42 protein-coding genes (1 of these 42 running past the window's edge) are annotated in these 45587 nt (G+C 67.5%); 26 read left to right on the top strand and 16 right to left on the bottom strand.

From position 1 onward, the window contains the following. The 5 genes from tolA to IHD13_RS03170 all read left to right on the top strand — a co-directional run. A partial coding sequence (tolA, locus tag IHD13_RS03190) for a cell envelope integrity protein TolA (protein ID WP_195859592.1) occupies positions 1-567 on the top strand: 567 nt, incomplete at its 5' end. Then, positions 567-1850 (top strand): Tol-Pal system beta propeller repeat protein TolB, encoded by a 1284-nt coding sequence (tolB, locus tag IHD13_RS03185; RefSeq protein WP_195859591.1) that lies wholly within the window; start codon positions 567-569, stop codon positions 1848-1850. The genes tolA and tolB, both read left to right, overlap by 1 nt. Positions 1851-1876: 26 nt before the next feature. Then, positions 1877-2404, top strand: coding sequence for a peptidoglycan-associated lipoprotein Pal (pal, locus tag IHD13_RS03180; RefSeq protein WP_195859590.1), 528 nt, complete (start codon positions 1877-1879; stop codon positions 2402-2404). A 16-nt stretch (positions 2405-2420) separates the two neighbouring features. Further along, entirely contained in the window at positions 2421-3188 is a 768-nt protein-coding gene (ybgF, locus tag IHD13_RS03175) for a tol-pal system protein YbgF (protein ID WP_195859589.1), read from the top strand. Between the two features lie 8 nt (positions 3189-3196). Further along, positions 3197-3958 (top strand): YciK family oxidoreductase, encoded by a 762-nt coding sequence (locus IHD13_RS03170; protein ID WP_195859588.1) that lies wholly within the window; start codon positions 3197-3199, stop codon positions 3956-3958. A 148-nt stretch (positions 3959-4106) separates the two neighbouring features. Here the strand turns inward: IHD13_RS03170 and IHD13_RS03165 are convergent, their stop codons facing one another. The 3 genes from IHD13_RS03165 to IHD13_RS03155 are packed head-to-tail and all read right to left on the bottom strand — an operon-like array spanning position 4107 to position 6872. Continuing rightward, complete coding sequence (locus IHD13_RS03165) at positions 4107-4766, bottom strand: HAD family hydrolase (protein WP_195859587.1); 660 nt, start codon at positions 4764-4766, stop codon at positions 4107-4109. A 26-nt stretch (positions 4767-4792) separates the two neighbouring features. Then, entirely contained in the window at positions 4793-5527 is a 735-nt protein-coding gene (gene ubiG / locus IHD13_RS03160) for a bifunctional 2-polyprenyl-6-hydroxyphenol methylase/3-demethylubiquinol 3-O-methyltransferase UbiG (RefSeq protein WP_195859586.1), read from the bottom strand. A gap of 1 nt (position 5528) precedes the next feature. After that, complete coding sequence (locus IHD13_RS03155) at positions 5529-6872, bottom strand: TRZ/ATZ family hydrolase (protein WP_195859585.1); 1344 nt, start codon at positions 6870-6872, stop codon at positions 5529-5531. Between the two features lie 147 nt (positions 6873-7019). Between IHD13_RS03155 and galU the strand changes: the two genes are divergently transcribed. Both galU and IHD13_RS03145 read left to right on the top strand, forming a co-directional pair. Then, positions 7020-7907 (top strand): UTP--glucose-1-phosphate uridylyltransferase GalU, encoded by an 888-nt coding sequence (galU, locus tag IHD13_RS03150; RefSeq protein ID WP_195859584.1) that lies wholly within the window; start codon positions 7020-7022, stop codon positions 7905-7907. 2 nt (positions 7908-7909) lie between these two features. After that, complete coding sequence (locus tag IHD13_RS03145; RefSeq protein WP_195859583.1) at positions 7910-9193, top strand: nucleotide sugar dehydrogenase; 1284 nt, start codon at positions 7910-7912, stop codon at positions 9191-9193. A gap of 98 nt (positions 9194-9291) precedes the next feature. Here IHD13_RS03145 and IHD13_RS03140 read toward each other — a convergent pair whose 3' ends face one another. Further along, positions 9292-9870 (bottom strand): superoxide dismutase, encoded by a 579-nt coding sequence (locus IHD13_RS03140; protein ID WP_146801908.1) that lies wholly within the window; start codon positions 9868-9870, stop codon positions 9292-9294. A 232-nt stretch (positions 9871-10102) separates the two neighbouring features. Here IHD13_RS03140 and IHD13_RS03135 point away from each other — a divergent pair, with 232 nt between their 5' ends. From IHD13_RS03135 to msrA, 4 genes are all read left to right on the top strand, one after another. Then, positions 10103-10957: a hypothetical protein gene (locus IHD13_RS03135; RefSeq protein WP_195859582.1), complete on the top strand. Its 855-nt coding sequence runs from the start codon at positions 10103-10105 to the stop codon at positions 10955-10957. A 64-nt stretch (positions 10958-11021) separates the two neighbouring features. Then, positions 11022-12770: an autotransporter assembly complex protein TamA gene (gene tamA / locus IHD13_RS03130; RefSeq protein WP_442786558.1), complete on the top strand. Its 1749-nt coding sequence runs from the start codon at positions 11022-11024 to the stop codon at positions 12768-12770. Further along, complete coding sequence (gene tamB / locus IHD13_RS18410; protein ID WP_195859581.1) at positions 12734-16675, top strand: autotransporter assembly complex protein TamB; 3942 nt, start codon at positions 12734-12736, stop codon at positions 16673-16675. The genes tamA and tamB overlap by 37 nt, the downstream gene beginning before the upstream one ends. Before the next feature lies 1 nt (position 16676). After that, positions 16677-17306: a peptide-methionine (S)-S-oxide reductase MsrA gene (gene msrA, locus IHD13_RS03120; RefSeq protein WP_195859580.1), complete on the top strand. Its 630-nt coding sequence runs from the start codon at positions 16677-16679 to the stop codon at positions 17304-17306. 14 nt (positions 17307-17320) lie between these two features. On the opposite strand, the gene IHD13_RS03115 is transcribed toward msrA, so the two are convergent. The 8 genes from IHD13_RS03115 to IHD13_RS03080 form a co-directional block, all read right to left on the bottom strand. Continuing rightward, positions 17321-18346, bottom strand: coding sequence for a hydrolase (locus tag IHD13_RS03115; protein ID WP_195859579.1), 1026 nt, complete (start codon positions 18344-18346; stop codon positions 17321-17323). A 109-nt stretch (positions 18347-18455) separates the two neighbouring features. After that, positions 18456-19772, bottom strand: a complete 1317-nt coding sequence (gene pepQ / locus IHD13_RS03110) for a Xaa-Pro dipeptidase (RefSeq protein ID WP_195859578.1) — start codon at positions 19770-19772, stop codon at positions 18456-18458. 57 nt (positions 19773-19829) lie between these two features. Further along, entirely contained in the window at positions 19830-20747 is a 918-nt protein-coding gene (locus tag IHD13_RS03105; protein ID WP_195859577.1) for a LysR family transcriptional regulator, read from the bottom strand. Positions 20748-20845: 98 nt separating this feature from the next. Then, positions 20846-21919 carry an ABC transporter ATP-binding protein gene (locus IHD13_RS03100; RefSeq protein WP_195859576.1) on the bottom strand — a complete coding sequence of 358 codons (1074 nt, stop codon included), beginning with the start codon at positions 21917-21919 and terminating at the stop codon, positions 20846-20848. After that, on the bottom strand, positions 21916-22938 hold the full coding sequence (locus tag IHD13_RS03095; RefSeq protein WP_195859575.1) for an ABC transporter ATP-binding protein: 1023 nt from the start codon (positions 22936-22938) through the stop codon (positions 21916-21918). The genes IHD13_RS03100 and IHD13_RS03095 overlap by 4 nt, the downstream gene beginning before the upstream one ends. 12 nt (positions 22939-22950) lie before the next feature. After that, positions 22951-23901, bottom strand: coding sequence for an ABC transporter permease (locus IHD13_RS03090; protein WP_195859574.1), 951 nt, complete (start codon positions 23899-23901; stop codon positions 22951-22953). Further along, a complete protein-coding gene (locus IHD13_RS03085) occupies positions 23898-24947 on the bottom strand; it encodes an ABC transporter permease (protein ID WP_195859573.1) in 1050 nt (349 codons plus the stop codon). Before IHD13_RS03085 ends, IHD13_RS03090 begins: the two co-directional genes overlap by 4 nt. 237 nt (positions 24948-25184) lie before the next feature. Then, a complete protein-coding gene (locus tag IHD13_RS03080) occupies positions 25185-26756 on the bottom strand; it encodes an ABC transporter substrate-binding protein (protein WP_195859572.1) in 1572 nt (523 codons plus the stop codon). Positions 26757-26889: 133 nt separating this feature from the next. On the opposite strand from IHD13_RS03080, the gene IHD13_RS03075 reads away from it, so the two are divergent. Further along, positions 26890-27366 carry a cytochrome c gene (locus IHD13_RS03075; protein ID WP_195859571.1) on the top strand — a complete coding sequence of 159 codons (477 nt, stop codon included), beginning with the start codon at positions 26890-26892 and terminating at the stop codon, positions 27364-27366. A 12-nt stretch (positions 27367-27378) separates the two neighbouring features. On the opposite strand, the gene can is transcribed toward IHD13_RS03075, so the two are convergent. Further along, entirely contained in the window at positions 27379-28026 is a 648-nt protein-coding gene (gene can, locus IHD13_RS03070) for a carbonate dehydratase (RefSeq protein ID WP_195859570.1), read from the bottom strand. 233 nt (positions 28027-28259) lie between these two features. On the opposite strand from can, the gene gorA reads away from it, so the two are divergent. The 12 genes from gorA to IHD13_RS03010 all read left to right on the top strand — a co-directional run bounded on the left by gorA (position 28260) and on the right by IHD13_RS03010 (position 38777). Beyond that, complete coding sequence (gorA, locus tag IHD13_RS03065; protein ID WP_195859569.1) at positions 28260-29630, top strand: glutathione-disulfide reductase; 1371 nt, start codon at positions 28260-28262, stop codon at positions 29628-29630. Between the two features lie 300 nt (positions 29631-29930). Then, positions 29931-30509: a diaminobutyrate acetyltransferase gene (gene ectA / locus IHD13_RS03060; RefSeq protein WP_195859568.1), complete on the top strand. Its 579-nt coding sequence runs from the start codon at positions 29931-29933 to the stop codon at positions 30507-30509. Positions 30510-30587: 78 nt separating this feature from the next. Then, entirely contained in the window at positions 30588-31850 is a 1263-nt protein-coding gene (gene ectB / locus IHD13_RS03055; protein WP_195859567.1) for a diaminobutyrate--2-oxoglutarate transaminase, read from the top strand. 78 nt (positions 31851-31928) lie between these two features. Next, positions 31929-32333: an ectoine synthase gene (locus IHD13_RS03050; protein ID WP_195859566.1), complete on the top strand. Its 405-nt coding sequence runs from the start codon at positions 31929-31931 to the stop codon at positions 32331-32333. A gap of 388 nt (positions 32334-32721) precedes the next feature. Beyond that, complete coding sequence (locus IHD13_RS03045; protein ID WP_195859565.1) at positions 32722-33591, top strand: ATP-dependent zinc protease family protein; 870 nt, start codon at positions 32722-32724, stop codon at positions 33589-33591. An 87-nt stretch (positions 33592-33678) separates the two neighbouring features. Beyond that, the gene (locus IHD13_RS03040; RefSeq protein ID WP_195859564.1) at positions 33679-35184 is read left to right on the top strand and encodes an inactive transglutaminase family protein; all 1506 of its coding nucleotides are present in this window, start codon (positions 33679-33681) and stop codon (positions 35182-35184) included. 2 nt (positions 35185-35186) lie between these two features. Continuing rightward, the gene (locus tag IHD13_RS03035) at positions 35187-36194 is read left to right on the top strand and encodes an alpha-L-glutamate ligase-like protein (protein ID WP_195859563.1); all 1008 of its coding nucleotides are present in this window, start codon (positions 35187-35189) and stop codon (positions 36192-36194) included. Between the two features lie 96 nt (positions 36195-36290). Further along, positions 36291-36770 (top strand): Fur family transcriptional regulator, encoded by a 480-nt coding sequence (locus tag IHD13_RS03030; protein ID WP_195859562.1) that lies wholly within the window; start codon positions 36291-36293, stop codon positions 36768-36770. A gap of 32 nt (positions 36771-36802) precedes the next feature. After that, positions 36803-37249: a phosphoribosyl-AMP cyclohydrolase gene (hisI, locus tag IHD13_RS03025; RefSeq protein WP_023004909.1), complete on the top strand. Its 447-nt coding sequence runs from the start codon at positions 36803-36805 to the stop codon at positions 37247-37249. A gap of 1 nt (position 37250) precedes the next feature. Beyond that, positions 37251-37610, top strand: a complete 360-nt coding sequence (gene yidD / locus IHD13_RS03020; protein WP_195859561.1) for a membrane protein insertion efficiency factor YidD — start codon at positions 37251-37253, stop codon at positions 37608-37610. Between the two features lie 149 nt (positions 37611-37759). Then, a complete protein-coding gene (locus IHD13_RS03015) occupies positions 37760-38341 on the top strand; it encodes a DJ-1/PfpI family protein (RefSeq protein ID WP_195859560.1) in 582 nt (193 codons plus the stop codon). A 67-nt stretch (positions 38342-38408) separates the two neighbouring features. After that, positions 38409-38777: a ribbon-helix-helix domain-containing protein gene (locus tag IHD13_RS03010; RefSeq protein WP_195859559.1), complete on the top strand. Its 369-nt coding sequence runs from the start codon at positions 38409-38411 to the stop codon at positions 38775-38777. A 118-nt stretch (positions 38778-38895) separates the two neighbouring features. On the opposite strand, the gene IHD13_RS03005 is transcribed toward IHD13_RS03010, so the two are convergent. Beyond that, on the bottom strand, positions 38896-39321 hold the full coding sequence (locus tag IHD13_RS03005; RefSeq protein ID WP_195859558.1) for a SufE family protein: 426 nt from the start codon (positions 39319-39321) through the stop codon (positions 38896-38898). Between the two features lie 27 nt (positions 39322-39348). After that, complete coding sequence (locus IHD13_RS03000; protein ID WP_230086113.1) at positions 39349-40527, bottom strand: tyrosine-type recombinase/integrase; 1179 nt, start codon at positions 40525-40527, stop codon at positions 39349-39351. A gap of 279 nt (positions 40528-40806) precedes the next feature. Between IHD13_RS03000 and IHD13_RS02995 the strand changes: the two genes are divergently transcribed. Continuing rightward, positions 40807-41805: a DNA-binding protein gene (locus IHD13_RS02995; protein WP_195859557.1), complete on the top strand. Its 999-nt coding sequence runs from the start codon at positions 40807-40809 to the stop codon at positions 41803-41805. A gap of 72 nt (positions 41806-41877) precedes the next feature. On the opposite strand, the gene nfuA is transcribed toward IHD13_RS02995, so the two are convergent. Then, entirely contained in the window at positions 41878-42468 is a 591-nt protein-coding gene (gene nfuA, locus IHD13_RS02990; protein ID WP_195859556.1) for a Fe-S biogenesis protein NfuA, read from the bottom strand. 224 nt (positions 42469-42692) lie between these two features. Between nfuA and metH the strand changes: the two genes are divergently transcribed. Continuing rightward, a protein-coding gene (gene metH / locus IHD13_RS02985) for a methionine synthase (protein ID WP_195859555.1) crosses the window boundary here: on the top strand, positions 42693-45587 show its 5' portion. 822 nt of this gene lie beyond the right edge of the window; 2895 of the gene's 3717 nt are visible here — the first part of the coding sequence; the start codon lies at positions 42693-42695; the stop codon falls past the right edge of the window.

Genomic DNA, 45587 nt, shown 5'->3' with positions numbered 1-45587 from the left:
GCCGAACGTCAGCGCCAGGCGGAGGAGCAGCGCCGCCAGGAAGAAGCCGAACGTCAGCGCCAGGCGGAGGAGCAGCGCCGCCAGGAAGAAGCCGAACGTCAGCGCCAGGCGGAGGAGCAGCGTCGCCAGGAAGAAGCCGAGCGTCAGCGCCAGGCGGAGGAGCAGCGTCGCCGCGAGGAGGCCGCCCGCCGCGCCGCCGAGGCCGCGGCGGGTGGTCTGGATGGGCTGATCGCCAGTGAACAGGAGGCCATCGCCAATGCACGCCAGGCCACTGAGGCCTCCAACAGTTTCCAGAACCTGGTGCGCCGGGCGGTGGAGCAGGCCTGGATCATTCCGCCGGGTAGCGTCAATGGCCTCGAGGCGACCCTGCAACTGAATCTCCTGCCCACCGGCGAGCTGGTGGGGGTGAGCGTGCTGCGGGGTAGCGGCGACACTGGCTTCGACCGCTCGGCGCTACAGGCCGTCGAGCGCGCCGCGCCCTTCCGCGAGATGCGCCAGTTACCGCCGGCGGCACAGAACCAGTTCCGCCAATTCAATCTGAGATTTCGACCGGGGGATATCCGCTGATGAAACGCTATCTTGGCTTATGGCTGGCGGCCTGCCTGCTGCTCTTCGTGCAGCAGGCTCAGGCCAACCTGACCATCGAGATTACCCGCGGCAGCGACCGCGCCATCCCCATCGCCATCGTGCCCTTCGGTGGGGAGAGCCTGCCGGTGGACCTGGCCCAGGTGATCGGTGACAACCTGGAGCGCAGCGGCCAGTTCGATCCGCTGCCGCGGCGCTCGCTGATCTCCCAGCCGAGTCGCAGCGAGGCGGTCAACTACCGCGACTGGCGGGCGGTCAGCGCCGATTACCTGGTGGTGGGGGAGATCGAGCCCCAGGGCAGCGACTATCGCGTGCGCTTCGAGCTGCTCGATGTCTATGGCCAGCGCCGCCTGCTGGGGGAGGTGGTCACCGCCGATCCCCAGCGCCTGCGCGCCGCCGCCCATTACATCAGTGACCAGATCTTCGAGGCGATCACCGGGATCCGTGGCGCCTTCTCCACTCGCATCGCCTATGTCACCGCCCAGGGCGCCGGTGACAACATCCGTTTCGGCTTGCATATCGCCGATGCCGACGGCCGCAACAGCCAGCAGATCCTCGCCTCCGACCAGCCGATCATGTCCCCGGCCTGGTCGCCGGACGGCAGCAAGCTGGCCTATGTCTCCTTCGAGACCGAGCGTCCGGCCATCTATATCCAGGATGTCACTACCGGCCAGCGGGTGCGGGCCAGCTCCTTCACCGGCATCAACAGCGCCCCGGCCTGGTCGCCGGACGGCCGCCAGCTGGCCATGTCGCTCTCCCGGGATGGTCAGCCGGAGATCTACCTGATGGATATCGCCAGCCGCGACTTCCGGCGCCTGACCAACAACAGCGCCATCGACACCGAGCCCAGCTTCGCTCCGGATGGTCGTAGCCTGGTCTTCACCTCGGATCGTAGCGGCGGGCCCCAGCTCTACCGTTATGATCTGGCCAGTGGCCAGGTGGAGCGCCTCACCTTCACCGGCAACTACAATGCCCGGGGCCGCTTCAGCCCGGACGGCGAGGCGCTGTATATGATCCACCGGGGCAATCGCGGCTATCAGGTGGCCCGCCAGGATCTGGAGAGCGGTCGACTGGTCGCCCTGACCGAGGGCCGCTGGGACGAATCTCCCAGTGTTGCGCCCAATGGGAGCATGGTACTCTTCGCCACCCAGCAGGGTAATACCGGGGTACTGGGCGCCGTCTCGGCGGATGGGCGTGCCTCCTTCCGCCTGCCGGCGGCCCAGGGCGACGTGCGGGAGCCCGCATGGTCGCCGTTTCTGAACTGACGTTGTCATTCATCAAGGAGTGGAAAATGCAATTCAAGCCTTATGCCAGGAGCCTGGCCGTCGCGCTCTCTCTCGCCTTCGTAGCCGGTTGTTCCAGCACGGGCGGCACCCAGGACGGCTCCATGGATGGCAGCCGTGGTGGTGCCAGCACCAGTGGGGTGGGAAGCGGCCAGGTCAGCGGCGTCGGCGTCGGCGGTGCCGGCCAGAACGGTCAGCAGGCGGGGATTCCCAGCGTGCGCACCATCTATTTCGATTTCGACAGCGAGCGCATCCGCGGCGAATTCGAGCCGGTGCTGACGGCCCATGCCCAGTACCTGCGCAACAACCCCAATGCCCGCGTCGTGCTGCAGGGGCACACCGACGAGCGTGGTACCCGCGAGTACAACCTGGGCCTGGGCGAGCGTCGTGCCAAGTCCGTGGAACGTTTCCTCTCGGTGCAGGGCGTCTCTCCCTCCCAGCTGGAAGTGGTCAGCTATGGCGAAGAGCGTCCGGCGGTGAGCGGCTACAATGAGGATGCCTACGCCCAGAACCGCCGCGTGGTGTTCTCCTACTGAGGCCGAGGAGCGAGTGATGAATCACAGTCACAGGGGCCGCCGTCTGGCCCGACTGTGCGGTGCGGGAGCCCTGGTGCTCCCGCTTTCCGTACTGGCCCAGCCGGTGATCGAGGATCTGTCGGATCGCTCGCGCACCTTCTACGAACAGGCCGAGGTGCGCGAGGGGCCCTCCGGCAGCCTGATGCTGCTCAATCGGCTCGACGAGCAGCAGCGCGAGATCCAGCAGTTGCGCGGTCAGGTGGAGGAACTTCGCCATCAGCTGGAGCAGCTGCGCCGCGATTCCCAGGCCCGCTACCTGGACCTGGAGCAGCGCCTGGCCAGCGGCGTGGCGCCCCAGGAAGTGGATACCGAGGCGGCTCGCCAGGTAGCCGAGGCCGGTGCCGGGAGTGGCAGCGCGCCCCCGGGCGCCGATGCCCAGGCCGCCTACCAGGCCGCTTTCCAGCGCGTCCAGGCGCGGGACTTCCCGGCCGCCATCGCCGCCTTCGAGGCCTTCGTGGCGGACTATCCGGACACCAACCTGACCGCCAATGGCCACTACTGGCTGGGGGAGCTCTATTCCGCGGAGACCCGCCTGGAGCCCGCGGCGGCCGCCTTCCAGACGGTGCTGGACGACTACCCCGAGAGCAACAAGGTGCCCGATGCCCTCTACAAACTGGGCCTGCTCAAGGCCCGTCAGGGGCAGCCGGATGCCAGCCGTACACTGCTCGAGCGGCTGATCACCGATTACCCGGACAGCAATGCCGCCGTCATGGGGCGTGACTTCCTCAACGACAGCGGCCTCTAGGAGTTCCGATGAACTGCAAGATCGACTATCGCCCCCCCATGGACCTGTTGGCGGGGCGCATCGTGCTGGTCACCGGCGCCGGTGACGGCATCGGTCGCGCCGCGGCCCTGGCCTATGCCCGCCACGGTGCCACCGTGATCCTGCTGGGTCGCACCACCGCCAAGCTGGAGAAGGTCTACGACGAGATCGAGGCGGCGGGCGGGCCCCAGCCGGCGATCTTCCCGCTCAATTTCGAAGGGGCGACCCTCAAGGATTACCAGGACATGGCCGAGACCCTGGAGCGGGAGTTCGGCCGCCTGGACGGTATCCTGCATAACGCCGGCCTGCTGGGGCGCCTGACCCCCTTCGACCAGTACAATCCCCAGCTCTGGGAGCAGGTGATGCAGGTCAACTTCAATGGCCCGGTGTGGATGACCCAGGCCCTGCTGCCCCTGCTCAAGGCCTCCGAGGATGCCTCGGTGATCCTGACCTCCTCCAGCGTGGGGCGCAAGGGACGCGCCTTCTGGGGTGCCTATGCGGTCTCCAAGTTTGCCACCGAGGGCTTTATGGAGGTGCTGGCCGACGAGCTGGAGAACCTCTCTGCGGTGCGGGTCAACAGCCTCAACCCGGGGGCGACGCGCACCCAGATGCGGCGCAGCGCCTACCCCGCCGAGGACCCGGATACCCTGCGCACTCCGGAAGAGATCATGCCCACCTACCTGTGGCTGATGGGGCCGGATAGCCGAGGCGTGACCGGGCAGCGCTTCGATGCCCAGCCGCCCAAGGGCTGAACACGCCCGATGGGCCCGGATAGCCGTGGCGTCACCGCTCTTATCGGCCAAGGGCTGAGTTACCCCTGGCGTGTCAGGGCATGGCTCGAACCGCGCTAATGCAAGAACGGGCCCCCAGGGGCCCGTTCTTGCGTTGGGTCATGGTTCGTCAAGGTTGCAGCAGGGCGCTCACCAGGGCCTCGGGGGTGGCGAAGCGCCGCTCGGCCGGCCACTCCTCGATGGGGTCGGCGTCGTCCAGGTAACCATAGCCCACCGCCACCGCGGTCATGCCGGCGGCCCGGGCCGCCTCCATGTCCCGGCGATGATCGCCGATATACCAGCATGCCTCGGGGGCGATGCCGAGGCGTTCGGCGGCGGCCCAGAGCGGTTGTGGCGCGGGCTTCTTCACCGGCAGGTCGTCGGCACAGAACAGGGCGCCGGGGGCGAGCCCCAGGGCCGCCACCAGGGGCTCGGCATAGGCTCGGGGCTTGTTGGTGACGATGCCCCAGGCCCGCGGGGCCTGGCTCCACTGCTCGATCAGGCATGCCATTCCCGGAAAGAGGCGGCTATGGGCGGCGACATCCTCGCCATAGGCATCGAGCAGGAACTGTCGCGCCTCGCCGTGCCCCGGCGCCTCCAGGGGGAGTCCCAGGGCCAGGGTCACCAGGGCGCTGCCGCCATTGGAGACCTGGGCGCGGATCGCCTCATAAGGCAGCGCCGCCAGCCCATGGTGGGCACGCAGGGCGTTGGTGGCCCGCGCCAGATCCGGGGCGGTATCCACCAGGGTGCCATCCAGGTCGAAGAGCAGGCCGCGGGGCAGGGCGTTCATTCGGTCTCCCCCCCGCCACAGGGGGCTCATTCGACCTCCCGCCTGCAGTGCATCAGATAGTTGACCGAAACGTCGCGGGCATCGAGGCGATAGCGCCGGCTTAGCGGGTTGTAGACCAGGCCGCTCTGCTCGCAGACCTTGAGCTCCGCTTCCCGCGCCCAGCGGGAGAGCTCCGCGGGACGAATGAACTTGCGGTAGTCGTGGGTGCCCCTGGGCAGCATCCGCAGCACGTATTCGGCGCCGAGGATGGCGAAGGCGTAGGCCTTGGGGTTGCGATTGATGGTGGAGAAGAAGACATCGCCGCCGGGCTTGACCAGCGTCATGCAGGCGCGCACGACCGCCGCCGGGTCGGGGACGTGCTCGAGCATCTCGAGGCAGGTCACCACGTCGTACTGGCCGGGAGCCTCGGCGGCCATCTCCTCGGCGCTGGCCTGGCGGTAATCGACCGCCACGCCGCTCTCCGCCATATGCAGCCGGGCCACCGCCAGGGGGGCCTCCCCCATGTCGATACCGGTGACCCGGGCACCGCGATGGGCCATGGCCTCGGCCAGGATGCCGCCGCCACAGCCCACATCGATGACCGACTTGCCGGCCAGGCCGGTGCGGGCATCGATAAAGTCCAGGCGTAGCGGGTTGATCTCGTGCAGGGGCTTGAACTCGCCCTCGCTGTCCCACCAGCGGCTGGCCAAGGCCTCGAACTTGGCGATCTCGGCAGCATCGACGTTATGGCGGTGGTTGCCGGCATCGGCGGTATGAGGCATCTCAACGGTCTCCTTGTGAGGCCAGGGACGCCAGGCGACGCCGATAATGCTCGGCGTCGCCACGAATGGCGTCCGGTTCGATATCGATAAAGTTTCCTTCGGCGAGCCGCGGGCGCCCGGCCACCCACACATGGCTCACCTGGTGGCTATGCATGGCATAGACCACCGCCGAGGCGGGGTGATGCACCGGCAGGGTATTGAGGTGCTCCAGGTCCACGGCGACCAGGTCGGCGGCGAAGCCCTCGCGCAGCTGGCCCAGGTGGTCATCCAGCCCCAGGGCCCGGGCGCCGTCGCGGGTGGCCAGGGCCAGGGCCGCCATGGCGGGCAGGGCGGCCGCATCACCACTGACCCCCTTGGCCAGCAGGGCGGCACTCTTCAACTCGTCGAACAGGTCCAGGTCGTTGTTGCTGGCGGCGCCATCGGTGCCCAGGGCCACGGTGATGCCGGCCGCCTGGAGCCGTGCCAACGGGCAGAAGCCGCTGGCCAGTTTGAGGTTGGACTGAGGGCAGTGGATGACCCGGGTGTCGGTCTCCGCCAGCAGCGCCAGGTCGGCATCGTCCACCTGGGTCATATGCACCGCCTGGAAATGGGGCCCCAGCAGGCCGGCATCATGCAGGCGCCGCAACGGCCGGCGGCCATCCTTCGCCAGGGCCTGGTCGATCTCGTCGCGGGTCTCATGGACATGCATCTGGATCGGCAGGCCCCAGCGCTCCCGCGCCTCGCCGAGCCTCGCCAGGCTGGCATCGCCTACCGTATAAGGGGCATGGGGGCCCAGGGCCAGATGGATGCGGGAATGGTCGTCATAGCGCTCGATCAACGCCTGGGTGCGCGCCAGGCCCTCGGCGAAGTCGCCGGCCCAGGAAGTGGGGAAGTCGATCAGCGGGGTGCACAGCTGGACCCGCATCGCCATGTCATCGACGACCTCGGCCACCGCCTCCGGGGCCAGGTACATATCGGCGAAAGTGGTGGTGCCGCTGCGCAGCATCTCGGCGCAGGCCAGGCGCGTGCCGGCGGCGACGAAGTCGGCATCCACCAGGGCCCCCTCGGCGGGCCAGATATGCTCGTTGAGCCAGGTCATCAGCGCCAGGTCGTCGGCATAGCCGCGCATCAGGCTCATGCCGGCATGGTTATGGGCGTTGATCAACCCCGGCAGGAGGGCATGGTGGCGTAATCGCAGGACCTCGCGGGGGGCGACATGACGGCCGGCCTCGGCAATGGGCCAGGGGCCGAGCAGGGTCTCGCCCTGGATGGCGATGGCGTGATTCTCGAGGGTCGGTAGACCCTCGCTCATGGGCAGCAGCCAGCGGGCCTCGATCAGCAGGTCGACGTCCGGCGGGGTGGGCATCGTCGGGCTCCTCGAAAAAGATGCCGTCATTCTACCCGCTCCGGGGCCGCCTTGTCCGCCGTCGGCCACCGCGAGCGCGGAGGGGCGGCGTGGGTCTGGCGTCTCTGGCATACTAGGCCGATTCAATCCCGCTCAGGAAGGAACCCGATGATTCGCAAGGCCGTTCTGCCGGTGGCCGGTTTCGGTACCCGCTGCCTGCCCGCCTCCAAGGCGATCCCCAAGGAGATGATCACCATCGTCGACAAGCCGGTGATCCAGTACGTGGTGGAGGAGGCCGTCGCCGCCGGTATCACCGAGATCGTGCTGGTGACCCACTCCAGCAAGGGAGCCATCGAGAACCACTTCGACAAGCACTTCGAGCTGGAGACGACCCTCGAGGCCAAGGGCAAGCACGAGCTGCTCGAGGAGCTGCGCAATATCGTCCCCGACGAGGTCAAGATCATCAGCGTGCGCCAGCCCGAGCCCCTGGGGCTGGGCCATGCGGTGCTCTGTGCTCGCCCGGTGGTAGGGGATGCCCCCTTCGCGGTGTTGTTGCCGGACGTGCTGGTGGACGGCGAGGGCCTGGCCCGCAATGACCTGGCGGGCATGGTGGCGGCCTTCGAGGCCAGCGGCCAGGCTCAGCTGATGGTCGAGGAGGTGCCCTGGGAGCGGGTCGAGAAGTACGGCATCGTCGAGCCCCAGGCCGGCGTGCCGGCCCCGGGCGAGTCGCTGCCCCTGGCGGGCATGGTGGAGAAGCCGCCCCGGGAGCAGGCGCCGTCGAACCTGGCGGTGATCGGCCGCTATGTGCTGCCCGGCGAGATCTTCCCGCTGCTGGCCGAGACGCCGCCGGGAGCCGGTGGCGAGATCCAGCTCACCGATGCCATCGAGGCGCTGCGCGCCCGGACCGGGGTCGCCGCCTATCGCATGCAGGGCGTGACCTACGACTGCGGCCATCAGCTCGGCTATCTGGAGGCGATCCTCGCCTTCGCCCGGCGCCATCCCAAGTATGGGGTGGGCTTCCGGGAACTCCTCGGTCGCTATGCCGGCGAGGACTGAGCATGCGCATTCGCCTGATCGGCAGTGAACTCGCCGCGGCGACCGCGGCGGCCGCCCTGGCCAGCGTTGGCCATAACGTCACCTGGCAGCCTCACCGAGACGCGCCCTGGTCGTTCCTGCGCCACGCCGACTGGTTGAGACGCGAGCCGCAGCTGCTCGACCAGTTGGAGCGCGCCCTGGCCGAGGGCGACTTGACCCTCGGCGAGCCAGCCGCCGCCGAGCCGGTGGAGGTGCTCTGGCTGGCCCTGGCACCGGACCAGCGTGCCGAGGCGGCCGATGCCGTGGCGGCCCAGGCCGCCTGCCAAGAGGCCCCGCTGGTGGTGGTCAATAACGCCACCTTCCCGGTGGGCGAGACCGAGCGCCTGGCGGCCCATCTGGGGCCGCAGCAGTGGGCGGTCTGTCTGCCCGACCGCCTCGAGGAGGGGCGCGCCTGGGAGACCTTTACCCGCCCCAGTCGCTGGCTGCTGGGCAGTGAGTCGGCAGAAGCCACCGCCCGGGTCCGCGAGCTGCTGCGCGCCTTCAATCGCCGCCGCGACGTCTTCCAGTGCATGCCGCTGCGCGCCGCCGAACTGACCAAGCTGGCCATCAACGGCATGCTGGCCACCCGCATCAGCTACATGAACGAGGTGGCCGGCCTGGCCGACACCCTGGGGGTCGATGTGGAGCTGGTGCGCCAGGGCATGGGTGCCGATCCGCGCATCGGGTACGACTACCTCTATCCGGGCTGTGGCTTCGGGGGACCCAATTTCTCCCGGGACCTGATGAGCCTGGCCGATGTGCAGTCCGCCCAGGGCCGCGCCTCGGCGCTCCTGGAGCAGGTGCTGGAGATCAACGAGCAGAAGAAGGAGACCCTGTTCCGCAAGCTGTGGAGCCATTTTCAGGGTGAGCTTGCCGGGCGCCGGGTGGCGATCTGGGGGGCGGCCTTCAAGCCAGGCACGGCGCGTATCGATCATGCCCCGGTGCTGCCTCTGCTGCGGGCCCTCTGGGCCCAGGGAGTCGAGGTGCGTCTGCATGATCCGGCGGCGCTGCCGGCGCTGGCCGCCGAGGTGGGCGAGCAGCCGCTGCTGACGCTGTGCCCGGACGACCCCTATGCCGCCTGCGAGGGCGCCGATGCGCTGCTGCTGGTCACCGAGTGGAAGTGCTACTGGAATCCGGACTGGCCGCGGCTGAGGCGTTTGCTCAAGGAGGGACTGCTCCTGGATGGCCGCAATATCTATGATCCCGGCTATGTGGCGAATCAGGGCCTGAGCTACCGAGGCATCGGTCGCCGCGCCGACCCCTCCTGAGGCGGCTCATGCCGTCCCGCAACGACAAGGCCCCGCCGAAGCGGGGCCTTGTCGTGTCTGCCCGGGCCATGGCCCGGGCCACTTCGTCAAGCGGAGGCTTAGGCGAAGTTCTGGGCCACGAAGTCCCAGTTGACGATGTTCCACACGCTCTCCAGGTACTTGGGACGAGCGTTGCGGTAGTCGATGTAGTAGGCGTGCTCCCACACATCGATGGTCAGCAGCGGGGTCTGGCCGTGAGCGATGGGGGTATCGGCATCGTCGGTGTTGACGATGTCCACGCCGCCGTCGTCGGTCTTGATCAGCCAGGTCCAGCCGGAGCCGAAGTTGCCCACGGCCTTGGCGTTGAAGGCCGCCTTGAACTCGTCGAAGGAGCCGAACTTGGCCTTGATGGCGTCGGCCAGGGCGCCGCTGGGCTCGCCGCCGCCGTTCGGGGAGAGGCAGTGCCAGTAGAAGGTGTGGTTCCACACCTGCGCCGCCTGGTTGAAGAGGCCGCCGGAGGAGGACTTGATGATCTCTTCCAGAGACTTGTTGGCATTCTCGGTGCCGTCGGTCAGCTCATTGAGCTTGGTCACATAGGCCTGGTGGTGCTTGCCGTAGTGATACTCCAGGGTCTCGGCGGAGATATGCGGTTCCAGCGCGTTCTTCTCATACGGCAGGGCGGGAAGTTCGAATGCCATGGTTTGCTCCTTTTTATCACCGATGAAAACAGCACCTGGTGTTGTGGGGTCGGCACCGCAGCGAATCAAGGCGCTATCGGTTCCGTTGCAAAAAACCTTACAATACCAAGCATCTGCGTAAGTGGTGTCGGCACATCATAGCACCCCGTCGGGGTGCCGCCAATTCCGACGGCGACACTCGGGATTGGCCCGCCGGCGCCGCACTCATCCGCCGAGAAGAGGAGTTTCGTCCATGGCTCAGCCCCCGGAGGAGCGGCGTCCCCCCCCGTTGGTCGCCGACCCCGATGCCAGCCTCGACCCGCCCCATCGGCATGCCGTAACGGCCCCGCCATCGCCCAGGCCCTGGGGGCTGCGCCTGGCGGTTCTGCTGCTGGCCGCGGGTCTGGTCGGCGTCTCGGCCCTGGCCTGGGAGGAGCGCCAGCTGCTGCATGCGGAGCTGGCTCGCCTGGAGGGACAGTTCTCCAACATTCATGCCCGCTTCGAGGGGCTCGACCCCGGCGAGGCCCTGGCCAGCCTGAGCGAGGAGCAGGCGTCTCTGGCGCAACGGCTCGATGAGCAGCGTGAGCTCCTGGAGGCGCTGCAAGCGGCCCGGGAGCAGGATCCCAGTCCTCAGGCGTTGGCGGAGGCGTTGACCCGCCTCGAGGAGCAACAGGCGACCCTGGAGGCGTGGCTGACCTCCAGCCGTGCCTCCCTGGACGCCCTGGAAGCCCTCGGCGAGGAGGCCCGGGCCGGGCTATCCGAGCGGCTGGATAGCCTGGCAAGCCAGGGCGAGACGGCGAGGGATGCGCTATCCCGGCGAGTCGAGGCCCTCGAGGGGCAGGAGACCCTGGCGCTGGCCAGTCGCCTGGAGCGCGAGATCACGGCACTCAACGAGGAAGCCGAGCGTTCGACGACACGTTTGAACGCCCTGGAGGAGACCCTGGGCGGGCTTCGCGATACCCTTGAGCCCTTGCGGGGCCTTCCCGATAATGCCCGGGAGGCTCGAGCGGCCTTGGGCCAGCGGCTGGAGGGCCTGCAGGCCGAGGTTCGAGAACTGCGCCGTGGCTTGCTGGCCACCGAGGCGCGCCTGGAAATGCTCTCCCCCTGAGGCGGGTCAGCTCGGCGGGAGTCGTTAGCGAAGAGAACAGGGAGGTCGTGTTATCCGAGCTCTATTGCATGGGGTGCAGCGGCGGCGTGTCCTGGGGGCCGCTCTGCTGGCGGCGGCCCTGACCCTGCCCGCTCCCGCCTGGGCGCTGTCGGCCCGTATCAGCGGCATCGAAGGCGAGGCCGCGGACAATATCGAGAACTACCTGGCGGCCCTCGATGGCGAGCAGTACAGTCCCGCCCGGCTGGAGTCCGAGGTGCGCCGGCGGGCGGCCGAGGCGCTGAGGCCCTTCGGCTACTACGAGCCAGAGTTCGAGCTGAGCCTGGTGGGGGAGCCGGTGACCCGGGTCGAGATCGCCGTGACCCCGGGCCCCCAGGTCGTGGTGCGGCGCCTGGCTATCTCGGTGCGTGGCGCGGCCGGTCAAGACGCGGCCTTCGAGGAGGTCCTGGCGTCCCACGGCCTGGCCGAAGGCGAGCCGTTGCGCCATGCCCCCTATGACCGCCTGCGTAACCGCCTGGCGGGCCTGGCCCTGGAGCGGGGCTACTTCGATTCCTACTTCCGTGACAGACGCCTCGAGGTGCGCCCCTGGGAGCAGAGCGCCCATATCACCCTGAATTTCGATAGCGGTCCCCGCTACCGCTTCGGTGAGGTGGATATCCAGGGCAGTCATATCCGCCTCGATCGCCTCGAGCGCATGCTCAACTTCGCCCCGGGGGATCCCTACCTGGCCGGCGATCTCTCCGAGTACACCCAGCGCCTGGGACAGAGCGGCTGGTTCGGCTCGGTGTCGGTGCGTCCGCGATTGCCCGGCGAGGAGGGCGGTGCGCGCCCGGATGGCCCCGAGGAGGTGCCGGTCAGCGTGCAACTGACGCCGGCGGATCGTCATCAGTTCGAGGTGGCCCTGGGCTATGCCACCGACGTGGGGCCTCGGACCCGCTTCGCCTGGAACCAGCCGTGGATCAACAGCCGCGGGCATAGCCTCAATCACGACCTCTTTATCTCCCAGCCGGAGCAGCGCTTCTCGGGGGAGTATCGCCTGCCCCTGGCCGACCCGCTCAGGGACAACTACCGCCTTCAGTACGGCCTGCGTCACCGCGACCAGGACGATACCCGCAGCCTGGAGAGCTCGGTGGAGATCGCCCGCCAGTGGCGCTTCGACAACCACTGGGTGCAGAGCCTCTATCTGCGCTCCAGCTTCGAGGACTTCACCCAGGGCGGCGAAGCCGAACGGGTCTGGTTGCTCTATCCGGGGATCAGCTGGTCGCGGACCCGTACCCGCAACCCGCGTTTCCCCACCTGGGGGGATCGCCAGCGCCTCGCCTTCGAGTATTCGGACACCAGCTGGGGCTCCAGCGCCAGCTTTTTCCGCACGACCCTGGACTCCCAGTGGATCCGCATGTGGGGTGACAACACCCGCCTGATCGGGCGCACCGGCGCGGGCCTGATCGAGACCAACGATTTCGACAAGATCCCGCCCTCGCTGCGCTTCTTCACCGGCGGCGACCGCAGCGTGCGTGGCTACGGCTACGAGAGCCTGGCACCGCGCAACGAAGAGGGACGACTGCGGGGCGGGCGACAGCTGTTCACCGCCAGCGCCGAGGTACAGCGCCGGGTGACCGGCAACTGGTGGGCGGCGGCCTTCGTCGATACCGGCGACGCCTTCGACGACTGGTGGCCCGACCAACTCAAGACCGGGGCCGGCCTGGGCGTACGCTGGGTCTCCCCGGTGGGGCCCATCCGCCTCGACATCGCCCACCCCTTCGACGATGAGGAGAACGCGTGGCGCCTTCACTTCGCCATCGGGCCCGAATTCTGAGCTGGGCCCTGATTCGCCTGCTGCTCTGGCTGCCGCTCTGGCTGCTGGGCCTGCTGTTGTTCGCCCTCGGCCTGTTGCTCTCGCCCTGGGGCACCGGCCTGGCCCTGGAGCAGGCCCGGGAGCGTGGTCTGATCGACTATGCCAGTGTCGAGGGTGCCCCCCTGGATCGCCTGGTCGTGGATGGCCTGCGCCTGCAAGCGGGGCCCGCCGACGTGGCTATCGGTCGACTCGAGTGGGCCTGGGCCAGCGACTGCCTGCTGCGGGGGCGGTTGTGTCTCGATCGGCTCGCCCTGGATGACCTTCGCGTGGACCTGGCCGCCACGGAAACCACCGAGGCCCCCGAGGGGGAGCCCCTGGAGCGGATCACGCTGCCGCTGCCCATCGAGTTGCGCGAGCTGGCGGTGACCCAGGCCGACATTCGCCTCGCCGATGGCACCCGGCTCGGCTGGCGGGAGTTCGTCAGCGGGGCCAAGGGCGAGGCCGAGGAAGCGACCCTGCTGGCGACCCGGCTCTCCGGGCTGCGTCTCTACCTGCCGCCGAGCCCCGGGCAGCGCCTGGCACTCGGCGATGACGCCCTGAGCGCCGAGGCCATCGATGCGGCGATCGCCGTGGCCGAGCGCCACCCGGTGCCGGCATCGGCGCCGCCCCTGGCCGAGCGTGAGCGGCTGGTCCTGCCGGAGGTGCGGCTGCCCCTGGACCTGGCGATCAGCGAGCTGCTGGTGGAGGACGTCGAGCTCTCCGGTGCCGTGGCGCAACGCCTCGACCGCCTCTACCTGGAGGCCGAGGGGAGCGGCGATACCCTGATCCTGCGACGCCTGGAGATCGATCATCCCCAGGCCAGCCTGCGTCTGGAAGCCGAGGTGGCGATGCGCGGGGATTATCCGCTGGAGGCGCGCCTGGAGGCCCGGGTACACGAGCTGCCGGCCCTGCCGGAACTGGAGGGCGAGCGCCTCACCCTGACCCTCGGCGGTCGCCTCGGTGACCTGGAGGCGGGACTGCAGAGCGGCGGGGCGGTCAGCGCCCGACTGGGCCTGGCGATCGATGCCCTCGATCCCACCCTGCCGTTTCACCTGCGCCTCGACAGCGAGGCACTGCAATGGCCCCTGATGCCGGATGGCGACGCCGACTACCGGATCGAGGACCTGGGGCTCGACCTGCAGGGCAGCCTGCTGGGCTATCAGGCGCGGCTACGGGCCCGGGTCGAAGGGGCTCAGCTGCCCGCCACCGATCTGGCCCTGCTCGGTGAGGGCGACTTCGCCCACTTCGCCTGGACGCCGCTGTCGCTGACCCTGCCCCGGGGCAACCTGGTCAGCCGGGGACGCGTCGACTGGGGGGATGACATCCGGCTCGCGGCTCAACTGCGTCTGGAGGCGCTGGATCCGGGCCTCTTTACCGAGGCGGTGAGCGGACGCCTCGATGGCACGGCCTCCGCCGAGTTTCGGCTGGTCGGTGATCGCTGGCAGCTGGCGATTCCCGAACTGGCCATCACGGGCGAGCTTCAGGAGCTGCCCCTGGCGGTGGAAGCGAGCCTGAGCGGCAACAGCGAGATGCAGTGGGATATTCCCCGCCTCGAGGCCCGCCAGGGCGACAATCGCCTCTCGCTGGCCGGCCGCGTCGATCAGCGGCTGGACCTCGCCGGGAGCCTCGAGGCCCCGCAACTCCAGAGCCTGATGGCGGGGCTCGAAGGGCGCCTGGCCGGTGACTTCACGGTGGCCGGTAGCCTGGAGGCACCGGCCGTCGATCTGAGCCTCGAGGGCAGCGATCTGGCGTTCGAGGGCAACCGGGTGGCGCGCCTGACCCTGGCCGTCGAAGGGGCGGGCATCGAGGATCCCCAGGTGGATGCCGAACTCCGTGCCAGCGGCCTGGTCGCCGCCGACCAGCGCTTTGCCAACCTGGCCCTGATCCTGGGGGGGCGCCTCTCCACGCACCGCCTCGAGCTCGAGCTGGAGGGCGATGATTCGGGGCCCCTGCAGCGCCTGGTCATGGGACTGGACGGGGGACTGAATCAGGCCCAGCAACGCTATCGCGGCGTCCTCGCCCCCCTGGAAGCGACCCTGCCCCAAGGGGACCTGGCCCTGGAGGATAGCCTGCGCTTCGAGGTCGCCCTCGAGGCGGGGCGCGTCGAGGCCGAGCCCTTCTGCCTGTCGCGCCGCGAGGGGGGGCGGCTGTGCAGCACCGCCCCGTTGCGTGCCTCGGCGGCGGCGGGCAGCCTGGCCCTGCGCCTCGATGGCCTGCCCATGGACCTGGTCGAGGCGGCGATGCCCGAGGGGTGGCAACTGGCCGGGGAGACCGATGGCGATATCGGCCTCGACTGGTCCCAGGGGGGCGCCCGGTGGCGCCTGGTCAGCGAGCTGGCCAGTCGTATCGCCCTGAGCGGCGAGGACGCCTATGGGCAACCCTGGGAGCTGCCTGATTCACGGCTACGCCTCGCCCTCGAGGCCAGCGAGGCCCAGGCCGAGGCCGACCTGGCCCTGACCCTGGCCGAGGCTGGCGAGCTGGGGCTCAGCGCCCGGGTGGATGACCCCCTGGGACGCCAGGCGCTGAGCGGCGAGCTGCGCCTCGATGCCATCGACCTGTCGCGCTATCGCACCCTGGTGGCCGGCATGGAGCGCCTGGAAGGGCGCCTCGAGGGGCGGGTGGCCATTGCCGGCAGCCTGGAGGCCCCGGACCTGCGTGGACGCATTGCCCTGGAAGGCCTCGAGGCCAGCGGCCTCGATCTGCCGGTGGCCATCCATGAGGGGCGCCTCGGTATCGACCTGGCCGGCGATCGCGGCACCATCGATGGCCAGATCCATGGCGACGAAGGGCGGCTGGATATCCGCGGGGACGCGGCCTGGCCGAGTCTGGAGGAGTGGGCGATCGAGGTGCGCGTGGATGGTCGCGACGACCCCCTGCTGGCGGTGCTTCCCGAGTTCGGCCGGTTGCGCCTGGCTCCGGAGCTGACCATCGCCGTGACCCCGGCGAGCCTCGATGTGGGGGGCCGGGTGCAGATCCCCTGGGCCCGCCTGGAAGTCGGACAGTTTCCCCCGGGGGTGGTCTCGCCGAGTCCCGACGAGGTCATCGTGACCGAGGAAGAGGTGCGCGAGCGGCTTCGTCTGGCGGCGTTCTCCGAAGAGGATCTGGCCGCCCAGGAGTCCGCCGCCGCGAACCTTCGCCAGGCCGGTATGGCTGTCAACGTGCGCGTTGCCCTCGGCCTGGGCCCGGACATGCGCCTGGAGGCCTATGGACTCCAGGCGGGCCTCACCGGCGAGCTGGAGGTGCGTCAGGCCGCTGGCCCGGTGCAGCTGTTCGGCGATGTCAATCTGGTCGATGGGCGCTTCCGCGCCTTCGGCCAGGATCTGCTGATTCGCGAGGGGCGGCTGATCTTCAGCGGGCCCCCGGACCAGCCACTGCTGGAAGTGGAAGCGATCCGCAACCCCGATATCACCCAGGACGAGGTGATCGCCGGCCTGCGCATCACTGGACTCGCCGACGAGCCGGAACTGCGTATCTTCTCCGAGCCGGCGATGGACGAGGCGCGGGCGCTCTCCTACCTGCTGCGCGGCCGGGCCCCGGACGAGAGCGATGCGGACGGCGCCCTGACCTCGGCGCTGGTGGGCCTGACCCTGTCCCAGACCGGCGGCGCCGTGGGCCAGCTCGGTCAAGCCTTCGGCATCGAGGACCTGCGCCTGGAGACCGCCGGTGCCGGCGAGGAGAGCCAGGTGGTGGTGGCCGGCCAGCTCACCGATGACCTGCGCATCAGCTACGGGGTGGGGATCTTCTCGCCCATCGCCGAGTTGACCCTACGCTATACCCTGTGGCGCAACCTCTATGTCCAGGCGGTCTCCGGTGCCGCCCAGGCCGTGGATCTGGTCTATACCTTCAGCAGGCGCGGCAATCCGCGACTGCGTGACAGTGGAGAGTGAGATGTTCGACAAGCCGACCCTGGTGACCCCGGAACGGGCCCTGCCGGGCCGCGAGACGCCGCTGAAGATCAGCGGCATCCACCACGTCAACGGGCGTAGCCTGCTGCCGCCCTGGCCGGAAGGCTATCGCGAGATCGTCCTGGGTCTGGGCTGCTTCTGGGGAGCGGAGCGGCTCTTCTGGCAGCTGCCCGGGGTCTGGGTCACCGCCGTGGGCTATGCCGGCGGGCATACCCCCAACCCCACCTACGAAGAGACCTGCAGCGGTCTGACCGGCCATACCGAGGTGGTGCGGGTCATCCATGATCCCGCGGCGCTTCCCCTGGAGCGGCTGCTGGCGGTGTTCTGGGAGGCCCACGACCCCACCCAGGGCATGCGCCAGGGCAATGACATCGGCACCCAGTACCGTTCGGCCATCTATACCAGTGACGCGGCCCAGCAGGCGGCGGCCGAGGCCAGCCGCGAGCGCTATCAGCAGGCCCTGAGCCGGGGCGGGCGTGGCACCATCACCACCGAGATCGCGCCCCTCGACGCCTTCTATTACGCCGAGGAGTATCACCAGCAGTACCTGGCCAAGAACCCCGGCGGCTACTGCGGCCTCAAGGGAACCGGGATCGGCTGCCCCGGCCACTGATCGGACTTCGCCGGTCAGCGCATGGTGGCGGTGGCTCGCCCCCGCCCCATGGGCACTCGGGCCCAGTCCTCGAGTTGACGACCCAGGCGGTGGGCTAGCCAGGAGTGCAGCCGCAGGCCACGACGCTCGATATAGCCCACATGGCCGCCATGGCGACTGATCTCGACCCGTACCGCCGCCGAGGGCGCGGGCAGGTGCTCGAAGAGGTCGCCAGGCATGAAGGGGTCATCGGCGGCATGCAGGATCAGGGTGGGGAGTTCGATGTCGCCGAGCAGGGGGCCCGCCGAGGCGCGGCGGTAGTAGTCGCTGGCGGAGGCGAAGCCGTGCAGGGGCGCGGTGACCTCGTTGTCATAGGCCCAGAAGGTGTCCAGCTCCTTGAGCTGATGGGGGGAGAGGCCGATGGGCAGGGGGCCCTGGGCCATCTTCAGGGCGACCTTGCGCTTCAGCGAGGCCAGCAGGTGACGCTGGTAGAGCCGGGCCGGGCCACGATTGAGGACATCGGCGCTGGCGGCGAGATCCAGGGGCGCATTGATGGCGATGGCACCGGCCAGGTCGAGGCCGTCGCCGCCCTGTTCCGCCACCAGCTTGAGCAGCATGTTGGCGCCCAGCGAGACCCCGGCGGCCACCTTGAGGGCCTGGGGATAGCGGTGGCCGAGTTGGCCCAGCACCCAGTAGGCGTCGGCGGTGTCCCCGCTATGGTAGGCCCGCGGCAGACGGTTGGGGGCCTGGCCGCAGCCGCGGAAATGCATCAATACCGCCCGCCAACCGAGGTCCGCCGCCGCCCCCAGCAGTTCCCGGGCATAGGGAGAATCAAAGGACCCCTCCAGGCCATGGAAGAGCACGAAGAGCGGCGCCTGCGGCGACGGGGGGGCCGGCCGCACCCAGGCCAGCTCCACGAAGTCACCGTCGGGCAGGTTGAGGATCTCGGTCTCTCGCGCCAGGCGCCGACGCGGCAGCAGGCGTGGCAACAAGGTCTGGAGATGGCGGTTGGCCAGCCCCCGGGGCGGGCGAAAATCGGCGGGAACAATGGCGTGGGTCATGCCGGCCTCGTGCGCAAGAAGCGGGGCCCGGCGAGGCCCCTTCGTCTCCTTCTAGCTTATCGTGACCCGGCCCAGAGGCAAGGCCCGCGAGGCGAGGCCTTGTCCCCGGTCAAGGGCTCGCCTCGAGATCGCGGGTCAGGTTGTCGTTCCCGGTCCCGGTAATCACCACGTTGTCCTCGATACGAATCCCGCCATGGTCGCCCAGGGCCTCGACGCGGGCCCAGTCGAGCATCCCGGCGGTAGCGCCCTGGCGCAGCGGTTCCAGCAGCATGGGGATCACATAGAGCCCCGGCTCCACGGTGATCGCCATCCCCGCTTCCAGGGGCCGGGTCAGGCGCAGGGCCGGATGCGCCGGAGGCGGGGGCAGGGGGCGGCCTTGCGCGTCCTGGCGCCCGCCCACGTCGTGGACCTGCAGGCCCAGCAGGTGGCCCAGGCCATGGGGGCAGAAGGCCCGGGTGATGCCGGTGTCGAAAGCCGCCTCGGCGCTGGCCTTGACCAGGCCGTGTGCCACCAGCAGCTCGGCCAGGCCCCGATGCATGCGCTCCTGCATCGACACATAACCGATGCCCGGGGCCAGTTCACCGACCAGTTGCCGCTGCAGCCGGTCCATCCCGGCGAGCAGGGCCCGGTAGTCGTCACTGGCCGCCGGCCCCGCCCAGCTGCGGGTGATATCGGCACAGTAGCCGCGATACCGGTGCCCGCCGTCCACCAGCAGGCTATGGGCCTGCCCCGGGGCTTCGAGCTCGTAGTGCTGGTAGTGGAGCACGCCGCCGTGGGCATTGATGCCGACGATGCTCTGGTAAGGCAGCGCGCTTTCGCGGATCCGCGCCGCCTTCAGGTACGCCAGTTGGCAGTCGAGTTCGGCGCCGCCGGCCAGGAAGGCGTCACGGGCCGCGCCATGGCCAGCCAATGCCCGGCGGTTGGCCTCCCGCAGGCAGGCCACCTCATAGTCACTCTTGCGCACCCGTAGCTCGTCCAGCGCCAGGGTGAGGGCCTCGGGGTTGAGGGCGGCGCCCAGGCGCTCGGCCTGAGCCTCGCTCACCTCGCCCAGCACCGCGAAACGCCCCCTGGGCAGCCGCGGTGCCTCGCCATCCTCCTGGTAGACCACCTCGAAGGCCTCGACCCAGGCCTCCTCGGGGAGTTGCGGGGCCAGGTGCCAGAAGTCCCGGGGGGCATGGAAGTGCAGGCAGGGGGCCTGACCCGGGCGAATCAGCAGCCAGCTATGCTCCAGCCCGGCCAGGGGCACCCAGTGCAGGAAATGCCCATAGGCGGCGAAGCTGGCATGCTGGTCATCGGCGAAATGGCGATGGGCCCGGCCGCTGTAGAGCAGCACCCCGTCATAGCCATGCTCGGCCAGCAGGGCCGCATAGGCCTGGTCGAGCCGGGCGAGGTGTGCCCGCTGGGCGTCGGCGAGGTCGTTGGTCATCGAGGACTCCTTAGGCTCCGTACGAAAACGGGCGAAGATCGAGGGGTGGTCAGACCATCAGGTCGTGGGCAGTGGGTCACCCAGGGCCTGCCATAGCCTGTCCAGGGCCGGTGCAGGCCCCTGGGGTTGGCGATAGAGGCGGATCTCCAGGGGGATCTCCCAGCGGGTATCGCCGGCGGGGACCAGCTCCCCTTGGGCCAGGGCCGGGGCGGCCAGCCGTGCCGGCAGCCAGCCCATCCCATAACCGAGGCCGATCAGTTCGCGAATATTGTGACTCTGGATACTCTCGTTGAGTACCCGGAAGGCCGGAGCTTCGCCGAGGCGTGCCAGATGCCCCTGGATGGCGGCATGCATCAGCCCCCGGGGGTGAAAGCCGATCAGCGGCAGGCTCTCTCGGGGACCGCTCCCCAGGGAGAAGCGGGGACGGCCATCGGGATCCGGAACCGAGAGGGGAATCAGGCGCTCCTCGCCGACTCGCCGATAGTCGCAGTCGGGCCGTTCCAACTCCGGCAAGTGCCCCTCCCGGGGCCAGTAGCAGAGCACCAGATCGCACTCGCCGCGATCCAGGGCCTGGAAGTAGTCGTCGATCAGCCAGCCGGTGGCCCTCAGGTAGGGCTCCAGGGGGGGATCCTCGTGGTGGGCCGCCAACCATTCCGGCAGGAAGTGGGAGAGCAGGCTCTGCGGGGCCGCCAGGCGCAGCCGGTTGGCCTGGGCCTCGGCGAGCCGGGCCAGGCGCTCCCGGGTGTCCTGCACACGCTGGGTGACCTGCTGGCAGAGGCGCAGAAACTCCTCGCCGGCCGGGGTCAGGGAGAGGGGCAGGGTCTGGCGATTGACCAGGGTGGTGCCCATCTCCTCTTCCAGCAGCTTGATGCGTCGCGAGAAGGTGGGCTGGGTGACATTGCGCTCCTCCGCCGCCCGCGAGAAGTGGCGGGTGCGGGCCAGGGCGATAAAGTCTTCCAGCCAACGAATTTCCATGATTTATCAGTTTTACCGAAAGTATTATTGGATTTATTCCAAGAGGCAGTAGATTCTGCCATTAAAACACTCGTTTCTCTACGGCTGTCCAGGCGTCCTTACAGGCGTCCTTCCTCGACCGCATGGCAGGCCACCTGGCTGCCATCGGCCTGGGCCACCAGCCTCGGCACCTCCCGGCGACAGCGCGCCTCGGCATAGGGGCAGCGCCCATGGAAGACACACCCGGAGGGCAGGTTCACCGGGGTGGGGACCTCGCCGGTCAGGCGAATCGGCTGGGGGCGGTCGTCCTCGAGGCGTGGGATCGCCGAGAGCAGCGCCTGGGTATAGGGGTGGCGCGGCGTGGCGAACAGGGTCCGGGTCGGCGCCACCTCGCACACCGTGCCCAGGTACATCACCGCCACCCGGGTACCGAAGTGCTCCACCACCGCCAGGTCATGGGTAATGAAGAGGTAGGTGAGGTGGCGCTCCTGCTGGGCGTCCATCAGGAGGTTGAGCACCTGGGCCTGGATGGAGACGTCCAGCGCCGAGATCGGCTCGTCGGCGACGATAAATTCCGGGTCGACGGCCAACGCTCGTGCAATCGCGATGCGTTGGCGCTGGCCGCCGGAGAACTCGTGGCCGAAGCGCGCGCCCCATTCCGGGTCGACCCCCACCGAGGCCATCACCTCGCGTACCTTGGCGATGATCTTCTCCCGGGACCAGTCCGGGTGGTGCAGGCGGATCGGCTCCTCCAGGGTCTGCTGAATCGTCATGCGCGGATTCAGCGAGGCGTAGGGGTTCTGGAAGATCATCTGCATGCGCTTGCGGTAGGGCAGCAGCGCCTTGGACGAGAGGTGGTCGATGCGCGCCCCGTCGTAGTGGATCTCCCCGGCACTGGGCGAGAGCAGCCCCATCACGGTGCGTGCCACCGTGGACTTGCCACAGCCGGACTCACCCACCACACAGAGCGCCTCGCCGCGCTGGATGGTCAGGTCCACGCCATTGATGGCATGCACGAACTCCTGGTGGCGCACCAGGCGGCCGCCCTTGAAGCGCAGCTGCTCGAGGAAATCGCCGGAGAGATCGAAGCGCTTGCGCAGGCCACGAATCTCCAGCAAGGGCGCACTCTCCTGCCTCGGCGTCGACGCCGTCTGATGACGGGCCTCGGTGGCGGGATCGACGAGGGCGGTCATGGGCTATCCTCCTCGGTGGCCGTGGCCTCCTGGGCCAGCATTTCCGCCACCATATGGCAGGCCACCCGGCAGTTGCCGGAGGCGACGAAGTCGGGTACCTGGCGGGAACAGGCGGCGCGTTCGCTGCCGTCGGCGCGGGCCAGGAAGTCACAGCGGGGATGGAAGGCGCAGCCCGAGGGCAGCTGGCTCAGCGGCGGCATGCTGCCGCGGATCTGGTTGAGGTGGCTGCCCGGGGTGGCCATCTGCGGCAGGGCATTCATCAGGCCCTGGGTATAGGGGTGCTGGGGGTCGTTGATGATCTCCCGGGTGGGGCCGGCCTCGATCACTCGTCCGGCGTACATCACCAGCATGCGCTGGGTCACCTGGCTGACCACCCCCAGGTCGTGGGTGATCAGGATCAGTCCCACGTTGTGCTTCTCGCACAGCTCCAGCAGCAGGGTCATGATCTCCGCCTGGATGGTCACATCCAGCGCCGTGGTCGGCTCGTCGGCGATGATGATGTCCGGGTCGAGCAGCAGGGCGATGGCGATGATCACCCGTTGACGCATGCCCCCGGAGAGCTCGTGGGGGTACTGGTCGAGCCGCGTTTCCGGGGAGGGGATCTGCACCTGGGTCAGCTTGTGCAAGGCGATGGCCCGGGCCTCTCGGGAGGAGATGCGGCGATGCGCCTTGAGGCACTCGACCATCTGCTCGCCGATGGTCAGCACCGGATTGAGGGTCATCATCGGATCCTGGAAGATCATCGAGATGCGATTGCCACGGATGCGCCGCAGCTGTCGCTCGCCGAGTCCGATCAGCTCCTGGCCGTCGAAGCGGATGCTGCCGCCGGCGATATAGCCGGGCCGGGCGATCAGGTTGAGCAGGCTGAAGGCGGCCACCGACTTGCCGGCGCCGGACTCGCCCACCAGGCCGAGGCGTTCACCCCGGTCCAGGGTGAAGTCGATATTGCGCAGGGCGCGGACCTCGCCCTGGCGCAGGGCGAAGCGCACATCCAGGTCGCGAACTTCGAGAAGTGCCATATGAAGTGCTCCTTAGCCCTTGTAGAGACGCGGGTTCATGACGTCGCGCAGCCAGTCGCCGAGCAGGTTGATCGACAGCACCAGCACCACCAGGAAGGCGCCGGGAATCAGGGTGATCCACCAGGCCCCGGACTGCAGGTAGTCGAAGCCGGCCTTGATCAGCGAGCCCAGCGAGGGGTGGGTCTCCGGCATGCCCAGTCCCAGAAAGGATAGTGCCGCCTCGGAGATGATGGCGTTGGCGATCTGCACCGTGGAGATGACGAAGATCGGCGACAGGGTATTGGGCAGCACATGGCGGAACATGATGCGCCGCGATTTCAGGCCCATCACCTTGGCGGCGTCCACGTACTCCTTGCGCTTCTCGGCCAGTACCGAGGCGCGCACCGTGCGGGCGTACTGGGGCCACTCGGCCAGGCCGATGATCAGGATCAGCATCAGGATGGCGTAGTCGCTGTAGAAGCTGCCGCCCAGGGTGGCCTTGACCACGGCGCCCACCACGATGGCCACCATCAGGGTGGAGAAGGAGAGCTGGATATCCGCCAGGCGCATCAGCACGGCATCGACGCGCCCGCCCAGGTAGCCGGCCAGGAGGCCGAAGACCACTCCCAGCAGGGCCTGGAGCAGCACCGCACCGAAGCCGATCAGCAGCGATACCCGGGTGCCATAGAGGATGATCGACCAGAGGTCGCGTCCCTGGGCGTCGGTACCCAAGACATAGGCGGGATCGCTGCCATCGATCCAGAAGGGCGGCAGTTCCGAGGCGAGGATATCGATCTGCGCCAGGTCGTAGGGGTCGGTTGAGGCCAGCCAGGGGGCCAGCAGGGCCATGCTCACCAGGGCCAGCAGGATCGCCAGGCAGAGCTGGGCGCCCCGGTCGCGCTTGAAGCTGTAGAGCAGGAAGGAGTCACGCAGCCGCTGCCAGCGCCCCGGGGCCGCCGCCGGGGAAGAAGTCTGGGGTCTCATGCGGGCTTACCTGTCAGTTTGACGGTGGGGTTGACCAGGCCGTAGATCAGGTCGACCAGGGTGTTGGTGACCACGAAGATCACCCCGACGATCATCAGGTAGGCGACGATCAGCGGGATGTCGGCGCGATTGATGGCATCGAGGAACATCAGCCCCATGCCGGGCCACTGGAAGACCGTTTCGGTGAGGATGGTGTAGGCCACCATGGTGCCGATCTGTACCCCGCCGACGGTGATCACCGGCAGCATGGTGTTCTTCAGGGCATGAATGAAATAGATGCGTCGCACGCCGATGCCCTTGGCCCGGGCGAACTTGACATACTCCGACTGCAGCACCTCCATCATCTCGGCGCGAATCAGGCGGATGAACAGCGGCAGCATGATGGAGGCCAGCGCCACCGAGGGCAGCACCAGGTGCTTGAGTCCGTCGAGGCTGGCCAGGTTGGTCTCCCAGTGGCCGAAGACGTGCACCAGGTCATGGCCGCGCCCGAAGGAGGGCATGCCACCGCTGGTGGAGAGGGCGGCATTGAGCCAGCTACCCCAAGCGGTGCCCTGCGGGAAGAGGGTCACCGTCACGCCGATGGAGAAGACCTGGATCAGCAGGATGGCGGTGAGGAAGACCGGGATCGAGATCCCGATGATCGAGGCGCCCATGAAGAAGCGCGAGATCGGCGAGCGGGGTTTGATGGCGCTGTAGACGCCGATGGGTACCGACAGCAGCACGATCAGCAGGGTCGCACCGAAGACCAGCTCGAGGGTCGCCGGCAGATGACGGGCGATCACCTCGAGCGCCGGCTCCCGATAGAAGTAGGAGGTGCCGAAATCGCCGGTCAGGGCGTTGCCGGCGAAGCGCAGGTACTGCACATGGAAAGGGTCGTTGAGGCCGAACTGCTCGCGCAGGGCCTCGCGCTCGCTCTCCGGCACCGACTGGCCGACCATCTGCTGGATGGGATCGCCCAGGTTGTCCTGGATGGCGAAGGCGATGACGCTGATGATGAACATCACCATCAGGGCGTGCATCAGCCGCTTGGTAAGAAAGGCGATCATGGGGGGGGTAGCCTGTCTGGGTAGTCACTTAGGAAACGCTGCCCAAATGCCTGCGCGGGCAAATCGCTGCGTTGCGCGGTGCTCGAAATCCTCACCTATACCGCATAGGCTCCGGTTCCTGCGCGCCGTGCGCCTTGCGCTTCAACTCCGCTCGCCGATTTGTTCAGCGTTTCCCTAACGGGACCCCTCGCCCACGGGGGCGAGGGGCCGGCCATCGGGGGGCGATGGCGAGCGGGATCAGTCGCGCTGGATCACCAGGTCGCCGAGGTAGGGGAAGTCGGTGGCATTGACCACCGGGGCGATCTCCACGCCTTCCCGGGCACCATAGGCCAGGTTCTGCCAGTGCAGCATGATGAACCCGGCGTCCTCATGGAGCATCGCCTCGGCCTCGCGCAGCATGGCATTGCGTGCCTCCAGGTCGGTCTCGCCGTCGGCACGGGCCACCAGGGTGTCGAGCGCTTCGTTGCAGTAGCCGCCGTAGTTGTACTGGCCGGCACCGGTCTCGGCGTCGAAACAGGCGGAGAGGTACTGGAAGAAGTTGGCGCTGTCCTCGGTGTCGGAGTGCCAGCCGATCATCGCCATGTCGGAGGTGCGCTCGTCGTACTCCGGCCAGTACTGGGCCAGGGGCATGGTGCGCAGGTTAGCGTTGATATTGATGCGCGCCAGCATATTGGCCACCGCCTGGGCGATCTGGGCATCGTTCACGTAGCGGTTGTTGGGGGCGATCATGTCGATGCTGAAGCCGTCGGCGTAACCCGCTTCTTCCATCAGCGCCTGGGCGCGCTCCAGATCGTAGCGCGGGGTCAGCTCCGGGTTATGGCCGGAGTAGCCGGGGGGCGAGAATTGGGCCGCCGGGGAGGCGAAGCCGCGCATCAGGCGGTCGGCGATGCCCTCCTGGTTGATGGCGTAGGCCACCGCCTGGCGGACCCGCGGGTCGGCGAAGGCCTCGACGCGCTCTTCGTTGAGCTGGAAGCCGATGATGCGAGTGCCGGGGATCTCCACCAGGTCGATGCCCTGGGCCTGGCGCACCCGCTCCAGATCGTTGGGCGGCACCGCATCGATGAAGTCGACGCCACCGGAGAGCAGGGCGGAGACCCGGGCGGCGTTCTCGGCGATGGGGGTCAGGACGATGCGCGAGACATTGCCCTCGCTGTCGTTATCCCAGTAGTCGGCGAAGCGTTCCATTTCGACCCGCACGCCCTGGCGGCGCTCGGTGACGATGAAGGGACCGGTGCCGGAGACGTTGCGCGAGGCGAAGGAGTTGCCGGCCTTGACGATCTCTGCCTTGTCCTGGCCGTTGTCGGTGGTGCCGTTGTAGTACTCCCGGTCCATCGGGAAGATATAGGTGGCCAGGTTGAGCAGCAGCGGGTAGGGGCCGTCGGTGGTGATGTCGACGGTGTGCTCGTTCACGGCCTCGGCACCGGCGATGGGCTCGAAGATGGCCCGGTAGTCGGGGCTCTCCTTGAGGCGCTCGATGGTCCAGACCACGTCGGCGGCGGTGAAGGGATTGCCGGAGTGGAAGCTCACGCCTTCACGCAGGCGAATGCGCACGGTGGTGTCGTCGAGCTGTTCCCAGCCGGTGGCCAGGCGCGGTTCGAACTGGAAATCCTGGGTCCAGCGTACCAGGGGGTCGAAGGCCAGGTGGGAGAAGCGCAGCATACCGCCAGAGAGCTGCTCGTGAATGTCCAGGGTCTCCGGGTCGGCGGCGTAGCCGATACGCAATGTCTCGGCGGAGACGGTGGCGGGGAGGGCAGTCGCGGCCAGGGCGGCGCCGATCACCGACGCCAGCAGAGTCTTCTTGAAAGTCATGTCGTTTCCCTAACGGGTTGTTATCTATTGTGACGGCACTAACCATAGAGAGCCGGCGGTGGTCGCGACAATCGAAATAATGACTGGCATTATGCGCAGCCTGAATCACCGCCGTTCACGAGAGGAGAGACGCATGACGACACGCTGGGGAAAGGGCGGCTGGGTCGGCCTGGCGCTGCTGCTGGCCAGCTTGACCACCCAGGCCACCGAATCACCGCAGGCGCCGCGTTTCGAGACGCCCCGGGAGGCGGTGACCTGGCGACGTGACGAACTCAAGGAGATCGAACGACTGGTGCGTCAGCTGCGCTTCGACCTGATCAATAATCGCGATGCCCGCGGCGCGGCGCCACGCCTGGCGGAGCTGGCCGAGCGCGCGCGGGGCGAGCGGCTGTTGCCGGCCTTCATCGAGGGAAGTCACGGCCGCGGCAGCGACGCCCGGGTACGTATCTGGGACGAATGGGAAGCCTTCGGTGAGGGCTTCGAGGCCCTGGAGGCGCGGGTTGCCGACCTGACCGAGGCCGCCGAGGCGGAAGACTACCGCCAGGCAACCCGCGCGTTTTCGGAGCTCAGTCTCAGTTGCCGCAGCTGTCATCGCCGCTACAAGCACTGAGCCCGCCTTGTCTCAGCCGGCGGGGGTCAAGCCGTCGATACGATAGAGCGCTTCTACCTGATCGAGGCGCTCCACGGTGCAGCCCAGATCGGTGACATGGCCATCCTTGAGGCCATAGACCCAGCCGTGGATCGCCAGCGGCTGTCCGCGTTGCCAGGCATGCTGAACGATCTTGGTACGACAGAGGTTATTGACCTGGGCCTGGACATTGAGCTCGCACATGCGATCCACCTGCTCATCCAGGCTCAGGTGGTCCAGGGTCTCCCGATGCTGGGCATAGAGCTCGCGCACGGAGTGCAGCCAGATGTCCACCATGCCATTGTCACCACCGCTGACGGCGGCGCGAACGCCGCCGCAGCCATAATGCCCCACCACCATGATATGGCGCACCTGCAGCACCTCCACGGCGTATTGCAGCACCGAGAGGGCATTGAGGTCGTTGTGGTGGAGCAGGTTGGCCACGTTGCGGTGGACGAAGACTTCGCCGGGGGGCAGGTCGATGATCTGGTTGGCGGGGACTCGGCTATCTGAGCAACCGATCCATAGATAGTCGGGATTCTGCTGTTGTGCCAGGCGATCGAAGAAGCCGGGGTCCTGTTGGCGAATACCCTCGGCCCATTGGCGATTGCGCTCGACGAGTCGTTTGATCTCTTTTTTCATTCGTCAGGTCTGAGTTGAGCGGATGGCGCGCCGCGATGGGCACGATCGGGGTTGCAGTGTAACGCGCCTGGCGCCACAGAGGGGCGTCGGGTCGAAGAAATGCCAATGGACGGTTCGCTCCGACAGGGCTATCACATTGATAGTTATCGACTATCTATCCGAGGCCCTGTCAAGCCGGAGCCCCGGTGGTATCATCCCCCATCATCGACGACCCAAGGCTTCAGGAGAATTTCGTGTCCCAGTTCGATTATGACCTCTTCGTCATCGGCGCCGGTTCCGGCGGCGTGCGTGCCGCCCGTACCGCCGCGGCCACCGGCGCCCGGGTGGCCGTCGCCGAGGATCGCTACCTGGGGGGGACCTGCGTCAACGTGGGTTGCGTCCCCAAGAAACTCTACTCCTATGCGGCCCATTTTCATGATGCCTTCGAGGACAGTGCCGGCTTCGGCTGGACGTTGCCCGAGGCGCCGCGCTTCGACTGGGCGACCCTGCGCGACAACAAGATCGAAGAGATCAAGCGCCTCAACGGCATCTATGGCCGCCTGCTGGAAGGCGCCGGCGTGCGCCTGATCAACGGCCGCGCCAGGGTGCTCGATGCCCATCGCGTGGAGGTCGCCGGCGAGACCCTCAGCGCCGAGAAGATCCTGGTGGCCACCGGTGGCTGGCCCTGGGTGCCGGACTTTCCCGGCAAGGAGCACGCCCTGGACTCCAACCGGGTCTTCGACCTGGAGGCCTTCCCCCAGCGTTTCCTGGTCCTCGGCGGCGGCTATATCGCCGTGGAGTTCGCCAGTATCTTCAATGGCCTGGGCAGCGAGACCCATCTGGTCTACCGGGGCGACCTGTTCCTGCGCGGCTTCGACAACGAGGTACGCGAATTCACCCGGGACGAGATGGCCAAGAAGGGCGTCAACCTGCATTTCGAGACCAATATCGAGCGCATCGACAAGGAGGGCGAGGTCCTCAAGGTGATGCTCACCAGCGGTGAGGTGCTCGAAGTGGATGCCGTGCTGGCGGCCACCGGACGCAAGCCCAACCTGGCCGGCCTGGGCCTGGACGCGCTGGGTGTCGAGCTCAACGACGACGGGACCCTCAAGGTCAACGAGCGTTTCGAAACCTCGGTGCCTTCCGTCCTGGCCCTGGGCGATATCATCGGTGGCCCCGAGCTGACCCCGGTGGCGCTCGCCGAGGCGATGCAGATGGTCCAGGCCCACTTCGGCGAGGGTACCCCCAAGCCGCTGGAGTACGACAAGATCGCCACCGCGGTCTTCTGTCACCCCAATATCGGCACCGTTGGCCTCTCCGAGGAGGTGGCCCGGGAGCAGTGCGGCGCCATCCGCGTCTATCGCACCGACTTCCGGCCCATGAAGCACACCCTCTCCGGCAGCGAGGAGCGCTGCCTGATGAAGCTGATCGTCGATGACGAGAGCGACGTGGTGGTGGGGGCCCATATGGTGGGCGAGGAGGCCGGCGAGGTGATCCAGGGCATTGCCATCGCCGTGCGCGCCGGCCTGACCAAGGCGGCCTTCGACGCCACCGTCGGCATTCACCCCACCGGCGCCGAGGAGTTCGTCACCCTGCGCAGCGTCAGCCGTCGTTATCCCGAATAACGCATCGAATCGTCACTTCGGCGTCATCCGCCGCCGGCATCCTGAAGGCCATCCCTCGCGGGATGGCCTTCGGCGTTTTGGTTCAGCCCAGGCCCCGGCAAGCGTTGGCTCACCGCTTACGCGGCCGACGAGTGCCGAAGTGGCCCGCCGCCGATGGGCTAAACTCAGAAGGGCAACGGCGCTGCAAAGCGATCATAACCACGGATTATGGATAAACCCGACGATGATAAGGGCCGTTTTGATTTATGCATAAATCCTTGTTATCGTATTGGGCGAATTCGCCAATAGCGAACTATAACCATGAACGTATCGACGCACCCCTTCACCCCCTCCGCCGATCTGGCCCGCCCCAGCGTGGCCGATGCCGTAGTGGGCAACTCCCAGTCACCGCTGTTTATCCGCAAGCCCAACCCGGACGATGGCTGGGGCATCTACGAGCTGGTCAAGGCGTGTCCACCGCTGGACGTCAACTCCGCCTACGCCTATCTGCTGCTGGCGACTCAGTTCCGCGATACCTGCGCCGTGGCCACCAACGAGGAGGGCGAGATCGTCGGTTTCGTCTCCGGCTACGTGAAGAGCAATGCGCCCGACACCTATTTCCTCTGGCAGGTGGCGGTGGGCGAGAAGGCCCGCGGCACCGGGCTGGCCCGTCGCCTGGTCGAGGCGGTAATGCGCCGCGAGGAGCAGGCCGAGGTACGCCACCTGGAAACCACCATCACGCCGGATAACGAGGCGTCCTGGGGGCTCTTCACCCGCCTGGCCGACCGCTGGCAGGCGCCCCTCAACAGCCGTGAATACTTCTCCACCGACCAGCTCGGTGGCGAGCATGACCCGGAAAACCTGGTGCGTATCGGCCCCTTCCAGCCGGCGCATATCTAAGCTCTCGTCTTTGTGATGGCGTCGGCCACCTGACCGGCGCCGTTCCCCCTATTGTTTCTCGATTCGCTAGGAGATCCTATGCAGACCCAGATTCTCGAACGCATGGAATCGGAAGTCCGTACCTATTCGCGCTCTTTTCCGGTGGTCTTCACCAAGGCCCAGGGCGCTCGCCTGACCGCCGAAGACGGCAAGGAGTACATCGACTTCCTGGCCGGCGCCGGTACCCTCAACTACGGCCACAACAACCCCAAGATCAAGCAGGCGCTGCTCGACTACCTGGCCTCCGACGGCATCGTCCATGGCCTGGACATGTGGACCGAGGCCAAGCGCGACTACCTCGAGGCCCTCGAGGAGGTGATCCTCAAGCCGCGCGGCCTGGACTACAAGGTGCACCTGCCGGGCCCGACCGGCACCAATGCGGTGGAGGCTGCCATTCGCCTGGCGCGGGTGGCCACCGGTCGCCATAACATCATCTCCTTCACCAACGGCTTCCATGGCGTGACCATGGGCGCCCTGGCCACCACCGGCAATCGCAAGTTCCGCGAGGCCACCGGCGGCATTCCGACCCAGGGCGCCGCCTTCCTGCCCTTCGACGGTTACCTGGGCGAGGCGGTGGATACCCTCGACTACTTCGAGAAGCTGCTGGGCGACAACTCCAGTGGCCTGGACCTGCCCGCCGCGGTGATCATCGAGACGGTGCAGGGGGAGGGCGGTATCAACCCCGCCGGCCTCGACTGGCTCAAGCGCCTGGAGCAGATCTGCCGCGACCACAAGATCCTGCTGATCGTCGACGATATTCAGGCCGGCTGCGGCCGCACCGGCAAGTTCTTCAGCTTCGAGCACGCCGGCATCACTCCGGATATCGTGACCAACTCCAAGTCGCTGTCCGGCTATGGGCTGCCGTTCGCCCATGTGCTGATGCGTCCCGAGCTCGACAAGTGGAAGCCGGGCCAGTACAACGGCACCTTCCGGGGCTTCTCCCTGGCGATGGTCACCGCCGCCGCCGCGCTGCGCACCTACTGGAGCGACGACACCCTCGAGCGTGACGTCCAGCGCAAGGGGCGCATCGTCGCCGAGCGCTTCCAGCAACTGGCCGACTACCTGGGCGAGAAGGGCATCGCGGCCTCCGAGCGCGGTCGCGGCCTGATGCGCGCCCTGGACGTGGGCAGCGGCGAGCGCGCCGACAAGATCACCGCCGAGGCCTTCCAGCGCGGCCTGGTGATCGAGACCAGTGGCCACGACGGTCAGGCGGTGAAGTGTCTGTGCCCGTTGACCATCAGCGATGAGGACCTGCTCGAGGCCCTCGAGATCATCGAGGCCAGCGTCAAGGCGGTCTTCTGAGCGGCGTTAACAGGCCCCTGATATTATCCGGGCGCCCAGCAAGGGCGCCCGTCACTGTTTCAGCATGAGGATGACCCCATGATCGTGCGCAATCTTGAAGAAGCCCGTCAAACCGACCGCCTGGTCAAGGCCGAGAACGGCAACTGGGACAGCACCCGCCTGAGCCTGGCCGAGGATGGCGGCAACTGCTCCTTCCATATCACTCGCATCTACGAAGGCACCGAGACCCATATCCACTACAAGCACCACTTCGAGGCGGTCTACTGCATCGAAGGGGAAGGCGAGGTGGAGACCCTGGCCGACGGCAAGATCTGGCCGATCAAGCCGGGCGACATCTATATCCTCGACCAGCACGACGAGCACCTGCTGCGTGCCTCCAAGACCATGCACCTGGCCTGCGTCTTCACCCCGGGCCTGACCGGCAAGGAAGTGCATCGCGAGGATGGCTCCTATGCACCGGCCGACGATAGCCAGCCGCTCTGAGGTCGCGCCAGACCTTGGCTAGTGATGCGCCCCCGGCAGCTCTGCCGGGGGCGTATTGCGTCCAGCCCAGCAAACGCCCAGATGCCATCGGCTTGATGTCTGGCCCCTCATGACATGACCAGCAGTTCGCATAATGTATATTATGTTAAATCGAATGTCCTTGGCGGTCTCGTGCGAGGCCATCGCTAACCGGCATTCACCCGGCGCATTGACAGGCTTCGTCGCTCTGTCATGATGTGGTCGCCGTTTCGGAGACGTCGACATCCCCGTGATTCCACGAGCGTTCTCCCCGCGCAGGCATGGACAGCCGCGCCCGGCGCTTCGTATTATCCGCATCCATCGCAGCCCCAACGAAACGGTAGACCCGCATAGGACACACTTCCGACCCATGTTCTCTTTGCCGCGATTTCGACGCCCGTCTCTCTCCTCGTCGACCCGCCTGGGCCTGGCCGGGGTTGGCCTAGCCCTGATCGGTGGCTGTGCTCAGCAGCCGACCCCCGAGCCCGGGCCGCCTCCCGTCAGCGCCGAGGCCTTCGAGACCCGTATCGCTTCCCTGGAATCACGACTGATGGAGCGCTGCGAGACACGCCTCGACTGGGAGGATCGCCAGGCGCGACTGGGGCGCTACCTGCTGGCCGACATTCGCGTGCTGGGGGATCGCCTGCACGGGATGCAGGAGGCCCTGGACCGGCGCGCCGAGGAACCGACCCTGGTGGCCAGCCAGTGCGAAGGCATCGACAGCTCGCAACTGGAAGGCAAGCAGGTGCTGGGGCGTTCCGAGTGGATCGGCCTGCCGGAGGTCGGCACCTACCTCAAGGCGCGGGTGGACTCCGGTGCCAACACCTCATCCCTCTCCGCCCGGGAGATCACCCCCTTCGAGCGGGATGGCCAGAACTGGGTGCGCTTCAAGCTGGGCCTCACCGAGGATGACGTGGTGGTCGATGGCATCCGCAATGCCTGGATCGAGGCCCCGGTGGAGCGGCGGGTGCGCATCCTGCAGGCCGCCGGCAGCGAATCACGCCCGGTGGTCAGCCTGGTGATGACCCTGGGGCCGATTCGTCAGCCGGTCGAGTTCACCCTCAATGATCGCAGCCACCTCAATTACCCGGTGTTGCTGGGGCGCCGCTTCATGATGGATATTGCGGTGATCGACGTGGCCGAGACCTACCTTCACCAGCGGCCGGAATTCCCCGGAGGACGCCCCGCCGATGAGGCCGCCGTCGATGAAGCCCTCGACCGGGACGATAGCGATCCCTAGGCGGCCCGCCTAGCCAAGTGCCCCACCCTGACGCCTGCCGCGTGATTCAGCCGGCCAATGCCGCCCGGGATATACAAGGAAGCTCCTATGTCGCGACTGCCCTTCTACCTGCTGGTGAGCCTGCTGATGCTCGCCGGCATCGGCCTCAGCCTGCACCGTCACCTGCAGTTCGATGTGCCCTGGTTTCCTGGTGAGCAGCGCCAGGTGTGGGAGATCGAAGCCCAGATCAACCTCACCGCCCGCGGCGAGCCGGTGATCGTCGACATGGCCCTGCCGGATCATCAGCAGGGCTATCGTCTGCTCACCGAACATACCGCCTCCTCCGGCTACGGTCTGGCATTTCGCGAAGAGCAGGGAGGTCGCCGAGCCCAGTGGACCATCCGCGAGGCCAATGGTCCCCAGCAGCTCTACTACACCGTGCAGATGCTGACGGCCCCCGACGCCCGCGGCCCCGTCCAGGTGCCCCCCGCCCTGCCCCGCCAAATCCTCTGGGAGCGCCCCTTCGACACCGCGGCCCGTCAGGTGATCGACCGAGCCTGGGCACGCAGCGCCTCGCCCCACACCTTCGCCCGGGAGCTGATCCGCGACATGTCCGGTGAGCGCCAGGGAGAGAACGCGCGCCTGCTGCTCACCCAGTTCGAGCGCGCCCCGCTGCTGGTTCGCCTGCTCAATGAAGCGGGAATCGCCGCCCGGGAAGTCAGCGGGCTGCACCTGGAGGATGGGCGCCGCCGTCAGAGCCTCTCGTCGTGGATCCAGGTCTTCGACGGCGATCAATGGGCGATCTTCCACCCGGAGACCGGGGAGCAGGGCCGCCCCGACGACCTGCTGCTCTGGGAAACCGCCGGCCAGGCCGTGCTGGAGGTGCAGGGGGGCAGCAACTCCCGGGTCAGCTTCTCGATGCTGACGCACAACCAGCCGGCGGCCTCGGCGGTGCGTAACCAGCTGGCCGATGACACCCTGCTCAACTTCTCGATCCATAGCCTCCCCCTGGAGGAGCAGGCGCTCTTCCAGACCATCCTGCTGATCCCCATCGGTGCCCTGGTGGTGGTGTTCCTGCGTATCCTGGTGGGCATCAAGACCTCCGGCACCTTCATGCCGGTGCTGATCGCCCTGGCCTTTATCCAGACCAGCCTGCTCACCGGCCTGATCGGCTTCCTGCTGGTGGTGGCCGTGGGCCTGGTCATCCGTAGCTACCTCTCTCACCTCAATCTGCTATTGGTGGCGCGAGTCTCGGCGGTGATCATCACGGTCATCGCCATCATCTCCATCTTCTCGGTGCTCTCCTATCGCTTCGGCCTCAATGCCGGCCTGACCATCACCTTCTTCCCGATGATCATCCTCTCCTGGACCATCGAGCGGATGTCGATCCTCTGGGAGGAGGAAGGCCCCAAGGAGGTGCTGATCCAGGGGGGCGGCAGCCTGCTCACCGCGGTGCTCGCCTACCTGGCCATGAACAACCCCTGGATTCGCCATATCACCTTCAACTTCCTGGGACTGCAGTTGGTGATGATGTCGCTGATCCTGCTGGCGGGTAACTACACCGGCTATCGGCTGCTGGAGCTGCGCCGCTTCAAGCCGGCGGCGGAGGATTGAGGATGTCTTCCGAGAGCCTGCTCGACTGGGCCCTGGCCTGGACCCGCCCCGGGCGCCTCAGGGCCAAGGGCATCATCGGCATGAATCGGCGCAATATCCGCTATATCGGCCGCTATAACGATCGCCGCCTCTATCCGCTGGTGGATGACAAGCTGCAGACCAAGCTCCTGGCGGAGCGTCACGGCATCACCACCCCGGCGCTGATCGGCACCGTCACCACCCAGTTCGGTGTCAAGCGGGTGGCGGAGCTGGTGGCGGGGAGCGCCGGTTTCGTGATCAAGCCCGCCAAGGGCAGCGGCGGCAAGGGGATCCTGGTCATCGAGGGGCGTGCCGGCGAGGCCTACGTCAAGCCCAGTGGCGCCCTCCTGGGGCGCGAGGACCTGGAGCGTCACGTCTCCAATATCCTCTCCGGCCTCTACTCCCTGGGCGGCTCACCCGACGTGGCGGTGATCGAGGACCTGATCCATTTCGAAGAGTCGCTCACCGAGTACACCTACGAGGGGGTGCCGGATATCCGCGTGATCGTCTTCCGTGGCTACCCGGTGATGGCGATGATGCGCCTCTCCACCGCCGCCTCGGACGGCAAGGCCAACCTTCACCAGGGCGCCGTGGGGGTGGGGCTGGATATCGCCACCGGGACGGCGCTGCGCGGGGTCCAGTTCGATCGCCCGCGGGCCAGCCATCCGGATACCGGGCACGAGTTGGCCAGCCTGCGTATCCCCGAGTGGGATACCCTGCTGACCCTGGCCGCCAGCTGTTATGAGATGACCGGTCTCGGTTACCTGGGCACCGACATGGTCCTCGACCGACGCCACGGCCCCATGCTGCTGGAGCTCAATGCCCGGCCCGGATTGGCCATTCAGATGGCCAACGGCGAGGGGCTGCGCAGGCGCCTCGACCTGATCGAGCGACAGCCGGCCGGGGCCTCGGTCAGCGAGCGGGTGGCCTTAGCTCGACAGCACTTCGCACGCCGCTCCGAGCTGCCGGAACCCGGCGCGGTGCCGGCCTAACCCCGCACCATCACCGAGGGCCTCCCGGTGTCCGGGCTGCCGGCTTGCCCTCGGCTCTGGTAGACTGACCCCTGGTATCGACAGGACAGTGTATTCATGCCTCAATCCCGACAACTGCTCGAGCGGGCCGAGCGCCAGTGCCAGGCCAGAGGCGTGCGCTTCACGCCCATCCGCCGCCGCGTACTGGCCCTGGTCGCCGACTCCCCCGGGGGGCTCAAGGCCTACGACCTGCTGGACCGACTGGCCCTGGAGCACGCGGCGGCACGGCCGCCCACCGTTTACCGGGCCCTCGATTTCCTGATCGAGCAGGGCCTGGTGCACCGGATCGAGTCGTTGAATGCCTATGTGGCCTGCCCCTGCCCGGAGCATGCCCACGGTTTCCAGCTGTTGATCTGTCGTCACTGCGGCCGTGTCGAGGAGCTTCACCTGGATGATGTGGATGCCCAGTTGGCCGGGCGTGCCCGGGAGCTGGGCTTTCGCGTCGAGCGGCAGACCATCGAGCTGCTGGGCAGTTGCGACGACTGCCGCCACACCAGCAGCGAGGAGGCATCACCCGCGGCGGCGACCCAGGCCTAGGCCCCCCCCCCCATTCTGATCATGAGACACCCATGAGCGAGCTATTCAAGGCGCTGGAGCGCGCCCCCCTGGACACCACCGAGTCGACCGCCCGGCTGCTGGATACGGTCGCCTGGAACGAGGCCGGACTGATTCCCGCCATCGCCCAGCAGCACGATAGCGGCGAAGTGCTGATGATGGCCTGGATGAACCGCGAGGCCCTGGAAGAGACCCTGCACAGTGGCCGGGTCTGCTACTGGTCTCGCTCCCGGGGCAAGCTGTGGCGCAAGGGCGAGAGCTCCGGCCAGCAGCAGCTGCTCAAGAGTGCCGCCCTGGATTGCGACGGCGATACCGTGCTGCTGCAAGTCGACCAGACCGGCCCTGCCTGTCACACCGGGCGCCGCCACTGTTTCTATGTCGCCCTGGATGCCGACCAGGCACGCATCAGCAGCGAACCGCTGATCGACCCGGAGACCCTCTACGGCAAGGGCAAGGCCTAGCATGCGTTGCCTGGCCGGCTGGCTCGCCGCGCTCTGGCGCGGCCTGGTTGCCTCGCTGAGCCGCCTGCTGGCTGCCTTGATGATCGGCCTGGTGCGTCTCTATCAGTGGGGTATCAGCCCCCTGCTGGGCCCCCGCTGCCGCTACTGGCCGACCTGTTCCCACTACACGGTGGAAGCCCTCCAGGTGCATGGCCCCCTCAAGGGCGGCTGGCTCGCCCTGCGGCGCATCCTGCGCTGCCACCCCGCTGCCGAAGGCGGCATCGACCCGGTGCCCGGCGGACCCAGCGAGGCCCTGTGCCGGGAAGACCCCGAGCTCGACGAGCAGTTCCGCCCCCGCGATAACGGCTGTCACCACCGCTAAGCCCCGCCTTGCCCTCGGTTCTGGTGCATCCCTGGCGTTTCCTGGTGTAGTAGCCCGCTACCACCTCCTGCGATTCCCGCCGTGCCAGAATGATTCCCTCCGCCCATGGCGGAGACGCCAATCACAAGATCCCGAGGAGGAGTGACGCCATGCCTGTCAAACGACTGCTGCTGCTGTGCGGGGATTTCGTCGAAGACTACGAGATCATGGTTCCTTTCCAGGCCCTGCAGGCGGTGGGCTACCGCGTCGATGCGGTCTGCCCCGACAAGGTCGCCGGCGATACCGTGGCCACCGCCATCCATGACTTCGAGGGCGACCAGACCTATACCGAAAAGCCCGGCCACCGCTTTGCCCTCAATGCGGACTTCGCCGGCGTGGACGCAAAGGCCTATGATGGCCTGGTGATCCCCGGGGGTCGCGCCCCGGAGTACCTGCGTCTTGACGATGAGGTCATCGCCCTGGTGCGCCACTTCTTCGACGCCGACAAGCCGGTGGCGGCGATCTGTCACGGCGCCCAGTTGCTGGCCGCCGCCAGGGTACTGGAGGGGCGCCGCTGCGCGGCCTACCCCGCCTGTCGCCCGGAGGTGGAGCTCGCCGGCGGCCACTATGCCGATATCGCCGTGGATGCCGCCATCACCGACGGTCGCCTGGTCACCGCCCCGGCCTGGCCGGCGCATCCCGCCTGGCTGGCGCAGTTTATGGCCGTGCTGGGGGCGCGGTTAGCGGTTTAGACTCCCGATAAGCGCTGACTGGGAGTACCCTGGTGCTCCCGGTCACTTAGCATGGGAGGTGAAGATCATGTGCCGACTCTTTATCGGTGCCGAGCCGAGCCTGTGGGAGGCGCAGACCCGCTCGCTGCGCCTGGACGGGGTCTCCACCAGCGTGCGTCTGGAGCGTTTCTACTGGGAGGTGCTGGAGGAGGTCGCCCGCCGCGATGGCCATAGCCTGACCCAGTTGATCGGTCGACTCTCGCGGGAGTGCGACGAAGCCGGCCATGATCAGGGCGGCTTCGCCTCCTTTCTGCGCGTCTGCTGCGGTCGCTACCTGGCGCTGCGCCTGGCCGGCGAGATACCCGCCGAAGGCACCATCGCCAGCCTGGACGCCGAGGCGATCCTCGCCCGGGAACGGCGTCGCAGGGGAGCCGAGCGGCAATCCTTCGAGGCATAGCCGGTTTCGTCGCCCACTTGCCTTGCCGAATGCCTTGCCAAAATGATTATCCCGCCTAAAAAACGATTATTTTTAAAGCCTGGCTTATAAAAATTATTATTTCGAGCGAAATTGGCACTTAGGTGGCGGCCCGCTCGGCGACCTCGTAGATGCGCTTGAGCATGGCGTGAAGGCCGTTGCTGCGGGTCGGTGACAGGTGCTTGTCGAGACCCAGGGCGACGAGGAACTCGGGCTGGGTGTCGCGGATCTCCGCCGGCGGGCGGTCGCTGTAGATACGCAGCAACACGGCGATCAGCCCCGAGACGATGGCGGCATCCGAGATGGCATCGAAGTGCAGGCGCCCTTCTTCCAGCCGGTGGCGCATCCACACATTGGACTGGCAGCCCTGGATCTTGTGCTCGTCGCATTTCCACTCGTCGGGGAAGTCCGGCAGCTGCTTGCCCAGGTCGATGATGTACTGGTAGCGATCCATCCAGTTATCGAACAGTTCGAACTCTTCCAGCAGCTCCTGCTGCGCCTGTTCGGCGGTGGTGTCGATGCTCATGGAAACTCCTCGCTGATAATGGCCCCATTATACAGGCTCCCTCCCCGGCTCGTCCGCCCTGCCGCTTTCCTCGTTCTCCCTGCCCTGGATCTCTGTTGCCGGATCCAGGCCATGGCGCGCCTGCTGGCGATGCCACTCCTCCGCCTCGGCGTGCAGGTAGCGGGCGGTGGTATCGAGGCGGGCATGACGCGCCGTGGCCGCCAGGTAGCGCAGCTCGACCCCCGCCTGGGCCTGGTGGGTCAAGGCGGTGTGGCGCAGCCAGTGGGGGGTGGCGCGACGCAACTGGTGGGCCCCGAGGCCGTCGCCCTCCTCTTCCAGGGCCGCGGCGCCCGCCGCGAAGGCCTCGCGGATCAGCCGATAGAGGCGGTTATCGCCCAATCCCCGCTGCCCATCCAGGCTTCGCAACAGCGGCCCGTCCTCCTCCGGCAGGGGCTCGCGGGCAAGCCCCAACTCGGTTCGCCAGTCGCCCAGCAGGGCCAGCATGTCGGGCGGCACCGGAATCACCGCCCGCTTGCTCCCCTTGCCGATCACCTCCCACCACCAGCGCCCCTCCCGACGCCGGAAGTCGCCCATGCGAGCGGCACTGATCTCGGCGATCCGCGGGGCCAGCAGGTAGGCGAAGCCGAAGACCAGGCGCCGGCGCTGCCATTCGAAGCGCTGCCGTGGCGTGGCGGACTCCGCCGGTGGGCGATTGAGCCACGCCCAGAACCAGGCCCAGAGGGGGCGCTCCAGGTAGCGCTCGATGCTGGTCTGTCGATTATCCAGGCGGCGACGCTTGTCGCGCATCAACCGAAAGGGGTTATGGGCGACCCAACCCGCCTCTGCCAGCCAAGCGAAGAGCCCCTGTAGGATCACCAGGCTCTGGCGGCGGCTGGCCGGTGACAAGGGGCCGCGAAAGGGACGCCATTCGGATGAGCGACGAGAACGCGGTGGCCCGATCCACGCCTCCCGGGGCCGCGGGTCGGCGAGAAAGGCCTCGAAGGCGTCGAGATGCTCCCGGCGAACCTGACCGAGACGCAGTTCCTGCCGATCGAGCCACAGCAACAGCCGCTCCGCCTCGCGGCGATAGGCCCGCCAGGTCTGGGGGCTGGCGCGGTATTCGCTCAGCCACAGGCTCACCGCCTCGATGTCACTGCCGGCATCGATATGAATACCAGCCGGGATGCCCTGCGGCGCCCCCGAAAGCACCTCGCCGCCCTGCGCCAGGGACGCCAGTGTCAGCAGCGGCTTCCCCGCCCCGCTCCTCTTCTCCTCGCCTTCCACGCGATACGGCTCCCTGATGATGCCTTGATGCCAGGCGGCTGAGTATCGCTAACCGAGGCCTAAAAAATCAAGATAAGCCGCGTAATCTTAATTTTCTTGCGAGAAAAATAAATAAAATTACGTAATGCGTAATATGTAATAAGGCTTCCCAAGCCCCTCCCGAGGCGCTAAGCTGCGCCCATCACGCCCCAGGGGGCGGCAAGCATCGACAGGAGAGACGGGATGGCACGAAGCGGCGTGCAGTACGAGGATGTGCAGCGGGCCATCGATACCCTGCTGCAACGCCAGGAGGCCCCCAGTGTGCAGAAGGTCCGCGAGGTGCTGGGCACCGGCAGCTTTACCACCATCAGCGACCATCTACGGGAGTGGCGTGCCCGTCGCGAAGCCAACCGCGACCTGCCGCCGAGCCAGGCCCTGCCCGAGGCGCTGCAGAACGCCATGAGCGAGCTCTGGGCCGTCGCCCAGGAGAGCGCCAATCAGGCCCTGAGCCACTATCGCGAGGAAGCGGATCGGCGTGTGGCCGAGGCTCAGGAGATGGCCGCCCAGGCGCGCCGCGAGGCGGAAGATGCCGCCCAGCGGGAGTCAGCCCTGGCCGGGCAGCTCCAGCAAGCCCAGGCTCGTCTGGAGGAGCTGGGCGCCCTGGCCTCGCGACGCGAGAGCGAGCGGGACCAGGCCCGAGAGGCCGAGCGGCGGCTAGGCAAGGAGCGGGAGGAGTGGAAGACGGAGGTGACCCGCCTACGCGGGGAACTCGAGACCCGGGAGGCCAGCCACCAGCAGGCCCTCACCGAACAGGCCGAGAGGCACCGCCAACGACTGGCCCAGGAGGAGCAACGCCACGAAGCCGCCGAGTCACGACTGATGGCCCAACTCGACGAGGCGCGGCAGCAGCGTCAGGCGGAAGACAGGCAGCATCGGGAGCGGCAGCAGCGCCTGGAGGCGCGCCTGAGCCGCCTGGACAGCCAACTGGAGGAGCAGCGACGGCTCGCCGCCGAGGCGGAAAAGGCCCGCCTGGAAGCCCGGCAGCAGGCCGACGAGTCCGAACGCCAGCGGCAGGCCGAAGCCGAGGCCAGGCGTGCCGGCGAGGAGCGCCTCGAGGCCCTGCTGGAGGCTCGCCAGAGCGAGAGCGCGGCCCTCAAGGGGCAACTGGAGGTCCTGCAGGGCCAGCTGGCGACCCTGGAGGCTCGGCTCGCCGAGCGTCCCCTGCCGCCCTTTATCTGCTAACGCCGTCTCGACCAGATACAAGAAGGCCGCCCGATGGGCGGCCTTCTTGAGGGTATCTAGAGGTAACCGCGGTTAGCGGTAGTAGGCCTGGCTGGTATCGCTGTGGTCGGTCACGTCGCGAATCCCGACGAGCTCGGGGATACGCTCCAGCAGGGTCTTCTCGACGCCCTCCTTGAGGGTCAGGTCCACGGCGGCACAGCCCTGGCAGCCGCCGCCGAAGGCCAGCACCGCCACCTTCTCTTCGGTCAGCTCGACCAGCTTGATCTCGCCGCCATGAGCGGCCAGGCCCGGGTTGATCTCGCTGTAGAGGACGTAGTTGATGCGATCCTCCAGGGGGCTGTCGGCGTTGACCTTGGGCATCTTGGCGTTGGGCGCCTTGATGGTCAGCTGCCCGCCCATGCGGTCGGCATTGAAGTCCACCACCGCCTCGTCGAGGAACGCCAGGCTGTGCTTGTCCAGGTAGACGACGATCTTCTCGAGCTCCAGCCGCTCGTCGCTGGGCTCCTCCTCCCCGGGACGGCAGTAGGCCAGGCAGGTCTCGGCATAGGGGGTGCCGGGCTGGGTGATAAAGATGCGCACCGCGATGCCCTCGACGTTCTGCTTCTCCAGCAGCTCGGCGAGGTACTCCTGGGCGCTATCGGTAATCTGGATGCTCTGGCTCATGGGACAAGAATCCTGGTAGGCACGGTCGTGATGCCGCCCATGGTAAGGAAAACTCCCGGGCGACACAATCCCGAGCTTTTTACTGGGGTATAGCCGACGCCTGGCGTCCCCCCTGCCCGCGGCGACCAGGATTCTGGTAACATAGCGGGTCGCGCAAGCACCCGGCGGCCTTCGCCGACCGGACAGAAAAAAGACGCTGGAACCGCTGGAGACGACCCCCGACCATGGCTGCCCCGAACGCCCGTATCGCCACCCTCCTGGATACCCTGACACGCCGCATCCTGATTCTCGATGGTGGCATGGGCACCATGCTGCAGAACGCCAGCCTCGATGAGCGCGACTTCCGCGGCGAGCGCTTCACCGACTGGCCCAGCGACCTCAAGGGCAACAATGACCTCTTGGCACTGACCTGCCCCGACCTGGTGGGCCGCATCCACCGGGAGTATCTGGAAGCCGGCGCCGAGATCGTCGAGACCAATACCTTCAACAGCACCCGCCTCTCCCAGGCCGACTACGGCATGGAGGCGCTGGTTCCCGAGCTCAACCGGGAGTCGGCGCGCCTGGCCCGCGAGGTATGTGACGCCGTGGCCGCAGAGACCGGGGTGCCACGCTACGTGGCCGGAGTGCTGGGTCCCACCTCGCGCACCGCCTCCCTGTCGCCGGACGTCAACGACCCGGCCAAGCGCAACGTCACCTTCGACGCCCTGCGCGAGAACTACTACGAGGCCGCCGAGGCGCTGATCGAGGGCGGCAGCGACCTGATCCTGATCGAGACCATCTTCGATACCCTCAATGCCAAGGCGGCCATCTACGCCCTGGAGGAGCTCTTCGAGGCCCGTGGCGAGCGCCTGCCGGTGATGATCTCCGGGACCATCACCGATGCCTCCGGGCGGACCCTCTCCGGCCAGACCACCGAGGCCTTCTGGAACTCGATCCGCCACGCCCGGCCGCTCTCGGTGGGTCTCAACTGCGCCCTCGGCGCCGAGGAGCTGCGCCCCTACCTGGAGGAGCTCTCCAACAAGGCCGACACCTTCGTCTCCGCCCACCCCAACGCCGGCCTGCCCAACGAGTTCGGCGAATACGACCAGACCCCGGAGGAGATGGCGGCCATCGTCGCCGAGTTCGCCTCAAGCGGCCTGGTCAATATCATCGGTGGCTGCTGCGGTTCGACCCCCGAGCATATCCGCGCCATCGCCGAGGCGGTGCGCGACACCGCCCCGCGGGTGGTGCCCGAGCGCCCCCGGGCCTGCCGCCTGTCGGGGCTGGAGCCCTTCAACATCGAGGCGGACTCGCTGTTCGTCAACGTCGGCGAGCGTACCAATGTCACCGGCTCGGCCCGCTTCAAGCGGCTGATCGTCGAGGAGGACTTCACCACCGCCCTGGAGGTGGCCCTGGAGCAGGTCGAAAACGGCGCCCAGGTCATCGACATCAATATGGACGAGGGCATGCTCGAGTCCCAGGAGGCGATGGTGCGCTTCCTCAACCTGATCGCCGGCGAACCGGACATCGCCCGGGTACCGATCATGATCGACTCCTCCAAGTGGGAGATCATCGAGGCGGGGCTCAAGTGCGTCCAGGGCAAGGCGGTGGTCAACTCGATCTCGATGAAGGAGGGCGAGGACGCCTTCCGCGAACAGGCCACCATCTGCCGGCGGCACGGTGCCGCCGTGGTGGTGATGGCCTTCGACGAGGTCGGCCAGGCGGACACCTTCGCCCGCAAGACCGAGATCTGCGAGCGCGCCTATCGCATCCTCGTCGATGAGCTCGACTTCCCGCCGGAAGACATCATCTTCGACCCCAATATCTTCGCCATCGCCACCGGCATTGAGGAGCACGACAACTACGCCGTCGACTTCATCGAGGCGACCCGCTGGATCCGCGAGCACCTGCCCCATGCCCTGGTCTCCGGCGGCGTCTCCAACGTCTCCTTCTCGTTCCGCGGCAACAACCCGGTGCGCGAGGCGATCCACTCGGTCTTCCTCTACCACGCCATCCGCGCCGGCCTGACCATGGGCATCGTCAACGCCGGTCAGCTGGCGGTCTACGACGACCTGCCGGAAGAGCTGCGCGAGGCGGTGGAGGACGTGGTCCTCAACCGGCGTCCCGACGGCACCGAACGCCTGGTGGACCTGGCCGACAAGTACAAGGGCGACGGTTCCAGCGGCGCCAAGAAGGAAGACCTGGAGTGGCGCTCCTGGCCGGTCAACAAGCGCATCGAGCATGCCCTGGTCAAGGGGGTCACCGCCTATATCGAGGAGGACACCGAGGAGGCCCGGGCCGCCGCGGCACGCCCCATCGAGGTGATCGAGGGCCCCCTGATGGACGGCATGAACGTGGTCGGCGACCTCTTCGGTGCCGGCAAGATGTTCCTGCCCCAGGTGGTCAAGTCGGCGCGGGTGATGAAGCAGGCGGTGGCCTACCTGATTCCCTTTATCGAGGCGGAGAAGAGCGAGGAGACCCAGGCCAAGGGCAGGATCGTCATGGCCACGGTCAAGGGCGACGTCCACGATATCGGCAAGAACATCGTCGGCGTGGTCCTGCAGTGCAACAACTACGAGGTGATCGACCTGGGCGTGATGGTGCCCGCGGAGAAGATCCTGCAGACCGCCCGGGAAGTGAATGCCGATATCATCGGCCTCTCCGGGCTGATCACCCCGTCGCTGGACGAGATGGTCCACGTGGCCAAGGAGATGCAGCGTCAGGGCTTCACCCTGCCACTGCTGATCGGTGGCGCCACCACCTCCAAGGCGCATACCGCGGTGAAGATCGAGCCCGGTTACGAGCATCCGGTGATCTACGTCACCGACGCCTCCCGCGCCGTGGGGGTGGCCGGCAAGCTGCTCTCCCCGGGCCTCAAGGAGGCCTATGTGGCGGAGATCCGTGCCGAGTACGAGAAGGTGCGCGAACGCAACGCCAAGCGCCGCCCCAAGGCCGCCGATCTCACCTACGCCGAGGCCCGGGCGCGCAAGTTCGCCATCGACTGGGCCGGCTATACGCCGCCGGCGCCCCGCACCCCGGGCCTCACCGTCTTCGATGACTATGACCTGGCGGAGCTGGTCGAGCGCATCGACTGGACACCCTTCTTCATGAGCTGGCAGCTGGCCGGCAAGTACCCGAAG

The organism is Halomonas sp. 328 (genome assembly GCF_015645095.1).
Classification (GTDB): Bacteria; Pseudomonadota; Gammaproteobacteria; order Pseudomonadales; family Halomonadaceae; genus Bisbaumannia.
Note: the sequence above shows the minus strand (reverse complement) of the source record. Positions and strands in the feature narration are given on the sequence as shown.

Bases quoted from the DNA above. Each gene is read 5' to 3' on its own strand.
- tolB (WP_195859591.1), top strand. From the start codon at position 567: ATGAAACGCTATCTTGGCTTATGGCTGGCGGCCTGCCTGCTGCTCTTC.
- pal (WP_195859590.1), top strand. From the start codon at position 1,877: ATGCAATTCAAGCCTTATGCCAGGAGCCTGGCCGTCGCGCTCTCTCTC.
- ybgF (WP_195859589.1), top strand. From the start codon at position 2,421: ATGAATCACAGTCACAGGGGCCGCCGTCTGGCCCGACTGTGCGGTGCG.
- IHD13_RS03170 (WP_195859588.1), top strand. From the start codon at position 3,197: ATGAACTGCAAGATCGACTATCGCCCCCCCATGGACCTGTTGGCGGGG.
- IHD13_RS03165 (WP_195859587.1), bottom strand. From the start codon at position 4,766: ATGAACGCCCTGCCCCGCGGCCTGCTCTTCGACCTGGATGGCACCCTG.
- ubiG (WP_195859586.1), bottom strand. From the start codon at position 5,527: ATGCCTCATACCGCCGATGCCGGCAACCACCGCCATAACGTCGATGCT.
- IHD13_RS03155 (WP_195859585.1), bottom strand. From the start codon at position 6,872: ATGCCCACCCCGCCGGACGTCGACCTGCTGATCGAGGCCCGCTGGCTG.
- galU (WP_195859584.1), top strand. From the start codon at position 7,020: ATGATTCGCAAGGCCGTTCTGCCGGTGGCCGGTTTCGGTACCCGCTGC.
- IHD13_RS03145 (WP_195859583.1), top strand. From the start codon at position 7,910: ATGCGCATTCGCCTGATCGGCAGTGAACTCGCCGCGGCGACCGCGGCG.
- IHD13_RS03140 (WP_146801908.1), bottom strand. From the start codon at position 9,870: ATGGCATTCGAACTTCCCGCCCTGCCGTATGAGAAGAACGCGCTGGAA.
- IHD13_RS03135 (WP_195859582.1), top strand. From the start codon at position 10,103: ATGGCTCAGCCCCCGGAGGAGCGGCGTCCCCCCCCGTTGGTCGCCGAC.
- msrA (WP_195859580.1), top strand. From the start codon at position 16,677: ATGTTCGACAAGCCGACCCTGGTGACCCCGGAACGGGCCCTGCCGGGC.
- IHD13_RS03115 (WP_195859579.1), bottom strand. From the start codon at position 18,346: ATGACCCACGCCATTGTTCCCGCCGATTTTCGCCCGCCCCGGGGGCTG.
- pepQ (WP_195859578.1), bottom strand. From the start codon at position 19,772: ATGACCAACGACCTCGCCGACGCCCAGCGGGCACACCTCGCCCGGCTC.
- IHD13_RS03105 (WP_195859577.1), bottom strand. From the start codon at position 20,747: ATGGAAATTCGTTGGCTGGAAGACTTTATCGCCCTGGCCCGCACCCGC.
- IHD13_RS03100 (WP_195859576.1), bottom strand. From the start codon at position 21,919: ATGACCGCCCTCGTCGATCCCGCCACCGAGGCCCGTCATCAGACGGCG.
- IHD13_RS03095 (WP_195859575.1), bottom strand. From the start codon at position 22,938: ATGGCACTTCTCGAAGTTCGCGACCTGGATGTGCGCTTCGCCCTGCGC.
- IHD13_RS03090 (WP_195859574.1), bottom strand. From the start codon at position 23,901: ATGAGACCCCAGACTTCTTCCCCGGCGGCGGCCCCGGGGCGCTGGCAG.
- IHD13_RS03085 (WP_195859573.1), bottom strand. From the start codon at position 24,947: ATGATCGCCTTTCTTACCAAGCGGCTGATGCACGCCCTGATGGTGATG.
- IHD13_RS03080 (WP_195859572.1), bottom strand. From the start codon at position 26,756: ATGACTTTCAAGAAGACTCTGCTGGCGTCGGTGATCGGCGCCGCCCTG.
- IHD13_RS03075 (WP_195859571.1), top strand. From the start codon at position 26,890: ATGACGACACGCTGGGGAAAGGGCGGCTGGGTCGGCCTGGCGCTGCTG.
- can (WP_195859570.1), bottom strand. From the start codon at position 28,026: ATGAAAAAAGAGATCAAACGACTCGTCGAGCGCAATCGCCAATGGGCC.
- ectA (WP_195859568.1), top strand. From the start codon at position 29,931: ATGAACGTATCGACGCACCCCTTCACCCCCTCCGCCGATCTGGCCCGC.
- ectB (WP_195859567.1), top strand. From the start codon at position 30,588: ATGCAGACCCAGATTCTCGAACGCATGGAATCGGAAGTCCGTACCTAT.
- IHD13_RS03050 (WP_195859566.1), top strand. From the start codon at position 31,929: ATGATCGTGCGCAATCTTGAAGAAGCCCGTCAAACCGACCGCCTGGTC.
- IHD13_RS03045 (WP_195859565.1), top strand. From the start codon at position 32,722: ATGTTCTCTTTGCCGCGATTTCGACGCCCGTCTCTCTCCTCGTCGACC.
- IHD13_RS03040 (WP_195859564.1), top strand. From the start codon at position 33,679: ATGTCGCGACTGCCCTTCTACCTGCTGGTGAGCCTGCTGATGCTCGCC.
- IHD13_RS03035 (WP_195859563.1), top strand. From the start codon at position 35,187: ATGTCTTCCGAGAGCCTGCTCGACTGGGCCCTGGCCTGGACCCGCCCC.
- IHD13_RS03030 (WP_195859562.1), top strand. From the start codon at position 36,291: ATGCCTCAATCCCGACAACTGCTCGAGCGGGCCGAGCGCCAGTGCCAG.
- hisI (WP_023004909.1), top strand. From the start codon at position 36,803: ATGAGCGAGCTATTCAAGGCGCTGGAGCGCGCCCCCCTGGACACCACC.
- yidD (WP_195859561.1), top strand. From the start codon at position 37,251: ATGCGTTGCCTGGCCGGCTGGCTCGCCGCGCTCTGGCGCGGCCTGGTT.
- IHD13_RS03015 (WP_195859560.1), top strand. From the start codon at position 37,760: ATGCCTGTCAAACGACTGCTGCTGCTGTGCGGGGATTTCGTCGAAGAC.
- IHD13_RS03010 (WP_195859559.1), top strand. From the start codon at position 38,409: ATGTGCCGACTCTTTATCGGTGCCGAGCCGAGCCTGTGGGAGGCGCAG.
- IHD13_RS03005 (WP_195859558.1), bottom strand. From the start codon at position 39,321: ATGAGCATCGACACCACCGCCGAACAGGCGCAGCAGGAGCTGCTGGAA.
- IHD13_RS02995 (WP_195859557.1), top strand. From the start codon at position 40,807: ATGGCACGAAGCGGCGTGCAGTACGAGGATGTGCAGCGGGCCATCGAT.
- nfuA (WP_195859556.1), bottom strand. From the start codon at position 42,468: ATGAGCCAGAGCATCCAGATTACCGATAGCGCCCAGGAGTACCTCGCC.